The organism is Micromonospora sp. NPDC023888, from assembly GCF_040639415.1.
Classification (GTDB): domain Bacteria; phylum Actinomycetota; class Actinomycetes; order Mycobacteriales; family Micromonosporaceae; genus Micromonospora.
In genome coordinates this window covers 1-56588 of sequence record NZ_JBEZZW010000021.1, presented here as the reverse complement: position 1 = coordinate 56588, position 56588 = coordinate 1, and the positions used below count along the sequence as shown (strand labels likewise).

At 70.4% G+C, this 56588-nt stretch carries 51 protein-coding genes (1 of these 51 running past the window's edge); 27 read left to right on the top strand and 24 right to left on the bottom strand.

Annotated features, from left to right (window positions below; genetic code table 11):
* The 3 genes in view from AB0F61_RS19820 to AB0F61_RS19810 are tightly spaced (at most 43 nt apart) and all read right to left on the bottom strand, a layout consistent with a single transcriptional unit that may run on beyond the window.
* Positions 1-425 carry the 5' portion of a hypothetical protein gene (locus AB0F61_RS19820; RefSeq protein ID WP_357811653.1) on the bottom strand. 400 nt of this gene lie to the left of the window's left edge, so the window shows 425 of its 825 coding nt (coding positions 1-425); its start codon is at positions 423-425; its stop codon lies off the left edge, out of view.
* 5 nt (positions 426-430) lie between these two features.
* The gene (locus AB0F61_RS19815) at positions 431-697 is read right to left on the bottom strand and encodes a MoaD/ThiS family protein (protein ID WP_355028294.1); all 267 of its coding nucleotides are present in this window, start codon (positions 695-697) and stop codon (positions 431-433) included.
* Positions 698-740: 43 nt separating this feature from the next.
* Positions 741-2468: a fatty acyl-AMP ligase gene (locus AB0F61_RS19810; RefSeq protein WP_357811650.1), complete on the bottom strand. Its 1728-nt coding sequence runs from the start codon at positions 2466-2468 to the stop codon at positions 741-743.
* A 257-nt stretch (positions 2469-2725) separates the two neighbouring features.
* Here AB0F61_RS19810 and moeZ point away from each other — a divergent pair, with 257 nt between their 5' ends.
* Positions 2726-3901: an adenylyltransferase/sulfurtransferase MoeZ gene (gene moeZ / locus AB0F61_RS19805; protein ID WP_357811648.1), complete on the top strand. Its 1176-nt coding sequence runs from the start codon at positions 2726-2728 to the stop codon at positions 3899-3901.
* Positions 3902-3929: 28 nt separating this feature from the next.
* Here the strand turns inward: moeZ and AB0F61_RS19800 are convergent, their stop codons facing one another.
* The 5 genes from AB0F61_RS19800 to AB0F61_RS19780 all read right to left on the bottom strand — a co-directional run bounded on the left by AB0F61_RS19800 (position 3930) and on the right by AB0F61_RS19780 (position 7636).
* Positions 3930-4331 carry a nuclear transport factor 2 family protein gene (locus AB0F61_RS19800; RefSeq protein ID WP_357811646.1) on the bottom strand — a complete coding sequence of 134 codons (402 nt, stop codon included), beginning with the start codon at positions 4329-4331 and terminating at the stop codon, positions 3930-3932.
* 42 nt (positions 4332-4373) lie between these two features.
* Positions 4374-5150, bottom strand: coding sequence for an AfsR/SARP family transcriptional regulator (locus tag AB0F61_RS19795; RefSeq protein WP_357811644.1), 777 nt, complete (start codon positions 5148-5150; stop codon positions 4374-4376).
* A 400-nt stretch (positions 5151-5550) separates the two neighbouring features.
* A complete protein-coding gene (locus AB0F61_RS19790; protein ID WP_357811641.1) occupies positions 5551-6726 on the bottom strand; it encodes an aminotransferase class V-fold PLP-dependent enzyme in 1176 nt (391 codons plus the stop codon).
* On the bottom strand, positions 6723-7328 hold the full coding sequence (locus AB0F61_RS19785) for an SGNH/GDSL hydrolase family protein (RefSeq protein ID WP_357811639.1): 606 nt from the start codon (positions 7326-7328) through the stop codon (positions 6723-6725). Before AB0F61_RS19785 ends, AB0F61_RS19790 begins: the two co-directional genes overlap by 4 nt.
* Before the next feature lie 5 nt (positions 7329-7333).
* Positions 7334-7636, bottom strand: a complete 303-nt coding sequence (locus tag AB0F61_RS19780; protein WP_357811637.1) for an acyl carrier protein — start codon at positions 7634-7636, stop codon at positions 7334-7336.
* Positions 7637-8055: 419 nt separating this feature from the next.
* On the opposite strand from AB0F61_RS19780, the gene AB0F61_RS19775 reads away from it, so the two are divergent.
* A complete protein-coding gene (locus tag AB0F61_RS19775; RefSeq protein ID WP_357811635.1) occupies positions 8056-9792 on the top strand; it encodes an acyl-CoA dehydrogenase family protein in 1737 nt (578 codons plus the stop codon).
* A 19-nt stretch (positions 9793-9811) separates the two neighbouring features.
* Positions 9812-10468 (top strand): lysophospholipid acyltransferase family protein, encoded by a 657-nt coding sequence (locus AB0F61_RS19770; RefSeq protein WP_357811633.1) that lies wholly within the window; start codon positions 9812-9814, stop codon positions 10466-10468.
* Positions 10469-10514: 46 nt separating this feature from the next.
* On the opposite strand, the gene AB0F61_RS19765 is transcribed toward AB0F61_RS19770, so the two are convergent.
* The 3 genes from AB0F61_RS19765 to AB0F61_RS19755 all read right to left on the bottom strand — a co-directional run bounded on the left by AB0F61_RS19765 (position 10515) and on the right by AB0F61_RS19755 (position 14106).
* A complete protein-coding gene (locus AB0F61_RS19765; protein WP_357811631.1) occupies positions 10515-11909 on the bottom strand; it encodes an acyltransferase in 1395 nt (464 codons plus the stop codon).
* Positions 11906-13066 (bottom strand): amidohydrolase family protein, encoded by a 1161-nt coding sequence (locus AB0F61_RS19760; RefSeq protein ID WP_357811629.1) that lies wholly within the window; start codon positions 13064-13066, stop codon positions 11906-11908. Before AB0F61_RS19760 ends, AB0F61_RS19765 begins: the two co-directional genes overlap by 4 nt.
* 92 nt (positions 13067-13158) lie before the next feature.
* Positions 13159-14106 carry a diacylglycerol kinase family protein gene (locus tag AB0F61_RS19755; protein ID WP_357811627.1) on the bottom strand — a complete coding sequence of 316 codons (948 nt, stop codon included), beginning with the start codon at positions 14104-14106 and terminating at the stop codon, positions 13159-13161.
* Between the two features lie 273 nt (positions 14107-14379).
* Here AB0F61_RS19755 and AB0F61_RS19750 point away from each other — a divergent pair, with 273 nt between their 5' ends.
* From AB0F61_RS19750 to AB0F61_RS19730, 5 genes are read left to right on the top strand one after another with little or no spacing between them, the layout of a single operon-like run.
* Positions 14380-15357 (top strand): ketoacyl-ACP synthase III, encoded by a 978-nt coding sequence (locus AB0F61_RS19750; RefSeq protein ID WP_357811625.1) that lies wholly within the window; start codon positions 14380-14382, stop codon positions 15355-15357.
* A gap of 25 nt (positions 15358-15382) precedes the next feature.
* A complete protein-coding gene (locus AB0F61_RS19745; RefSeq protein ID WP_357811623.1) occupies positions 15383-16123 on the top strand; it encodes an SDR family oxidoreductase in 741 nt (246 codons plus the stop codon).
* On the top strand, positions 16114-17004 hold the full coding sequence (locus AB0F61_RS19740) for a TIGR03621 family F420-dependent LLM class oxidoreductase (RefSeq protein WP_357811621.1): 891 nt from the start codon (positions 16114-16116) through the stop codon (positions 17002-17004). Before AB0F61_RS19745 ends, AB0F61_RS19740 begins: the two co-directional genes overlap by 10 nt.
* 38 nt (positions 17005-17042) lie before the next feature.
* Positions 17043-18656, top strand: coding sequence for a DHA2 family efflux MFS transporter permease subunit (locus AB0F61_RS19735; protein WP_357811619.1), 1614 nt, complete (start codon positions 17043-17045; stop codon positions 18654-18656).
* Positions 18657-18700: 44 nt separating this feature from the next.
* A complete protein-coding gene (locus AB0F61_RS19730; protein WP_357811617.1) occupies positions 18701-19459 on the top strand; it encodes a lysophospholipid acyltransferase family protein in 759 nt (252 codons plus the stop codon).
* Here the strand turns inward: AB0F61_RS19730 and AB0F61_RS19725 are convergent.
* The 4 genes from AB0F61_RS19725 to AB0F61_RS19710 all read right to left on the bottom strand — a co-directional run bounded on the left by AB0F61_RS19725 (position 19452) and on the right by AB0F61_RS19710 (position 22897).
* Positions 19452-20150, bottom strand: a complete 699-nt coding sequence (locus AB0F61_RS19725; protein ID WP_357811614.1) for a haloacid dehalogenase-like hydrolase — start codon at positions 20148-20150, stop codon at positions 19452-19454. The two genes, AB0F61_RS19730 and AB0F61_RS19725, sit on opposite strands and share 8 nt — an antisense overlap.
* 220 nt (positions 20151-20370) lie before the next feature.
* Complete coding sequence (locus AB0F61_RS19720; protein WP_357811612.1) at positions 20371-21009, bottom strand: TetR family transcriptional regulator; 639 nt, start codon at positions 21007-21009, stop codon at positions 20371-20373.
* Between the two features lie 43 nt (positions 21010-21052).
* Positions 21053-22603: an MFS transporter gene (locus AB0F61_RS19715; RefSeq protein WP_357811610.1), complete on the bottom strand. Its 1551-nt coding sequence runs from the start codon at positions 22601-22603 to the stop codon at positions 21053-21055.
* Between the two features lie 168 nt (positions 22604-22771).
* Positions 22772-22897 (bottom strand): hypothetical protein, encoded by a 126-nt coding sequence (locus tag AB0F61_RS19710; RefSeq protein ID WP_357811608.1) that lies wholly within the window; start codon positions 22895-22897, stop codon positions 22772-22774.
* Positions 22898-23017: 120 nt separating this feature from the next.
* Here AB0F61_RS19710 and AB0F61_RS19705 point away from each other — a divergent pair, with 120 nt between their 5' ends.
* The 4 genes from AB0F61_RS19705 to AB0F61_RS19690 all read left to right on the top strand — a co-directional run bounded on the left by AB0F61_RS19705 (position 23018) and on the right by AB0F61_RS19690 (position 29212).
* Positions 23018-23782 (top strand): GntR family transcriptional regulator, encoded by a 765-nt coding sequence (locus tag AB0F61_RS19705; protein WP_357811606.1) that lies wholly within the window; start codon positions 23018-23020, stop codon positions 23780-23782.
* A gap of 131 nt (positions 23783-23913) precedes the next feature.
* Positions 23914-25104 carry a tryptophan synthase subunit beta gene (gene trpB, locus AB0F61_RS19700; protein WP_357811767.1) on the top strand — a complete coding sequence of 397 codons (1191 nt, stop codon included), beginning with the start codon at positions 23914-23916 and terminating at the stop codon, positions 25102-25104.
* Positions 25101-25892: a tryptophan synthase subunit alpha gene (gene trpA, locus AB0F61_RS19695; protein WP_357811603.1), complete on the top strand. Its 792-nt coding sequence runs from the start codon at positions 25101-25103 to the stop codon at positions 25890-25892. The genes trpB and trpA overlap by 4 nt, the downstream gene beginning before the upstream one ends.
* A gap of 317 nt (positions 25893-26209) precedes the next feature.
* Entirely contained in the window at positions 26210-29212 is a 3003-nt protein-coding gene (locus AB0F61_RS19690) for a glycoside hydrolase family 95 protein (RefSeq protein WP_357811601.1), read from the top strand.
* A gap of 157 nt (positions 29213-29369) precedes the next feature.
* Here the strand turns inward: AB0F61_RS19690 and AB0F61_RS19685 are convergent, their stop codons facing one another.
* Positions 29370-32828: an alpha-glucuronidase family glycosyl hydrolase gene (locus AB0F61_RS19685; protein WP_357811599.1), complete on the bottom strand. Its 3459-nt coding sequence runs from the start codon at positions 32826-32828 to the stop codon at positions 29370-29372.
* Positions 32829-33422: 594 nt separating this feature from the next.
* On the opposite strand from AB0F61_RS19685, the gene AB0F61_RS19680 reads away from it, so the two are divergent.
* From AB0F61_RS19680 to AB0F61_RS19670, 3 genes are all read left to right on the top strand, one after another.
* Positions 33423-34040, top strand: a complete 618-nt coding sequence (locus AB0F61_RS19680; RefSeq protein ID WP_357811597.1) for a GNAT family N-acetyltransferase — start codon at positions 33423-33425, stop codon at positions 34038-34040.
* Positions 34041-34194: 154 nt separating this feature from the next.
* The gene (locus AB0F61_RS19675) at positions 34195-34761 is read left to right on the top strand and encodes a hypothetical protein (protein ID WP_357811595.1); all 567 of its coding nucleotides are present in this window, start codon (positions 34195-34197) and stop codon (positions 34759-34761) included.
* A gap of 28 nt (positions 34762-34789) precedes the next feature.
* Positions 34790-35002, top strand: coding sequence for a hypothetical protein (locus AB0F61_RS19670; RefSeq protein ID WP_357811593.1), 213 nt, complete (start codon positions 34790-34792; stop codon positions 35000-35002).
* 73 nt (positions 35003-35075) lie between these two features.
* Here the strand turns inward: AB0F61_RS19670 and AB0F61_RS19665 are convergent, their stop codons facing one another.
* Positions 35076-36170 (bottom strand): LacI family DNA-binding transcriptional regulator, encoded by a 1095-nt coding sequence (locus AB0F61_RS19665; protein WP_357811591.1) that lies wholly within the window; start codon positions 36168-36170, stop codon positions 35076-35078.
* A 187-nt stretch (positions 36171-36357) separates the two neighbouring features.
* Between AB0F61_RS19665 and AB0F61_RS19660 the strand changes: the two genes are divergently transcribed.
* From AB0F61_RS19660 to AB0F61_RS19645, 4 genes are read left to right on the top strand one after another with little or no spacing between them, the layout of a single operon-like run.
* Positions 36358-37578, top strand: a complete 1221-nt coding sequence (locus AB0F61_RS19660) for an extracellular solute-binding protein (RefSeq protein ID WP_357811589.1) — start codon at positions 36358-36360, stop codon at positions 37576-37578.
* Positions 37575-38669 carry an ABC transporter ATP-binding protein gene (locus AB0F61_RS19655; protein ID WP_357811587.1) on the top strand — a complete coding sequence of 365 codons (1095 nt, stop codon included), beginning with the start codon at positions 37575-37577 and terminating at the stop codon, positions 38667-38669. The genes AB0F61_RS19660 and AB0F61_RS19655 overlap by 4 nt, the downstream gene beginning before the upstream one ends.
* Positions 38666-39565 carry an ABC transporter permease gene (locus tag AB0F61_RS19650; RefSeq protein WP_357811585.1) on the top strand — a complete coding sequence of 300 codons (900 nt, stop codon included), beginning with the start codon at positions 38666-38668 and terminating at the stop codon, positions 39563-39565. The genes AB0F61_RS19655 and AB0F61_RS19650 overlap by 4 nt, the downstream gene beginning before the upstream one ends.
* Complete coding sequence (locus AB0F61_RS19645; RefSeq protein ID WP_357811582.1) at positions 39565-40452, top strand: ABC transporter permease; 888 nt, start codon at positions 39565-39567, stop codon at positions 40450-40452. The genes AB0F61_RS19650 and AB0F61_RS19645 overlap by 1 nt, the downstream gene beginning before the upstream one ends.
* A gap of 19 nt (positions 40453-40471) precedes the next feature.
* On the opposite strand, the gene AB0F61_RS19640 is transcribed toward AB0F61_RS19645, so the two are convergent.
* On the bottom strand, positions 40472-42055 hold the full coding sequence (locus AB0F61_RS19640; RefSeq protein ID WP_357811580.1) for a gluconokinase: 1584 nt from the start codon (positions 42053-42055) through the stop codon (positions 40472-40474).
* 63 nt (positions 42056-42118) lie between these two features.
* On the opposite strand from AB0F61_RS19640, the gene AB0F61_RS19635 reads away from it, so the two are divergent.
* Positions 42119-43105 (top strand): class I SAM-dependent methyltransferase, encoded by a 987-nt coding sequence (locus AB0F61_RS19635; RefSeq protein WP_357811578.1) that lies wholly within the window; start codon positions 42119-42121, stop codon positions 43103-43105.
* A 101-nt stretch (positions 43106-43206) separates the two neighbouring features.
* On the opposite strand, the gene AB0F61_RS19630 is transcribed toward AB0F61_RS19635, so the two are convergent.
* Genes AB0F61_RS19630 through AB0F61_RS19620 form a run of 3 tightly spaced genes read right to left on the bottom strand, consistent with a single transcriptional unit; the run spans position 43207 to position 43735 of the window.
* Positions 43207-43401, bottom strand: coding sequence for a DUF397 domain-containing protein (locus tag AB0F61_RS19630; protein WP_357811576.1), 195 nt, complete (start codon positions 43399-43401; stop codon positions 43207-43209).
* Entirely contained in the window at positions 43398-43535 is a 138-nt protein-coding gene (locus AB0F61_RS19625; protein WP_357811574.1) for a Scr1 family TA system antitoxin-like transcriptional regulator, read from the bottom strand. The genes AB0F61_RS19630 and AB0F61_RS19625 overlap by 4 nt, the downstream gene beginning before the upstream one ends.
* A 17-nt stretch (positions 43536-43552) precedes the next feature.
* Positions 43553-43735, bottom strand: a complete 183-nt coding sequence (locus AB0F61_RS19620; RefSeq protein ID WP_357811572.1) for a hypothetical protein — start codon at positions 43733-43735, stop codon at positions 43553-43555.
* Positions 43736-43842: 107 nt separating this feature from the next.
* On the opposite strand from AB0F61_RS19620, the gene AB0F61_RS19615 reads away from it, so the two are divergent.
* From AB0F61_RS19615 to AB0F61_RS19605, 3 genes are all read left to right on the top strand, one after another.
* Entirely contained in the window at positions 43843-44490 is a 648-nt protein-coding gene (locus AB0F61_RS19615) for an RNA polymerase sigma factor (protein WP_357811765.1), read from the top strand.
* Positions 44490-45689 (top strand): CU044_5270 family protein, encoded by a 1200-nt coding sequence (locus tag AB0F61_RS19610; protein ID WP_357811570.1) that lies wholly within the window; start codon positions 44490-44492, stop codon positions 45687-45689. The genes AB0F61_RS19615 and AB0F61_RS19610 overlap by 1 nt, the downstream gene beginning before the upstream one ends.
* A 191-nt stretch (positions 45690-45880) precedes the next feature.
* Positions 45881-49465 carry a S8 family serine peptidase gene (locus tag AB0F61_RS19605; protein WP_357811568.1) on the top strand — a complete coding sequence of 1195 codons (3585 nt, stop codon included), beginning with the start codon at positions 45881-45883 and terminating at the stop codon, positions 49463-49465.
* 131 nt (positions 49466-49596) lie between these two features.
* On the opposite strand, the gene AB0F61_RS19600 is transcribed toward AB0F61_RS19605, so the two are convergent.
* From AB0F61_RS19600 to AB0F61_RS19590, 3 genes are all read right to left on the bottom strand, one after another.
* Complete coding sequence (locus AB0F61_RS19600) at positions 49597-50310, bottom strand: hypothetical protein (RefSeq protein WP_357811565.1); 714 nt, start codon at positions 50308-50310, stop codon at positions 49597-49599.
* 99 nt (positions 50311-50409) lie between these two features.
* Entirely contained in the window at positions 50410-51072 is a 663-nt protein-coding gene (locus tag AB0F61_RS19595) for a response regulator transcription factor (protein ID WP_357811563.1), read from the bottom strand.
* 76 nt (positions 51073-51148) lie between these two features.
* Complete coding sequence (locus AB0F61_RS19590) at positions 51149-52324, bottom strand: sensor histidine kinase (RefSeq protein WP_357811561.1); 1176 nt, start codon at positions 52322-52324, stop codon at positions 51149-51151.
* Between the two features lie 143 nt (positions 52325-52467).
* Here AB0F61_RS19590 and AB0F61_RS19585 point away from each other — a divergent pair, with 143 nt between their 5' ends.
* The 4 genes from AB0F61_RS19585 to AB0F61_RS19570 form a co-directional block, all read left to right on the top strand.
* A complete protein-coding gene (locus AB0F61_RS19585) occupies positions 52468-53457 on the top strand; it encodes a carboxymuconolactone decarboxylase family protein (RefSeq protein ID WP_357811559.1) in 990 nt (329 codons plus the stop codon).
* 9 nt (positions 53458-53466) lie between these two features.
* Positions 53467-53913, top strand: coding sequence for a DUF6220 domain-containing protein (locus tag AB0F61_RS19580; RefSeq protein WP_357811557.1), 447 nt, complete (start codon positions 53467-53469; stop codon positions 53911-53913).
* Complete coding sequence (locus AB0F61_RS19575) at positions 53910-55649, top strand: multicopper oxidase family protein (RefSeq protein WP_357811555.1); 1740 nt, start codon at positions 53910-53912, stop codon at positions 55647-55649. The genes AB0F61_RS19580 and AB0F61_RS19575 overlap by 4 nt, the downstream gene beginning before the upstream one ends.
* A gap of 161 nt (positions 55650-55810) precedes the next feature.
* Positions 55811-56588: non-reducing end alpha-L-arabinofuranosidase family hydrolase (locus AB0F61_RS19570; protein ID WP_357811552.1), on the top strand; the 778-nt coding region annotated here is incomplete at its 3' end.

The window sequence follows — 56588 nt, the reverse complement described above, 5'->3', positions numbered from 1 at the left end:
TCCGCCCCGAACCGTTCGACGATCCGGTCGGGCAGTGGGGCGGGTGTGCCCGACAGCGCCTGGTCGCCGCTGAGCTGGAGCGGCACCGACGCCGCCCGGGTACGCACCGCGACCCCGCCGGGGCCGGAGATGGTCATCTCGACCTCGAGTTGGGATGAGCGCGGCCCACGGACCCGACCCCGCACGTCGACGAGCGCGTCGTCGGCGTCCTCGAAGCGCAGCGGCTGCTCGTATTCGAGCTGCCACGCCCACAACACGAGGCCCACGCGGTGCTGAGAGACCAGGGTGCGGTGGCTGCACACGTGATCACGCAGCCAACGGGTCCCGGCCTGGAAACCCAGGCGACCCACCGCCACGGTCTGGAGTTGGTTGGGCGTGAAGTAGCTGGCGTCGAGCACGACCTCGTAGGCTGAGCTGCGCGGCATGCGAGCTAGCCTCCCGAGACGGCTGTGACGATGTCGACGCGGTCGTCCTCGACGGCCTCCCGGTCCAACTCGTCGACGGAGAGTTGCTCCCCGTTGAGCGCGATGAAGTGCGTCGCGCGCACCGCGCCCTCGCGATCCGAGAGGACGTCGCGCAGGTTGGGGTAACGGGCCGCGAGCTGGTCCAGGCCCTCGCGCACCGTCGTGCCCTCGACCTCGATCTCGTTCTCGTAGTTGGTGAACCGGAGCAGGATGCCACGAACCTTGATGATCACTGGATGGGTCCCTTCGTGGTGACGGCTGCCGATCCCGGAGCACTCACGCCGCTGCGCCGGGCATCTGCCAACTGGTCACTTCCGCCAACTCGCCGGCCAGGTACTGGCGGCGGGCGAGCCAGCGCTGGACCTTGCCGCTTGAGGTCTTCGGCATGGTGCGCGCCTTGATCAGCACGATGGCGTACGGCGCCACGCTCGACTCCCGCGAGACGCAGCGGCGAATGCCCTCGATGATCGCCTGGTGTTGGTCGTCGGTCCTGCCGGGGTCGACCTCGTAGACCACCACGAGCCGCTCGACGGCGCCATCGTCGTCCTCCACGGCGAAGGCGGCGCCGCAGTCGCGGCGGATGCCGGCCACGTCGGTCTCGCAGATCTGCTCGATGTCGACCGGGTGGTAGTTGCGACCGTTCAGGACGATGAGATCCTTCACGCGTCCGGCCACGAAGAGGTCGCCGTCCGCCACGAAGCCCAGGTCGCCGGTACGCAGGTAGGGCCCCTCGCCGGTGGCCGTCATCGCGCCGAAGGTGTCGGCGGTGTCGCTCGGCCGACGCCAGTAACCGGCGGCGACGCTCGGTGAATCGACCCAGATCTCGCCGACCTGGCCGGGCAGGACCGGTTCGGCGGTGGTGGGGTCGACGATGGTGATCCGGGTGTCCGGCCCGGGTGCGCCACATCCGACGATCCGCCGGGAGGGCTCTCCGGACGTCGCCGGCCGAGCCACCCGCGCCAACTCCAGAGCGTCGCGGGCGACCGAGACCGAACGCCACCCGCCCAGGCGGGCGCCGCCGCTCACCAACAACGTCGCCTCGGCCAGCCCGTAGCAGGGATAGATCGCCTCGGGTCGCAGCCCGTACGGCTCGAAGACCTTGAGGAATCGTTCGATCGTGTCCGGGCGGACCGGCTCGGCACCGGTGAAGCTCAGTTCGACCGAGGAGAGATCGAGGTCGACCAGGTCGGCCTCCTTGACCCGCTTGACGCAGAGGTCGTAAGCGAAGTTCGGCCCGCCGGTGTGCGTGGCGCGGTAGCGGGAGACCACCTTCATCCAGGACAGCGGTCGGCGCAGGAAGGTGATCGGGGACATGAACGTCGCCGGGATCCCGCTGGTCACCGGGGTCAGCAGACCGCCGATCAGGCCCATGTCGTGATAGGGCGGCAGCCAGACGGCCGCCGAGGCTCCGTCGTGGAGCCCGAAGCTGCGGGTGATGTCCGCGGTGTTCGAGATCAGGTGACCGTGGTTCAACATGACGCCGCGCGGCAGCGAGGTGGACCCGGAGGTGTATTGCAGGACCGCGAGCGAGTCACCTGACGACCGGGGCGAGAGGTCGTGCTCGGCGTGGCCGGCCAGGTCGGTCGTGACGACCCGCGGGGCCGGCGACACGGACGAGCTGGACAGCCAGTCTGTGATCATGGGCGCGCCGGACGACGTGGTCAGCACGAGGCTCGCTCCCGCGTCCTCGATGATGGACATCAGTCGTGACATGGTGCGTGGTTGTCGCGTCGCACCTGGCGGAAACGCCGGGATGGCGACCGCGCCGGAATAGAAGCAGGCGAACAGCGCGGTGAGATAGTCCAACCCCGGTGGGTAGAGCAGCAGGGCACGCTCGGGCTGCCCGTCGGTGACGTCGAGGATATTGATCGCGACCGCGCGGGCGCGCCGATCCAACTCGCCGTAGGTGATCTCCTCGGCGTGCCCGTCGTCGAGCACGAATCGAAAGGCCAGAGACTCTGCCGACTCGCGGGCTCGGGCGCGCAGAACGTGCGCGAAGCCCACTGACGGGCAGCGTGGCAGCTCCGCCAATTTTCCCCCCGTGATTCAGATGTGGTCTGCGAGCAGCGGCAACCCGTCGGCCGGCGAGCCGCGAGTCCGCGACGACAACGTACCATCGGCGGCCGTGACTCCGCTGCGTCCATTCCGGGCCGTCGTCGGCCCGGGACGGAGCATATTGCTAGACGGGGTTTGGGCCCTCTGCTAGCCTCCGCCCAAGGTGCTTCATGCGGAGCGTCGGCTAGGTCTAACGGGGGATTTTCATGGACTCATTGCCGCCACTTGTCATGCCCAATGTGGAGTTAACCAAAGAGGACGTAACCCGTTACAGCCGACATTTGATCATCCCCGAGGTGGGGGTTGCCGGGCAGCGCCGACTCGCCAGCGCGAGGGTGCTGGTGATCGGTGCCGGGGGCCTGGGCTCGCCCGCCCTGCTCTACCTCGCCGCCGCCGGGGTCGGCACGCTGGGGATCGTCGAGTTCGACACGGTCGAAGGCTCCAACCTGCAACGACAGATCATCCATGGCGAGTCGGATGTCGGCCGACCCAAGGCGACGAGCGCCGAAGATTCGATACGCCGGATCAACAGCGCCGTGCACGTGCGTCTCCATCAACTGAGGCTCGATTCGGACAACGCCGTCGATCTTTTCCGCCAATACGACCTGATCATCGACGGCACTGACAACTTCGCCACCCGGTACCTGGTGAATGACGCCGCCGCGTTGGCCGGAAAGCCCTATGTCTACGGTTCGGTCTACCGATTCGAAGGCCAGGTGTCGGTTTTCTGGGAAGGCGCGCCGAACGGCCGCGGCATCACCTACCGCGATGTCTACCCGGAGGCGCCACCGCCCGGGTTGGTGCCATCCTGCGCCGAGGGCGGCGTGCTGGGAATGCTCTGCGCCACCGTCGGATCCATCATGGTGACCGAGGCGGTAAAACTGATCACCGGTATCGGTGAGCCACTGCTCGGCCGTTTGCTGATCTACGACGCGCTGCGGATGGATTTCACGACGATGACGCTTCGCCGCCCTGCGAATCGCCGACCGATCGACAGGCTCATCGACTACGAGGAGTTTTGCGGTGTGGTGTCCGGCGAGGCCCGCGACGCGGTGGCCGGGTCCACCGTGACGCCCCGCGAACTCTACGACCTGTTGAAGGCCGGCGAGGACATCGAGGTCATCGACGTCCGGGAGCCAGCCGAATGGGACATCGTCCACATCGCTGGCGCCACGCTCATCCCGAAGGATCTCATCCTCTCGGGCGAGGCGCTGTCCCGACTGCCCGAGCACAAGCAGATCGTGCTGCACTGCAAGACGGGGGCGCGCTCAGCCGAAGTGCTCGCGGCCCTCAAGCGGGCCGGGTTCACCAACGCGTCCCATCTGCAGGGCGGAGTCATCGCGTGGGCGAAGCAGGTCGAGCCGAGTCTTCCGGTGTACTGAGCCCGCGCGGCCCCGACCGCCCGGCGAGTCAGGCCTCTGTCATCCGCCGACCGACCAGCCGGGCGAGCGAGTGCGCGGCGGTCACCGGTCGCACCAGCACCGTGACTTCGCTGATCAGCCCGTCGTCCCCGGTGGCGAGGACGTCCATCCCGGTGATCGACTTGCCGTCCACGGTGGCGGTGAACTCGAGCGCGTGCCGAGGCGAGCCGGCGGCGGAGCGGACCGGGTTGATGCTGCGGCCGTCGAACTCCGCCGTGTAGGCGAAATCCTCGAACACCTCCGCCAGGGCGGTGAGCAGCGGTGCCACGGCCGCCCTGCTGCGGTAGGGCTTGGGCATGACCGGGCTGTGGAAGGTGACGTCGGGGGAGAGCGTCGCAAGGATCCCAGGGACGTCCTTTTCCAGCACGGTGCGCCGGAAATCGTCAACCACTCCCACTGCTTCGCCTCACTCTCACCATTATCGAAGAATCGTTCAGCTTGCGAGGTACGGTGTCGCCGGGTCCAGATTCGGGTCGCGTGACAACACCATCTGGTGCAATCGCTTGAGTCGCGGGCCGGGCTCCATCCCAAGCTCCTCGACCAGTCGGCGGTGCAATTGTCGATAGACCCGCAGAGCTTCCGCGATCCGGCCGGAACGATAAAGCGCAAGCATCAGGTGCTCGTGCAGATTCTCCCAGGTGGGGTATTCGGCGACCACGCCGTAGAGTTCACCGACGAGGTTGCGTCGATAGCCCAGCCGGAGATCGAGGTCAATCCGGCGTTCGTACGCGATGATCCGACTCTCGTCGTACTGCCGCGCCACGTTCTCGAGCAGACCCGAACCGCGCACGTCGGCCAGGACCGGGCCCCGGTAGATCTCGAGCGCCCGGGACAACTCCATGGCCTCCACCGCGGGCATGCCGGCCGCCTCGGCACGGTCGGCGGCAGCGAGATGCTGCTGGAAGATCGTGAGGTCGCAACTGTGCTCGGCCAGCGAGAGCTGGTATCCCGACGGGTGGCTCACCACGATCTGGGGGTTGACCCCGTCGCCGAGGTGCCGGCGGAGCTTTGAGATGTAGACCTGGAGCCCGGTGCTCGCCGTCCTGGGTGGAGCGCCGCCCCACAACTCCTCAATCAGGCGCTGCGTCGAGACAATCTGATCACCCTGCGTTATGAGAAGCGCGAGGAGTGACCGCAGTTTCAACGCTCGCGGTGTCCGATTGCAACCGTCGTCGGTGACGATGACCGGGCCGAGGATACCGAATCTCACCTTGCATTCCTCTCGAACAACCGAGGGATTCGGCCGTAGGGCAGCATCAATCATCCGCCCACCATAGGTAGGCGGAATTGAATGCGTTACCTGGCCGTAACCCCCCGTCCCCCCATTAGTTCCGTGAGCGCCCACCCGACACCATACACGAGACCTAAGATGACCCAAGTCGATCGAGTACAAACGATGCAAAGCGTGATTAATGTGGGCATCCCAATAGCGGGAGACGTACGCATTCGGGCCGCGTTGACGGTCGGTTGGGACGCGCCCGTCGTGGTTGGTCCTGATCACAACCGGTGGACGTCAGGATGCTGAGCTTCGCCGCGGTTGGGGTTGAATTGGGCCAACCTATCGTGTCGGCTGTCGATGGGTTGCGGGCAGGTGGAATCCGGTCCTCGGCTCAGTACACCCCGGCCTCGAGGCGACCGGCGTCGTGCCGCACACCGGACGGCGCGAGCGCGGCCAGCGTCTCGTCCAGCACCAGGAAGAAGTGATCGACGTCCTCGGTGGTCAACTGCCCCATCGTCGCGACGATCGCCGCCTCCCGGCCCACCGACGATGCCGGATAGATGACCACCCCGGCCGCCGACATCGCGTCACAGAGCGTGGCCGCGGTCAACGGCGGCGGGACCTCGAACGCGGTGACCGAACTCGAGCGGTCCGGCGCGGGCACCAACAGCCGCAGACCGCGCCGGGCCAAACCGACCCGCACCCGCTCGGAGTGGGCCGCGTAGCGGGCCGAACGCGGGAGGACGCCCTCGTCGAGAGCGAGCGCCAGGGCCTCGTCCAGGGCGAGGAGCAACTGCACGGCAGGTGTGAACAGCGGCGCGTCGTTGCGCTGCTGAGCCAGGTAGTGCTGGTGCAGGTCCAGGTAGAAGCTGCGCGGGCCGACCGCGGCGAGCGACTCGAAGCGCTCCGGCCGGGCGCAGACGAAGCTGAGACCGGCCAACGCCTCGATGCACTTGTTCGCCGAGCCCACCAGCCAGTCCACCGGGTCCCGCGCGAGGTCGAGCTGCTCGGCTCCGATGCTGCTGATCCCGTCCACGATGAACTCGTGCCCGGCGGCCCGCACGATCCGGGCGATCGCCGGCACCGGATTGAGGACACCGAGGCTGGTCTCGTGATGCACCATGGCGACGTGGGTGATGGTCGGGCGCGCGTCGAGCGCCTGCTGCACCGCCGCGGGATCGACCGCCCGGCCCACCGGCAGGCGCAGGGTGGTGTAGCGCAGCCGGTGCACCGCCGCGATCTGCTCCAACCGGTCTCCGAAGCGGCCGTTCGACACGATCAGCAGTTCGGCGTCCGTCGGTGGGACGGAGCACAGCACCGCCTCCAACGCGGCCGTCCCCGAACCGGTCAGCAGCACCGACGTGTACTGGTCCGCGCCCCCGCACAGCGCGGCGAGCTTGCGCCGCACCTCGGCCAGACAGCGTCGAGTCACCCACTCGCGGTGCCCCAGGTCGGTACGGGAGACCGCCTGGCGCACCGACGACGCGACGGCGACCGGCCCCGGCGTCAGCAGCAACCGGCCGCCGGCCGGGCCCCGTGCCGGCGATCCCTTCGGCGCGTCGGTCATGACGCGCTGTCCGCGGTGGACGCGGCCACGGTCGGTGACAGCCGGCGGGCGGTGTCCGCGAGCACCGTGGCGACGCGCACGTGCCCGGCGGTGTTGAGGTGGATCCCGTCGTCGCTCCACATGTCCTCGGCCTCGGGGGGTGCCACGTCCACGCGGACGACCGCGCCCCTTGCCGCCTCGGCGCGGAGCAGTTCGTCGAACTCGGCGATCCAGCGTTCCATCCGCCGCCGCCGGAACGCGGAGACCGGTAGCTTCGCCGAGGGCGTCGGCAGCGCCGGCATCAACACGAGCGCCCCGGCCCGCGTGCCCCAGTCGAACAGATCCGTCAGGGCGGTCCGTACCGTGCTCATCGGGCTGCCCTGGACCGCGTCGTTCATCCCGCAGTTGATCACCACGAGGTCGGGTCGCAGTTGGCGTACCGCAGCGAGCTGGTCGGCCGCGACCTGCGCCGTGGTGGCACCTTCGGCACCGGTGTTCACCACGTCCTCGGCGCTGATGCCGAGCATGCTCGCCAGCCGGCTCGACCAGCCGATCCAGCCCCCAGCCGGATCCGGATCCCCACGCCCCAGGGTGAGGCTGTCCCCCATCGAAACGAGCTGCACTGTCGTCACGCTCCGGCGGAAGCCACGGGGTCCGCTGTCTCGTCACGACGGGCGGTCAGCGTCATCAGGTAGCCCACAAGCGCGTCGATGGTGGGGTACAGCCGGGCGGCGCCGAGGTCGACCTCCTGCTGGATGCGGTCCTCGATGTCGCTCACCACGCTGAGGGCGTACACCGAATCGACGCCGTACTCGGCCAGGTCCACGTCGGGTCGGATGGTCTCCGGGCCCCGGTCGAGGTAGAAGGCCACCCGTTCGGTGAGCCAGCTCCTCAGCTCCGCCGCCGAGTCCCCGTGCACAAAGTCAATCACTGCCACTCCCATCAATCAGCACCGACAGAGCCGACCCCGGCCTGCGCGCCGAACCGCCCGGGGCGGGCCGGCGGCGACCGGACGAACCTCGGCGTACCACGTCGTCAACTCGCAGGCGGTGAGACGTTCGCGCACAAGCGAGCGACGCACCTTGCCACTGGTCGTGGCGTGGGGGATGACGGCTGGCGCGCCGGCGCGCCGTCTCGACCACGGCCCGACCGATCGCACCGTCGCGGAACCCTCCCCCCGGCACCGGACGGCCGCCCTCTCAGACGGCGTCCCCAACGTAACGGAGCCGGCTAATACGCGGCTTAGCGAGAAGCTGCACGGCCCTATCCCGCCGTTGACTCGTCATCGCGAAGCCCTGCCCGCCCGGCTAGCCTGATCGCCTTGGTCACTGATCAATGCGGGGGTCCGTCGTGGCACACCGATACGCCGCTCTCGACATCGCAGCCGAGCTTGACCTGCTGCTCGGTGACCCGATGGCGGAGGGCGCGCCGTTCTCGTTCGAACGGATCGTCGAGGCGGAGGAGCGCGACGCCCTCCCGGACGGCGCCGTCGACGTCCTACGGGACTGGGGCTTCGCCGAGTTCCTGGTCCCCACCGCCCTCGGCGGCCGGCTGCGCTCCCTCGACGAGTTGCTCTTCGTCGCCCGGGCCGTCTCCCGGCGTTCGCTCGCCTTCGCGGTGATGTACGGTTCCGCGCTGCTCGGCGCGAACCCGGTCTGGCTGTGGGGCGACGACGACCAGCGCGGACGACTGGCCAAGGAGATCGTCGGCGGTGCCCTGAGCGCGTTCGCCGTCTCCGAGGCCGACCACGGCAGTGACCTGCTCGCGTCCTCCGTGGCCGCCGAGCCCGTCGCGGGCGGCTTCGTGCTGACCGGGCAGAAGTGGCCGGTCGGCAACGCCACCCGGGCCCGGTTCCTGACGACCTGCGCCCGTACCGGCCCCCGCAGCTTCTCCCTACTGCTCGTCGACAAGCAGGAGCTGAGCCGCGACAGCTTCCAGGAGCTGCCCTTCGTCCGGACCGTCGGGCTGCGCGGCCACGACCTCAGCGGCATCAGCTTCGACGGGTCGTTCGTCCCGGCCACCGCAGCGATCGGCAACCAGGGCATCGCCGTGGTCCAGGTGTTGAAGGCGCTCCAGATCACCCGCGCCGCGATCCCGGCGATGTCGCTCGGCACGATGGACTCGGCGCTGCGGCTCGCCCTGACCTACAGCCACGAACGACGCCTCTACGGGGCGCCCATCGCGGACCTGCCGGTCATCCACGACCACCTCGTGCGCGGTCACGTCGATCTCCTGATCGCCGAGTGCGTCTCGGTCGGCGCGGCCCGCGCCCTGACCCTGGCACCGCAACGGCTCAGCCTCTGGTCGTCGGTGGCGAAGTACCTGGTGCCGGTCATCGGCGACGAGACGGTGCTCAGCATGGCCACGGTCCTCGGCGCCCGCAGCTACCTGCGGGAGGGCGTCGCCCACGGTGTCTTCCAGAAGCTCCAGCGCGACCACGCGATCGCGGCGATCTTCGAGGGGACCACCCACGTCAACCTGCACGGCATCGCCGGGCAGATGCCCTTCATCGCCGCGCGCCGCCACGAGCAGAGCGACCCCGGGCAGCTCGACGAGCTGTTCGACACCCTCTTCTCCTGGCACTCCGACGCGCCGACGTGGCAACCGGCCGGCGCTGACCTGCGGCTGACGAACGAGGGACGCGACGAGCTGACCCAGGGCTGGCCCCGGCTGGTCCAGCGCGTCGAGGCGGCCTGCGTCCGCCCGGACCGGCCCCCGTTCGCCGACGACTTGCTGGCGACCGTGGCGCACCTGTCGCGGATCCACGAGGAGACGTACGCCTCCGTCACGCAGTGGGACGCCCGGTCGCTTGTCGCCATGCGCGCGGCGAACACGCACTGTCTGCTGCACGCCGCGTCGGCCTGCGTGGCGACCTGGTTGGCCAACCGCGAGACGTTCGGCGGGGCCTTCGCCGACGGCGGCTGGCTGCTGTTGTCCCTGCAGCGGCTGCTCGCGCGGCTCGGCGAACGCGTCGACCTCGCCGAGCAGCCGGCCCGGGAGCTGCTCGGGTCCGCTGTCCGCGCGGCCCAGGCGTGGCCCTCGTACTTCTCCATCCGCTGCCTCGGCAGTGGTCCAGCCGCTGACTGATCACGACGGAGGACATCCCTTGCTCAACGAGGCATTGCGGCCAGTCGTCTCGCCGATTGCCCGCGCCCTGTACCGACCGCTGATCGAGGGTGCCGAGAACGTACCGCGGCGAGGGCCGGTCATCCTCGCCGCGAACCATCTCTCCTTCGCCGAGAACTGGCTCATCCCGATCGCGACCCCGCGGTCGGTCCGCTACCTCGTCAAGATCGAGTATTTGCGGACGCCGTCGCTCGGCGGTCGGATGGCCGGTTGGTTCTTCAGCGAACTCGGGTTCGTCGGCGTGCAGCGTGGCGGCCCGCGCGACGCCACGTCGTCGTCGCTGGAGGCGGCGATGGGCGTGCTCCGGGCCGGCCAAGCGTTCGCCATCTACCCCGAGGGCACCCGGTCGCTCGACGGCCGGCTGTACCGGGGGAAGACCGGTGTGGCACGACTGACGCTCGCCACCGGCGCCCCGGTCGTACCGATCGGTGTCATCGGCACCGAGGTGATGCAGCCCGTCGGGGTCCGCGTGCCCCGACGGCGTCCGGTGACGGTCCGCTTCGGCACGCCGATGACCTTCGACGAGTATCGCGACTCGCAGGACCCGGCCGACTGGCGCACGGTGACCGACAAGATCATGCTGGCCATCTCGGAACTGTCCGGCCAGGAGTACGTGGACGAGTACCAGAAGCGCTGAGTGGGGGAGGGCGGCGGCGGGCCGAGCCCACCGCCGCCCTCCCCGGTCAGCGCCCGGTCCCCGACGGCTGGGCCGGCACCACGTCGGCGACGGGCCGCTCGTCGACCGTCGACGCCTGCTCGACCGCCGACCCCGGGTCGGCTGTCGAACCCGCGTCGACAAGGGGCTCCGCCAGCACCTCGGGATCGTTGTGTCGCTCCGGGCCGGGCGTGCGGACCGCCTCCTTCACCGTCGCCGGTTTCGGGCGTAGGAGTCGGGCCGCGGGCAGCTCGACGAAGCGGTAGCACAGCCACGCGACAGCGGTGCAGAGCGCGAAGAGGCAGACGATGGTCGCCAACTCGACCGGCAGCGGCGGACGCTGCGTCGACGAACCGATCACGCCGGCCGCCACCAGCAGATCCGTCACCACCGGGCCGAGCGGCAGGAACACCAGCAGGTGCGTGAGGTAGAAGCTGTACGAGATCTCCCCGAACCAGACGAGCGGCCTCGCGTGCAGGACCGATCGGCGGCCGTTGGCGTCGGCCGTGGCCAGGGCGGCGAGCAGGATGGCGACCGGGATCAGCAGCGCGCCCACCCGCTGGACGCGTTCGGGGAGCAGCAGCGTCACCGAGAAGGCCGCCGCCAGGATGGCGAGACAGCCCGTCACACCGGGGCCGCGCCAGGTGCCGCGGCGCAGGAGCAGACCCACCGCCACGCCGACGGTGAAGTCCAACGCGCGGTGCAGCGGCAGCACCATGGTGAACCAGTACGCGAAGTCCCCGCCGCTCGGAGCCGTGTCGAAGAACGGCGGCCCGGCGTCCTTGACCAGGAACATGTCGCCCACCAGGAACGGCAGCGTGCAGGCGAGCACTGTGGCCACGACGATGACCCGACGCAGGGCCCGGTCCCCGAGCGGCACCAGTGCGGCGAAGAGCACCGGGAAGATGAGGTAGAAGAACGCCTCCGCGCTCAACGACCACGACACCGGGTTGAGCCCGTAGATGACACTCTGCTGCGGCACCCAGCCCTGCACCATGAACATGTTCGACAGTACGTTCTTCCAACCGGGCGGCATGCCCAGCACCACGAGCACCAGGGCCGCGACGGCAGTGGTGGTCGCGTAGATCGGGTAGATCCGCGACACCCGGCGGCGCCAGAAGACCCGGGCGGTGTCGCCGTCCCGGACGACCCAGGTGAGCACGATGCCACTCATCAGGAAGAACGCGTTCATGCCGCCGAACGAGACCACGGCGACCCACTCCGGGATGGCGTGGGCCACGAACTCGATCCCGCCGCCCTCGACGGCGACGAGTTGCAGCGCCGTGTAGTGGACCATGAACGCCATCGCGGCGAGGACGCCGCGCAGCGCGGTCAGCGAGTCCAGCCGCACGACAGTCGTGCCGCGGGCGGCCTTCGCCATCCCCGCCGCCGCGTTCGGCGCGTCGGTGACCGCGCTGCTCACTGACGGACCTTCGCCATCCGGGAGCCCATCAGCTCCGCGAAGTTGCCGGCGAAGAAGCGGTCCTTGACCGTCTCGTCGACGCCGGCGAGGAACTTCTCCGCCGCGCCGAGCGGATCGGTGCCGCCCTCGGTGTGCGGGAAGTCGGTGCCGAACATGAACAGGTCCGGGCCGGCCTGCTCGATGAGCCAGTCCAGGGGCTCGACGAAGAAGGCGGTGAACTTCACCTGCCGCCGGACGAAGTCGGACGGACGCATCGACAACGCCCGCAGGTCGGGCTCGGTGCGGCCGAACGCCATCTGCGAGATGTCCAACTGCTTCATCCAGGGCGCCACCCACAGGCCGCCCTGCTCGATGCAACCGCAGCGCAGCGTCGGGAAGCGGTCGAAGACGCCGTCGAGCACCAGCATCGTCAGGAACGTCTGCGGCGGGACGTGCATCCCCATGTAGTCCTTGGACCGGATGTTCTCGCCACCGCCGAGGAAGTCCGCCGGCGGGGTCCGCCCGTTGTTGCGGTACGCGTCCGGCACCAGGGCGCCGCCCGTGCAGACGTGCAGGAAGAACGGCATGTCGGCGTCCTGGAGGGTGGCCCAGAAGCGGTCGTACGCGGGATGCGCCGGGGAGAACTCCGGCGGTGCGACGGAGGGCACGATGACCCCGTCGCAGCCCAACTCGATCGCCGCCTCCAACTCGGCGACGCTGCGCTCCGGGTCGGCGAGGGGCACGAAACCGACGGGCAGCAGCCGCCGGTCCACCGAACACCAGTCGACGATGGCCCGGTTGAGGGCGCGACTGCCCCCGTACATCAGCTCGGGATGGTCGTAGTACCAGAATTGCTCGCTGGCGACCGTGCTGAAGACCAACTGTGCCGAGAATCCGAGCAGGTCCAGGGCGCGGCTGCGTTCGCCCGCGTCGGTGCCGCCGAAGCTCTCCCAGCCCTTCATGGTCATCAGGGTCTGCTCGGCGGACGCGCGGCGGTCCTGGTCCTCGTAGCGCTGCCGGATGTCGGTCTCGGCGGTGCGGGCCCGCTGCACCTTGTCCGCACCGAAGGAACGGAGCAGCTCGCGTACCGAGGGCTCGGCGTACTCGGTGAGCCAGCCTTCCCGCTCCATCACATGGCTGTCGGCGTCGTAGTAGACCCGACCTTCTGCGTACGGCATCCGGCACTCTCCTTCAACTCGAACTCGCGGTGGACGTTAGATCGGATCGGCACCCTTCGGCGTGTGTGCGCAACGCAGCGGCTGCGGCCGTGTTAGCGACCGGTTAGCAGGGGGACCGGCAGGGCGGCCGGCACGGACTGGAACGTCGCCTCCGTCCGCATCCCCAGGAAGTCGCCGTCGACCTGGACGGCGATCGGCCGGATCGACAGCATCGTCAGTCGCTGCTGGTCCTCGGCGGTCACCACGTCCGGCCCGGACAGCGGCACCTGGGCGGTCATCATCTGCCGCACCACCCGCATCGTCGCCAGCGTGCGAAGCGACGTCAGGCCGAGGACGTCGAGCCCTCTGTCGAACGAGGCCGTGGGGGCCGGCGCCACGGCCCGCTTCCCGAGGTAGGTCCATGGCGCCGAGTTGCAGACGAACGCCATGAAGATGGCCTCCCCGTGGGCGCCGCCGGCCCCGTCGAAGGTCAGCGCCGGATGCCGGCGGTCGGTCCGCAGGTGCTGCCGCACCAGCAGGGTGAGGTAGGCGGCGGCGGGCATCCGCGGTGGGCGGACGCCGACGCCGAAACGCAACTGCTCGGCTTCCCGGACGATCTCGGCGTCGAGCCCGAGTGAGCACACGAAGGCGAACCAACGGTCCCCGACGAGGCCGAGGCCCAGCCGTCGACTGCCACCCGCGCTCACGGCGTCCCGCACCAGACGGGCCGCCTCGCCGAGCTGGTTGGGTAGGCCGATCGACCGGGCGAAGACATTCGTGCCGCCGGCGGGCAACGGAGCGAAGACCGGCACGTCGTCTGCCACACCGTCGGCCAGTAGCCCGTTGACCGTCTCGTTCGCCGATCCGTCGCCGGAGGCGGTGAGCACCACGTCGTACCCCTCGCGGCGCGCCGTACGGGCCAGTTCGGCCGCGTGCCCCCGCCGCGCGGTGTCCACCACGTCGAGCCGCAGTCCGCCGAGGATGTCGGTGAGCTCGTCGCGGGCACCGGGATTCATCCGCGTGGCCCGCGGATTGACGATCAGCAGGCACCGGGGCGGCATGATCGGGTGACCTCCTTCTGCGCCGGCAGGCAGGTTGCTGGCGAGGCGCCACTGTAGACCGCCGGTGCGTGCTCGGCGTGGCGGTGAAGTGAGCCGTTAGCGGGCCGTTGTGACCGCGTCAGCGGCGGGTTTGCCGATGACTGTCCGGGCTCGGGAAGGTCGCTAAAATCCTGCTAAACCCCTGCCTTCAGGCCGGTGTCGGCGCCCCGGTCGAGCGGTCCGACCCGTGCAATCATCGGCACCTCTGCCGCCGCGAGACGAAGGACGGGTCGCATGGCGATTGGCATCATCGATATGGGGTCCCACGTCCCTGACCGCGTCGTGACAAACGACGACATCTGTGCCTGGAGCGGCGCCACCCACGACTGGATCACCAACCTGACCGGCATCGAGGAGCGCCGGTACGCGGAGCCTGAGCAGACCACCTCGGACCTCGCGGTCCTCGCCGCGGCGCCCCTGGTCGCCGACCCCGCCGTCCAGGAACGGCTGGCCTGGCTGTTCCTCAGCACCAACTCGCCGGACCAGCCCTCCCCGGCGACGGCCGCCGTGGTGCAGGCGAAGCTGGGTCTGCCCGCGCTGCCGGCGTTCGACGTCGGCGTGGCCTGCGCCGGGGTGATCTTCCACATGGCCCTCGCGAACGCGCTGATGCGCGACGACGCCGGGCAGGTCGCGCTGGCGATCGGCGCTGACAAGGTGTCCTCCATCGTGGACCGCACGGATCGACGCACCGTCGCGCTCTTCGGAGACGGCGCCGCGGCGCTGCTGCTCGGCTCGGTGCCCGACGGCTACGGGATCCGCAGCACCACGCTGCTCACCGACGGCGCCCGCTGGGAGAACATCGGCATCTACGCGGGCGGCGCCCGGCTGCCGCTGACGCCGGAACGGTACGCCGAGGGCGGCCAGTTCACCCGGATGGACGGGCGGGCGGTCGCGGCGTTCGTCCTGCAGACGCTGCCCAAGGTGATCGATTCGGCGCTGGAGAAGGCCGGCCTGGGCCTGCACGACATCGACCGGTTCGTCTTCCACCAGGCGAACGGGCGCCTGCTCGCCGGGCTCGGCAAGAAGCTCGGCATCGACCCGGACCGGGTGCCGACGACGGTGAGCAGATTCGGCAACTCCGGTGTCGCGTCCCTGCCCGTCACGCTTGTGCAGGCCCACCGGGAGCGCCCGTTCCAGCGTGGCGAGAAGCTGCTGCTCGCCGCGGTGGGGGCGGGGATGACCGCCGGCGCCGCCGTCGTCACCTGGTACTGATGGTTCGAGAGGCTGCGGAGACCGGATGCGTCTGAAGGGCAAGAACGCCGTCGTCACCGGCGGGAACCGCGGGCTGGGCCGGGCCATCGCCCGGCACTTCCTGGCCGAGGGCGCGACAGTCACCTGCGCCTCCCGCACCGGCAAGGGCTGGGAGGAGCTGCACCAGGATGCCCCCGACCGGTCGTTCCACCTGCCGGTCGAGGTCAGCGATCCGGCGTCGGTCGAGCAACTCGTCACGACCGCCGCGGAGCTGATGGGCAGCATCGACATCCTGGTCGCCAACGCCGCCGTGCGGCACGACGGTCGGATCGAGCGGTTGGCGCCCGAGGCCTGGACGGAGACGCTGACGGTCAGTCTCACCGGGGTGTTCCTCTGCACCCGCGCCGTCGTCCCGCTGATGGCCGCCAACGGCGGCGGTTGCATCATCAACATCTCGTCCGGCCTGGCCACCCGGGTTGCCGTCGGCACGGCGGCGTACAGCGCGGCCAAGGCCGGCGTCGAGTCGTTCACCCGGACCAGCGCCATCGAACTCGGTCCGAAGGGCATCAAGGTCAACTGCATCTCGCCGGGGCTGATCGACAGCGGGATGAGCGAGGCCCTGCGGCCGAACGTCGCGCTCTGGGAGATGTACACGAAACGCATCGCCATGGGCCGCGCCGGCCACGAGGACGAGGTCGCCAGCACGGCGGTCTTCCTCGCCTCGGACGAGAGCTCGTACGTGAACGGACATGTGCTCGAAGTGAATGGAGGACTGCTATGGGCGTGAGGCCCTTCCGGTTCGGTGTGAGCCTGCACCACAACTGCGGCGCCGAGGAGTGGGCGAAGAAGTGTCGCCGGGCGGAGGAGCTGGGCTACGACGTCATTCTCATTCCCGACCATCTCCACATGCCCGCGCCGTTCCCGTCCATCGTCGCGGCCGCGTCGGCGACCGAGCGGGTGATGTTCGGGACGTTCGTCCTGAACGCCGCCTTCTGGAACCCGCGTTTGTTGGAGCGGGAGATCGCCACCACGCACCGGCTCACCGGAGGGCGGCTGGAGGTCGGCGTCGGCACCGGCTACGCGAAGGCCGAGTTCGACGAGGCGGAGATCCCCTTCGAGTCACCCGGTCGGCGGGTACGGCAACTCGACACGGTGGTCCAGCGACTGACGGCGTCGTTCGCCGACCCGGCACAGTGGTCGGACTGCACCTCGGCCCCTCGACTGATGATCGGTGGCAGCGGCGACAAGGTGCTCGGCATCGCCGCCCGACACGCCGACATCGTCGGCCTCAGCCCGGTGGTCCGGGTCGACACCCCGGAGAAGTGGCGGGCGCTCCCCGCCGAGACGGTCGAGGAACGCGCCAGGTATCTGCGGACGCAGGCCGGTGACCGCTACGGCGACATCGAGGTCAACCTCATGATCCCCGCGGTGGTGCTGGCCGACGACCGGCAGGCCGCCGCCGCCTTCGCCCAGCAGACCCGGACGCCGTACCTCACAGTGGAGCAGGTCCTGGACGCTCCGGCGGGCCTGATCGGTACGCCTGAGGAGATCGCCGACCAACTGGTCCAGCGCCGGGAGCGTTACGGGGTCTCGTACATCACCGTCCACGAGGAGTTCATGGAGCCGCTCGCCGCGGCCATGGCCGTCCTGGAGGGCCGAACCAGTTGACCCCGCTTCGCGGGAATCCCCGCTTCATCCTCCTGGCGGTGTCGCTCGCGTCGTTCATGACCTCGCTCGACATGACGATTATCAACATCGCCATGCCGAGCGTGGTCCGCGACCTCGACGCCTCGCTGACCACAGTGGCGTGGGTGGCGAACGCCTACCTCATCGTGGTGGCGGTGCTTGTCATCGTGACCGGCCGGCTGGGCGACCTGTACGGACCCCGCCGGCTGTTCGTCATGGGTTCGGTGCTGTTCACAGTCGCCTCGGCGGCGTGCGGGCTCGCGCAGAGCGAGGGCCAGCTCATCGCCGCCCGGGCGTTCCAGGGTCTGGGCGCCGCCCTGATGTACCCGCAGTCGATGTCGATCATCGTGGCGACGTTCCCGCCGCAGCGTCGCGGTGGGGCGCTGGGCCTGTGGACGGCGGTCTCGGCGCTGGCCTCGATCCTCGGGCCGGTGATCGGAGGCACCCTCACCAGCGCCCTGAGCTGGCGATACGTCTTCTTCCTCAACCTCCCGGTGGGGTTGATCATGATCGTGCTCTGCCTGGCGGCCGTGCCGCCGCTGGAACGCGGCAGGCGACAACCGCTGCACCTGCTGGCCGTCGTCCTCAGCACGGCCGCGCTTGTCTGCCTCACCTTCGGGCTGGTGGAGGGCGACCGGTTCGGGTGGGGGGTGATCTGGGGGCCGCTGAGCATTCCACTGCTGTTGGTGCTGAGCGTCGTCCTGGCGGCGGGGTTCGTCGTGCTCCAGAAGAGGCGCCAGGACCGCACCCCGTTGGTGCCGTTCGAGCTGTTCGAGCTGACCAACTTCCGACTCATGATCATCGTGACCACGATCCTGTCGATCGGCATCGTGGGGACCTCCGTACCGTTGTCGCTGTACGTACAGGCCGCCCTGGGCTACAGCCCGATGAAGGTCGGGCTCGTCATGACCCCGATGTTCCTCAGCATGGCGTTCGTCGCCCCCTTCGCCGGCAGGCTCAGTGACCGGCTCAGCGGCCGGTACGTGCTGATGACCGGGCTCAGCCTCTACGCCGTGGGAATGGCACTTGTGGTTTGGGTCGCGAACGACGCGACGCCCTGGCAGTACTTCGTCCCCGGCCTCGTCGTGGCCGGTGTCGGCGCTGGCTGCACGTTCGCCCCGATGAACTCCATCGCGATGCACGACGTGCAACCACCGCAGGCGGGAGCCGCGGCCGCGTTGATGATGACCGCCCGCCAGCTCGCCTCGGTCTTCGCCGCCGCGGTGCCCATCGCCCTGCTCCAGGGCCAGCTCGTGCGGCGGATGCCGGAGGAGGCAGGCGCGCTGGCACCGACCCTGCCGGCCGGTGTGGGCGAGCCGTTCGTGTCGGCCTTCCGCCAGGTGTCGGCGGCCGGCCCGGATGAGACGGTGGGCGAGGTGGTGACCGCGGTTCGGCGCAGCGGAGCGTCACCGGAGGCCGTCGAGGCGGCCGGCCGGGCGGCGCACACCGTGTACACCCACAGCTTCGTGACGGCGCTACGGCCGACGTTGCTGGTGCCGATCGCGTTGCTGCTCGTCGGCGTCGTGTTCGCGTCCCGGGTGGTGCCCACCGGGCGAACGGCGTCCGCCGCACCGGACGCGGTCGATCGCGCCGGCGGCGACGAGGCCGACGCGCTGCCACGGCCGGTAAGCTGATCAATGTTGTCGGGTCGACGCGGCGGGTGTGATCGGAGGCGGGAATGATCTACTGGGCACTCAAGTACACGGTCGGCTCGGCCGTGAAGTTGGTCTACCGGCCCGAGGTGGTGGGCCGCGAGAACCTGCCGGAGACCGGTCCTGCCCTGCTTGTCGGAAACCACCCCTCCTTCTCGGATTCGGTGTTCCTCTCGGCGGTCATGCGCCGCAAGGTCGTCTACATCGCGAAACTGGAATACTTCACGGGCCGTGGGCTCAAGGGCCGGCTGCGGCGGATGGTGATCAGTGGGATGGGAAACATCCCGGTCGACCGCGCTGGCGGGCGCAAGGCCGCCTCGTCGCTCGGCACCGCCCAGGAGGTGCTTGAGCAGGGCGGCCTGGTCTGCATGTACCCGGAGGGGACGCGGCCACCCGACAACCGGCTCTACCGGGGCAAGACCGGGGCGGCCCGCATCGCACTCGCCACCGGCGTGCCGGTCATCCCGGTCGCCATGCTCAACACCTACGAGATCCAGCCCCCGGGAAAGCTGATCCCGAAGGTCATGAAGGCCAGGATGGCCGTCGGTACCCCCATCGACCTGACGCCATATCGGGGCCTCTCGGCAAGCGCCGCCGCACGGGCCCTGACCGACGAGATCATGCGACGGCTCCAGGCCCTGTCCGGTCAGGACTACGTGCACATGTACGCGCAGGCCGCCCGGCAGGAGTTCGACCGGGGGGTGCGACCGCCGGCCTGCCCGGAGGGCCCCCCGGCGCCGGGGATCGCCGTCACGACGCCGGCGGGTGACGCCGCCGTCAACTGACCGGGCCCGACGCCCTGTCCTCCCGGGAGAGGTGACCACCCGTCCAGGTCACGGTGGTCAACCGTGCCCCGAGCAGTCGCCGCGCGCGGGCCACCTGACGCGCGCTCGCGTTGACAAGCACCGCCCGTTCCGCGCCGGCAAGGACCGGCAGGTCGGACAGTGAGTCGCTGTATGCCACCCGCCAGGGCGGAGTCACCCCCTGGGCGGCCAGCTCCACCACCTTGGTCGCCCCGTAGTTGTGCACGATCAGCTTCGGCCCGCGAATGTGCGAGGCGACCAGCTCGACCTCGGCGAGGCCGATCGCGTCGAGCACCGCGCGCGCCAGGGTGTGCTCGCAGCCGGTGACCACGACGACCCGGTCGCCCGCGTCGAGGTGGGCACGGATCATCCGCAGACCGGGCGCGATGATCCGCTCGGGCTCGTCGCCGAGGTCCGCGCCGAAACGCCCAAGTTCCGCTCGGAGCTGTTCGGCGCTGCGGCCCAACAACCCGATCCGACTCATCCACCACGCCGCCCGCGGACGGTAGGCGGGAAGGGCCACCATGGGCGCGAGGAGGACAGCGAGGATGACGGCGAGCGGCAGTCGAGCACCCGCGAAGACAATGCGTCGCATGAAAAGCCCGAATGCGTCGCCGCGCAGCAGTACGCCGTCGAAATCGAAGATGACGGTGTCGGCGGAGGGCGCCCTCATCGGTCTATCGGCTCCGGGGCCACAGGTCGTTCGACATGCGGCGAGTCTACTGGAGCGCGTTTACGACTAACGGCTGGATCGCTTTCCGCTCGCTGAAGCGACAGTTTCCTTCTCCTGCTGTGGGGCTGGCGGTCGCGATGTGCCGCAGGATAAGGAGGGCCGGCGTGATCGTGGCGGCGCGGCCTGCGGAGCCGGGCGTGCGCGAGCCCGGCCGCCGGGTTCAGGCCGAGGATCTGCCGCCCGGTCGGCCCTGGGTCAGCTCCGTACGCAACACGTCGAACGCGTCGTTGATGAGCTGACGCAGGTCGCCGTCGCCGTCGCTGTCCGCCCAGTACCGGATGGCCTCGGTCGTGGCCGCCAGCGCCGCCGCCACCAGGACCCGCAGGCGAAGCTCGTCGCCGGGATCGCTGCCGGCGGCCGTCAGGGCCTGGATGAGGAGCTTCTGGTCGGCGTCGCGGCGTTGGCCGGTGCCGGCCCGCAGCGCGGGTGTCCGGTGAACGAGCCTCAGGCGGGACAGCAGCACCTCGCGGTCGCTGTCGTACAGGTGGTGGAGCCCGTTCGTGAGAGCGTGTCGAATCTTGTCGATCGCGGGCTCGTCGGCCGGCCGCTCGGCGATCAGGTCGGCGATCATCGGGTCGTAGTCGTCCTGGAGGGCTGCGTCCTCCTTCGTGGGGAAATAGCGGAAGAACGTCATGTGCGATACGCCGGCGGCGGCGGCGATTTCCTCGACCGTCGTAGCGTCGAAACCCTTCTCCAGAAACAGCCGTAAGGCATTCGTCTGAAGAAGGGCTCGGGTGCGTTCTCTTTTCTCCCGACGCCAGTCGGAGCCCGCGGCTCGGGGGAGGTCGGCTCTGCTCACAGTGGGTTCAATCCGCGCGGAGGCATCTGACTACTGTGGCAGCCTAGCCCTTGCTCGGCGCGGCAGTGGTTACCCCGGCGTCGTCCGCGGCCACCGCCGCAGGCGAATCGCCGTTCGGTAGGAACGCCAGGCACAGCACGGCACCGGCCACGGCGAGGCCGAAGCAGCACCACATGACCATCGACATTCCGTCGACGTACGCCTGGTGGGCGGTTCGCAGCAGCCCGGCGCCGGAGGGTCCCAGGGTCTCGGCGACAGCGGCCGCGCCGAACAGCGACTGCCGCACCGTGTCGGCCGCGGCGGCCGGCAGCCCGCCGAGCGCCGGATCGAGATCTCTTTGGTAGACGCCGGACAGCACACTGCCCATCGCGGCCACCGCCACGGCGCTACCGACCTGGCGCAGCGTGTTGACCACCGCCGAGCCGCTGCCCGCGCCACCGTCGCCCACCGAGCCAACCGCCGCCGCCAACGAGGTGGCCATCACCGCGCCGACGCCGAACCCGCAGCCGGCCAGGCCGACCGCCAGCCACACGTACGCGGTGTCCTCGTCGACCCGCGCGAGCAGGAGCAGCCCGGCGCCCATCACCACCAGGCCGCTGATCACGATGCCCTTCCCGCCGAAGGTGCGGTCCAGGATGGTGGCCAGGGCGCCGGCCACCAGCAGACCGGCCATCATCGGGATGATCCGTAGGCCGGTCCCGAGCGAGTCGAAGCCCCGCACCGCCTGAAGGTAGAGCGGCACGACGAAGATCACTCCGGCGAGCGCGAACGCGACGATCATGATGGCGACCGTGTTCCAGGTGAACTGAGGCTTACGGAAGAGCGGTAGGTCCATCAGCGGGTGCGCGACACGGCGCTCCCAGGCCACGAATGCCGCGCCCGCGATCACCGCGGCGATCAGCAGGGCGACGGTCAGGCCGTCCGACCAGCCCGACTCGGGGCCCCGGATGACGCCGTAGACAAGCGTGACAGTGGCGACGACGGCGAAGAGGCCACCCACGATGTCCAGCGGGTGCCGCGTGTCGCCGCGCGACTCGTCGATCAGCAGCAGGCCGGCCACGAAGGCGATCGCCAGGATCGGCACGTTGATCCAGAAGACCGAAGACCACGAGTAGCGCTGGAGCAGGGCGCCGCCGACGATCGGTCCGCACGGCATCCCCGCGCCGACCGCGGCGGTGAAGACCGCCATGGCCCGGGTCCGCTCGCGGCCGGAGAAGGTCGTGATGACGAGCGCCGGGGTCAGCGGCAGGATGATCGCGGATCCGACACCCAGCACGGCGCGGGCCGCGATCAGCTGGCCCGCCGTCTCCGACAGCGCGGCCGCGACCGAGGCGAGGAGGAACAGGCCGAGCCCGGCCAACATCACCCTCTTGCGGCCGACGCGGTCGGCGATCGCGCCGAAGGGCAGCATCGCACCGGCGATCGCCAGCGAGTAGGCGTCCACGATCCACTGCAGGTCCGCGGTGCCGGCGTTCAACGACCTCGAGATGCTCGGGAGCGCCACGTTCAGGACCGTGAAGTCGAGACTCAGCACCAGTACGGCCAGGCAGACGGCGACAAGCATCCACCAACGACGGTCAACGTGTGCGCGCATCCCACGACCCCTTAGGTTAGTCACTAACATGTTAGAGGCTAACCTTTTGTGGCGGCCGCGACAAGCAGCGGGGCGTCCCGGTTGTCCACCCGGCGTGCCGCGAGCGCCGTCGGCGAGGGTGCCTATCCCTGCCAGGATGTGGTTACGGCCTGCCGCCGTGCTGACCTGTCAGCTCTGCTGACCATCCGGGTGCCCGCCACCGTCACGCGACGGTGGCGGGCGCTCGGCGTGGATCAGTGGCGCCGCGTACGTCGCGGCGAGCCCCGTGCGTAGGTCGGGACGGACGTCGGCCATACGCTGGCACCCGGAAGAAGGACGTGGCGCTCCGCCCTCGTTTTGGCGGCGCGGCCCGCTCCGTCGCGACTCAGGGCTGGGTAGTGCATGCGCGTCATTGCGGGTAGGACTCCGAAGTACATGGTCATCCGCGACGATCTGATCAAGCGGATCAGCAGCGGCGAGTTCGCTCCCGGCGACGCTCTGCCCGGCCAGCGGCACCTCAGTGAGGAGTACGGCGTCAGTCTCATGACGCTGCGGCAGGCCCTGGACGAGCTGTGTGGCAGGGGAGTGGTGGAACAGTTTCCCGGCAAGGGCACCTACGTCCGGGCGATGCCGGTGCCGTACTCGATGGGTAATCTGCGCAGCCTCGCCGACGACCTGCGCGCGCACGGCATCGAGGTGCGGACCCGGGTGCTCGGCCACGAGATCGTCGCGGTGCCCGACGACATCGCCGCGCGGTCGGGGATCCCCGCGGGCGACGAGGTGCTGAGGCTGGAGCGGGTCCGGGTCGTCCGGGGTGCTCCGCTGATCCACCAGCTCTCCTACCTCCCGCAGCCCTTCGGCAGCCTGCTGCGGGGCGTCGACTTCGAGAAGCACGAGCTGTACGCCGTACTCGCCGAGCGGGCGGGCGCGGTGGCCGTGCAGGCCGAGGAGACGATCTCGCCGGTGCTCATGCCCGAGCGCATCGGCGACCTGCTCGGGCTGCCCGCCGGTGAACCGGCGATGCGGAGCGAGCGGATCACTCGTGACGCCGACCGGCGCACGCTTGTCGTCGACGTCGCCGTCCTCGCCGGGAACAGCGTCGTGATCAGGAACATCCGCGAGGTCAGCGGCCATCAGGTCAGCTACGCGGTAGGCGACGTCGCCGGGATGTCCGGGGCCGTCGGCCCACGACAGGGCTGACGGAGGGGGCCGCGGACCCATCGAAACTGTTCTAGAACTATTTCCCCACAGATCTAGAACACGGGCCTCCGGCGCTGCTATAAAGACCTCATCGTTCTAGAACTGTGAGGGGATGTGTCGTGGATCAGCTCCTGCGCTCCGCCCGCCCAGTCGCCCCTGCCGACCTCCGTCGGCCCTCGGCGCTCGGCAGGTTCGGTGACTACGGCGGACGCTTCGTTCCCGAGTCGCTCGTTCCGGCCTGTGCCGAGGTCGAGCGGGCCTTCACCCACGCCTGGGCGGATCCGCTGTTCCGGGGGGAGCTGGACCACCTGCTCGCCGTCTACGTCGGCCGGCCGACGCCGCTGACGCCCGCGGCGCGACTCTCCGCGGAGCTGGGCGTCAACCTGTTGCTCAAGCGGGAGGATCTCACCCACACCGGCTCCCACAAGATCAACAACGTGCTGGGTCAGGCGCTGCTGGCCCGGCGGATGGGCAAGCGGCGGCTGATCGCCGAGACCGGCGCGGGCCAGCACGGCGTGGCCACCGCCACCGCCGGAGCCCTGTTCGGCATGCCGACCACCGTCCTGATGGGTGCGAAGGACATCGAACGGCAGCAGCTCAACGTCTTCCGGATGAAGATGCTGGGCGCCGAGGTGGTGCCGGTGACCTCCGGCAGCCGCACCCTCAAGGACTCCTGCAGCGAGGCGCTGCGCCACTGGGTCACCTCCGTCGACGACACCTACTACTGCCTCGGCTCCGTGATGGGCCCACACCCGTACCCCTGGATGGTCCGTCAGTTCCAGCGGGTGATCGGTGACGAGGCCCGCGTGCAGTGCGCGGCCGACCTCGTCACCGGCACCCCCGACTACGTCGTGGCCTGCGTCGGCGGCGGATCCAACGCGGCCGGCACGTTCGCCGGCTTCATCGACACCCCGGCCCGGCTGGTCGGTGTCGAGGCGGCCGGTGGTGCCGCGATCAGCGCCGGCACCCCCGGTGTCCTGCACGGCTTCCGCTCCATGGTGCTCCAGGACCAGCACGGGCAGATCAGCGAGGCCCACTCGATCGCCGCCGGTCTGGACTACCCCGGCGTGGGGCCGGAACACGCGTACCTGGCCGAGTCGGGCCGGGCCACCTACGTGACAGTGGACGACGCCGAGGTGCTCGCCGCCACCCACCGGCTGGCCCGCGCGGAGGGCATCCTCTGCGCGCTGGAGTCGGCCCACGCCGTCGCCTGGGTGATCCGGGCCGCCGGTGACGGCACGATCCCCCCGGGCTCGACAGTGCTGCTCACGCTCTCCGGTCGGGGCGACAAGGACATGGCGACCCTGATGGAGCTGTCGTGAACGCACTGGAGACCCGGGCCCGCGCCGCCACGGCAGCCGGCCGCAAGCTGCTCGTGCCGTACGTGACAGGCGGTGTCACCGGGAACTGGACCGACCTGTTGCGGGCTGCCGTGGACGCGGGCGCCGACGCCATCGAGGTGGGCCTCCCGTTCTCCGACCCCGTCCTGGACGGGCCGGTCGTGCAGGAGTCGTCGCACCGGGCGCTGCTGCGGGGCGTGACCACCCGGCAGATCCTCGACGAGGTCACCCGGCTCGCACTGCCCGTGCCGTTGATCGCGTTCACCTACGCCAACCTGGTCCTGCACGACGGCGCCGACCGGTTCTGCGCCGCGCTCGCAGATTGCGGTGTGGACGGTCTGATCGTGCCGGACCTGCCGGTCGACGAGATGGAGCCGGTCTCCACCGCGGCGGCGGGCCGCATGCTCGACCTCGTGTTGCTCGCCTCCCCGGCGACCACCCCGCAGCGCCGCGTCGAGATCGCCACGCGCAGCCGGGGCTTCGTCTACGCGGTCAGTGTCATGGCGACCACCGGCGAGCAGTCGACGTTGGGCGAGGCCGGCGAGCAGTTGGTGACGTCGCTGCGGCAGGCGACGGACCTGCCGGTGCTTCTCGGCTTCGGGATCTCCGGGCCGGGGCAGGCGGCCGAGGCCGGTGGGTACGCCGACGGCGTCGTGGTGGGCTCGGCGCTCATGCGCCGGGTGCTCGACGGGGCCTCGGCGGTGGAGCTCGGTGACTTCCTGACCCAGCTCCGGACGGCGCTGGACACGCCGCGCCCGCCGTACATCTGATGTATGTGTCGTCGGACCGGCATCCGTCGCCATCTTCCCGGTGCCTGGCGTCGCCGGACCGCGCCGGCCCGTCGCGGTCCTCCTCGCGAAGATCCTTGGCCGCAAGGCCTGGCGGTGCGGATTGTACCCGTTAATCGATCGTTGCCTATTGCGTGGCTCCGGAGTAACCTTCGCGAAACACATCAGATGTCTGGCTGACTCGGACCCGGCACCGGCCTGCTCCACGAGGTCCTGGCCGGCCCGAGAAGCGGACCCATCTCGGTTACCACAGTTGTCACGCATCGGGGTGGCCGGATCGGTCACCGTTTGGAGGATCGATGTCAGACCTGACCCGCCGCCAAGCCCTCAAGATCGGCGCAGCCGGTGCGGGTGGTGCCCTCCTACCTCTGCCCTGGACGGCCGTGGCCCAAGCGGACTCGGTGGCGCCGCCGCAGGTGCTGGCCGCCGGTGACCTCGCGCTCTGGTACGACGAGTCCGCCGGCACCGACTGGCTCAGGGCGTTGCCGATCGGCAACGGCCGGCTCGGCGCCATGGTCTTCGGCAACGTCGACACGGAACGACTCCAGCTCAACGAGGACACCGTCTGGGCCGGTGGGCCCCACGACCCCAGCAACACCAGAGGCGCGGCGGCGCTGGCGGAGATCCGGCGGCTGGTCAACGCGAACCAGTGGACCCAGGCCCAGGATCTGATCAACCAGACCATGATGGGCAACCCCGGCGGCCAGTTGGCCTACCAGACCGTCGGCAACCTCCGGCTCGCCTTCGGCTCCGCCAGCGGAGCTTCCCAGTACAACCGGACACTGGACCTCACCACCGCCACGGCCACGACGACGTACGTGCTGAACGGCGTTCGTCACCAGCGGGAGGTGTTCGCCAGCGCACCGGACCAGGTCATCGCGATGCGGCTGACCGCCGACCGGACCGGCTCGATCAGCTTCACCGCCACCTTCGACAGCCCGCAGCGCACCACGGTGTCCAGCCCGGACGGCACCACGATCGGCCTCGACGGCGTCTCCGGAAACATGGAGGGCGTCACCGGCGCGGTCCGCTTCCTCGCGCTCGCCAACGCGACAGTCAGCGGCGGCAGCGTGTCCAGCTCCGGCGGCACCCTGCGGGTGACGAACGCCAACAGTGTGACCCTGCTGATCTCCATCGGCTCCAGCTATGTCAACTACCGCAACGTCGGCGGCGACTACCAGGGCATCGCCCGGCAGCGCCTCACCGCCGCGCGGGCCAGCAGCTACGACCAGCTACGCACCCGGCACGTGGCCGACTACCAGGCGCTGTTCGGCCGGGTCACCCTGGACCTGGGCCGCACCTCCGCGGCCGACCAGACGACCGACGTCCGGATCGCCCAGCACAACAGCGTCAACGACCCGCAGTTCTCGGCGCTGCTGTTCCAGTTCGGCCGGTACCTGCTGATCTCGTCCTCGCGGCCCGGCACCCAGCCAGCCAACCTCCAGGGCATCTGGAACGACTCGCTGGCCCCCTCCTGGGACTCGAAGTACACCATCAACGCCAACCTGCCGATGAACTACTGGCCGGCCAACACCACAAACCTGGCCGAGTGCCACAACCCGGTCTTCGACCTGGTCAGAGACCTCGCCGTCACCGGAGCGCGGACCGCCCAGGTGCAGTACGGCGCGGCCAGCGGCTGGGTCACCCACCACAACACCGACGCCTGGCGGGCCACCGCTGTGGTCGACGGCGCGTTCTGGGGCATGTGGCAGACCGGCGGCGCCTGGCTGTCCACGTTGATCTGGGACCACTACCTGTTCAACGGTGACATCGAGTTCCTGCGGACGAACTACCCGGCCATGAAGGGCGCGGCGCAGTTCTTCCTCAACACGCTGGTGACCGAGCCGACCCTCGGGTACCTGGTGACCAACCCGTCGAACTCGCCGGAACTCAGCCACCACGCGAACGCGAGTGTGTGCGCCGGCCCCACGATGGACAACCAGATCCTGCGGGACCTGTTCGACGCCTGCGCCCGCGCGAGCGAGATCCTCGACGTGGACAGCACCTTCCGGGCCCAGGTCCGCGCCACCCGGGACCGGCTCCCTCCCATGAAGGTCGGCTCGCGCGGCAACATCATGGAGTGGCTCTACGACTGGGTGGAGACCGAGCCCAACCACCGGCACATCTCGCACCTGTACGGTCTGGCCCCCAGCAACCAGATCACCAAGCGCGGCACACCGCAGCTGTTCGAGGCGGCCCGGCGGACCCTCGCGCTGCGCGGTGACGACGGCACGGGCTGGTCGCTGGCCTGGAAAATCAACTTCTGGGCTCGGATGGAGGAGGGCAAGCGGGCCCACGACCTGATCCGCTACCTCGCCACCACCGCACGGCTCGCGCCGAACATGTTCGACCTGCACCCGCCGTTCCAGATCGACGGCAACTTCGGTGCCACCGCCGGCATCGCCGAGATGCTGTTGCAGAGCCACGCCGGCGAACTGCACATCCTGCCCGCACTGCCGCCGGCCTGGCCGAGCGGGCGGGTGGCCGGCCTGCGGGGTCGCGGCGGGCACACGGTCAGCATCACGTGGAGCAACGGGCTGGCCAGCGAGGTGCTGCTCCGTCCGGATCGCGCTGGCACCGTCCGCCTGCGCGGTCGGCTCTTCACCGGCACCGTCACGATCGTCGACACCGCCGACGGTACGGCCGCGCGGACCACCCGGATCGAGACCGACCTCATCGAGGCCACCGTGCAGGCCGGGCGCACCTACCGGGCCACCAGTTCGGGGGGCACCACCAGCCCGACGCTTGAGCAGAGCTTCAGCAACGTCGGCATCACCAGCGACAGCAACACAAACGTCGGCAACTTCGACGGCGGCGGGGCCTCGCTCTCCGCGCAGGCCCTGGCCGCGGCCGGGGCCAGCCCGGGAGGCACGGTGAGCCGCAACGGGGTCACCTTCCGCTGGCCCAACGTCAGCTCCGGGGCCGCCGACAACGCCATCGCCTCGGGCCAGACCATCAGCGTGACCGGCACCGGCAGCACGCTCGGCTTCCTGCTGACGGGCACCTACGGCGCCCCGTCGGGCACCGGCACTGTGGTCTACGCCGACGGCACCCGCCAGACGTTCACGCTGAGCACACCCGACTGGTACGGCGGGCCGAGCTCCGCGGGAACCGCCGCGATCGTGTCCGCGTACCAGAACCGGCCCAACAACCAGCGGCAGAACACCGCAGCCTGCATCTACTACGTGGGTGTCGCGTTGCAGAACAAGGCGGTCGCCTCGGTCGTGTTGCCCAACATCAGCGCCGGGCCGGCGGCGAACGTGGTGACCATGCACATCTTCGCCATCGCCATCGGAGGCTGACGGCAACGATTCCTGCTCGGGGGAGCGCGACCGGGCCCGTCCCAATCGGGGACGGGCCCGGTCGCGGCGTCAGGGCGCGATGGGTACGGCTGTGGCGCAGCGGGCGGTCGGCGGTGACCGTCGGTCGCCGCCGACCTGCCGTTAGGGGCCTGCCCGACTAGCGGATGCGCTCGCCCCGGCTCTCGATCCGGAAGTAGTCGAAGGCGACGTCGAGGTCGGTGGAGGTGCCGGCCCTGTTGAAGGCCAGCAGCCCGGCCTTCGTCGGCTCGGCGGTCAACGTCGTGGAGCCGATGTAGCGGTAGACGCGCCCGTCGCGGGAGTAGTAGGCGCGGTAGGTGTCTCCGATCTTGGTGAGTCGGAGCCAGATGGCGCCGTCGGCCCCGACGATCCGCTGGGCGTCCGCGCCGGTGATCTCCACAGTCGACGTCGCGCCGTTCTGTTCACGCAGGAAGACGATGCGGGCCTTGTTGACCGCCGCGGTCGCGTTCCCCATCTCCCAGGCGAGCTTCACGTAGTTGTCGTCGTCGGCGTACCCGAGAACACCGCCCTGTTCGTTGTTGTTCGCCAGCGGGCGGGAGAAGACGATCCGCGACTCCGCGGTCCAGTCACCGTCGACGTCCTGCAGGGCCAGGTTCTTCGCGGTGTTGGTGGTGCCCTGCAGGTCACCCTGCTGCGCGGTGATGACAAGCGACCCGTCGGCCAGACGCCACCGGCTCTCGTCCGGCCGTACCCACTGCCACTGGGAGCCGAGTGCGGCCGAGCCGAACTCGTCGCTGCCCGTGCTTGTGGTGTTCAGATCCACCGTGTAGACCGACGTCGCCGCGCCGTTCGTGACGGTGACCCGAACCTGCCCGGTGGCGCTGCTCGCCTGCTCGACGGCGACGGAGGCGGCGGGATCGGCGGCCTTGGCGGTGACCGTCGGCACGGTCGTGCTGCCGGCCGGCAGGAGGGCGTTGTAGTGCAGCACCGTCGGTGTGAAGGAGGTCAGCGGCGCACCGTCGACGCGCAGGCTGGTCAGCGTCGTGTCGGGCACCAGGTTGAAGACGTAGTTCTTCACCAGCGGGCCGAAGAAGCTCTCCGTCGTGACCTTGACGACCGCCTGCCCGGGTACGCTCACCGCCTGGGAGACGATCTCGTAACGGGCCTTCCGGTCGGCCGTGCGCACCTTCGTGATGGTGGGGGAGCCCCCGGCGCGAACCGGGATGGTGTACGACGTGTCGGACAGGTTGAAGCCGCCGAACTCCCTGCCGTCCACCACGATCTTCGCCGAGAGCGGCGCGTCGTCGACCGGGATGGCCCGCCCGCTGAACTCCTTCCAGTAGTTCACCGACGTGTCCCGCCAGTCGGCGGCGTCCGTCTCGTGGACGGCCAACTTGGCCTGCACCTCCGCGAACCGCCGCGCGTCGATGTCGGTCCGGAGCGTCTCCCAGGTCTCCCGCATCCAGGTCACGTACTGCACGCCCATCTGGTAGCGGTAGACCAGCTCGTCCCAGAACGTTCGGCCGCTGTCCATCCGATGACCCCACGGCACGTGGTGGAACCACATCAGCAGGTTCTCCGGAACCGAGTCGATGTCCCCGTAGCGCCGCTGGAGTCGGGGGAAGTACTGCGCGGCCAGGTTGCTGCCGGTGGGGGAGCGGTCGAAGCCGAGGCCGACGGTGTCGGCCTGGTTGTAGTAGACCGGGCTCCAGTCGTCGCGGCCCGCCCAGTCGGCCGGGTCGGGACGGTAGTGGGCGCCCTCGGCGAACTGGTGGCCGATGCCCAGCGGCGTCTGGTAGCTCACCAGCGCCTCCCACGACCCCATCATCATCTTCCGGATGGTGTCGACGACCCGCCGATCGTTGCCCCAGGTCATCCGCACCCAGTCCGTCGCGATGTCCGCCGAGTCGAGCGTCCAGTCCCACGCCTGACGGCCGAAGGCGAAGAGGTTCGCCTGGGAGAAGTGGTGCCCGGTCAGGTTGTCGGCGTTGCCGAGGTTGGCGACTCCGACGATCGCGGTGTCCCGATGGTGCTGGGCGGACCCGTCGACGATGTTGCCGACCAGGCGCTTCTTGAGCAGCTTCCCGTTCGCGTCGGTCGCGTACGTGTCGGTCTTGAGGATCTCCTCGTACATGGGGCCGAGGTAGGTGAGCATCCAGTTCTGGCCGGTGTACTCCTGCGTGATCTGGAGTTCCAGGGCCTGGTTGGTGTTCTCCATCCGGCCGAACATCGGGTGGATGGGCTCCCGGGCCTGGAAGTCCAGCGGCCCGTTCTTGGTCTGGAGGAACACGTTGTCGGCGAAGCGTCCCCTGGTGCCGTCCGGTTGGACCTCGTCGTCGATCGGCCCGAACTCCAGGTAGGCCCGCTTGAGCCGGTCGTTGTCGACCTCGGCGTTGTAGACGAACGTCCGCCAGTGGACCGTCATCCCGAGTGGTGCGACAGCCGCGCCGATGGCGTTGGCGCCGTCGCCGTGGTCGTATCCGAAGTCCTGTGGCCCGGGCTGGCCCTCCGAGTTGGCCTTCACCGTGAAGCCCATGAAGTCCGGGATGGCGGCCTGGATCTGCTGCGCCCGGCGGTGCCACCAGCCCCGGAAGTCGGCGCCGTACGGATCGAGTTGGCTGTTGGTGAGCGTGTCCGGTGCGAATCGGCTGTCCGTGGGGGCGGTGTAGCGGATCGACAGGCCCAGCTTGATGCCGTACGGGCGCAGGGCGTCGGCGAGGGCCGCCTCCTGCGCGATCCGGGCGCTCGTCAGGTACGCGTTGTCGGCGTTGACGTTGTTGATGGTGATGCCGTTGATGCCGAGAGACGCCAGCGCGCGTGCCACGACGATGTAGCGGTCGAGGATGACGGGCAGGTTGGTGCCGGCGCTCGCTCCGGTCGCCGCGAAGTTGAAGATCGCTCCGCTCTCGCCGTTCAAGCCGCCCAGTCCGGAGGCGTTGTTGCCGGCGTAGAGGCGCTCGGTCTCCCAGTTGTTCAGCAGTCGATGCTTGATCTTGGGTGACTCCGCGACCCGGAGGTGGTCGATGGGCTTCTGCGTCTGCGCCAGCCGCAGGAAGGCGTAGGTCCCGTAGAGCGCGCCGAGGTCGGTGTTGCCGGCGATGACGGTGAACCGGTCCTTGCCGCGCGACAGCGAGCGGACGAGGTAGCCCTCGTCGCCGACCGCGGCCAGGTCGCGGGTCGAGACGAGGCGGCGCACCAACGGCGAGCTTGCCGGCGTGCCGACCACTACCGCACCGTCCGGGATCCGGTCGCCGCTGACCTCCGTCACGGGTGTCGGTCGGTCGAGGAGCCCGCCCAGGCCGCGCACCAGCTCGTCCCGGGCCGCGCCGAGCGTGGTCTCGGCCAGCTTCTCACCGGACCCGGGCGCCATGGCGAGATCCGGCGTGTGCCGGTGGACCTTCGTGGCGTCGGCGTTCTCGACCACGATCCCGGTGATCGTGCGGCGGTAGTCGCGCAGCAGCTTCGGGTCGCTGACCGGCAGGTACCGTAGCCACAGGTCGGAGCCGCTGTAGTCGTCGGGTGAGGGGGCGGCGGTGACGGGTGTCGTGGCGACCGTGAGGGTGGCCGCGACCGTGGCGAGCACCGTGCCCAGCACGATGAGGGTCCGCCGTAGCATGGGCGTCGAGCCTCGGATCATCGCCATCTCCTCGTTCGTGCACTCGGGACGCCGTGCGGCCCGGCGTGCGAGCACGACGACGTCAGCAGATGGATACGTGTCGATGGTGAGCGGCGCGACAATGCTTCGGCAACGAGTTGTCGTTTCTTGTCGCGGCCCGCAGCCTCAGGGCGACTCGGCCGGTGCTGGACCGGGTCGCGGCCCGCCACGGATCAGTCGACGCTCACGGACGTCGGGGACGCGGCGGACCGGGCGGATCCTCAGGCGTAGCGCATAGTCGTGCAGAAGAAGATCCGGTCGATCGAGCGCCCAGGCCTCCGCTGCCGGCCCGACCCGGTACTGCCGCAAGGGCTTGCCCTCGGCGGTCTCGACGTGCGGCGATGTGACCGCCTGCAAGGCCTTCCAGGCCGCGTCGACCAGTGCGTACCTCTTTGGACCGCGACCCCGGTTCGAACATTCGGCCATGATGGCAGACGCCCGACCCTCCCGACCGCCACGGACCGCAGACTATGCGGGCTGTCTCCGCACCCCGCGATGTCGCGACACAACGGTCAGCCAGGGCCGGCCCGTTCGAATCGGGTAGCCTCGCCGGCTGCCTCGTGAAACTGTCGCCGAATGATTCAACCGACTCTACGTACCGCCCGTCTGCTGATGGTTCCCCTCGCGGATCGGCACTTCGAACTGGAGGTCGAGCTCGACTCCGACCCGGAGGTGCTTCGCTACATCACCGGGCGGGCGCGATCCAGGGACGAGGTGGCCACGTCTCACGCGCAGAGGTTGGCGCTGTCCGCCAAGGTGGACGGCCTGGGCTACTGGATGGCGTTCGGGTCCGATGGCGGCGCGCGTGGCACGGTGGCGCCGGAGCATGAGGACCAGGGCGATGTCGTCGGGCTCATGATGCTTCCGCCCGCACACGGCCCCGACCAGCCCGACGATCCGACCGTCGCGGAGTTGGGCTACCGGCTTGCCCGCCGCTGCTGGCGTAGAGGTCTGGCCAGCGAGGCATCCCGGGCCCTGCTGCGGCATGCCTTCGACACGGTCGGACAGAGCCGGGTGATCGCGCAGACCATGACGGTGAACGTCGGATCTCAGGGCGTGATGAAGGCCGTCGGCATGCGGTACGTGCGCACGTACTTCCCTTCTTGGGACGACCCGGTACCAGGAACAGAATCCGGCGAGGTGGAGTATGAAATGACCCGTGAGATGTGGGAGGCGCATCGCGACGCGTACTGAGACGTAGGGCTCGCTGCCGTGGCAGTGACGAGCGACCAGCCGAGAGAATGTGTACGCCCCGAGGATCGAGTTGTTGGAGGAACCCGTAACAGCTGCATTGACCAGGCGTGCGCGAAGTTTCGTCCGCAGCAACGGATATCGTCTCTACAGCGAGATGAGTAGCGACATCCGTGAACACTGGCTTGACCACGGCATCCCGGACGCCGTTGTCGACCGGATGGCAGCGTTCGAAGCCGAGTGGGGCGGCCTGTTGCTACCTCCGGCGCCGCACTATGAGGGTGGCCCGAAGATGTTCCGAAGCGACAGTCCCGAGATGGACTCGGCGGGTGACTGGTGGTTCGCCGCGGGTGACCAGCGGGCCTCCGTGTCGTACGGATTTTTCATCGGTCCTCGTGGAGAGTTCGGCATCGAGGACGGCCGCCGCAGAGTGGTGCTGCACGAGTCCGTCGCCGGTTGGGTCGAGTCCCTGGCATTGGTGTACCGGGCTGGTCATTGGGCCTCCGAGATCACCATGGTGCGGGGCGCAGTGGTCGACGAACTGGATCTGTCGGACTTGGAGCCGTTCCCGGAAGTCGCCGGCGCGTCGGACACCTGGTGGCGCGGCGGCGAGAAGGTGATGGCCATATACCGGGGTAGAGCTCAGCTCTTCAATGACCCCGAACTGCAGGTTGCCGCGGTATATGACGGGATTGTCGAAGCCCCGATCTACCTCGATTACTGAACTCACACGCCCGGTGTAGGTTCGGCACGTGCTGACGGTGTGGGGACTGACGTTGACCTCGGACATTGCGCGGCAGGTCAGGCGGTGGCGGGCCGATGACTACTCATGGCGCGCGATCGCCGCAGCCGCCGACCAGCAGTGGGGCACCGACTCCGGAGGCAACCAACTCTTCGGGAGTGACCTGTGCCGGGAGAGCGCGCGGATGCTCGGTGAGGATCCGGATGCCGATCCCTGGCACTGATCGTCGGCGACCGCAGGCGACACGGGCACGGCGCCGCATTCGGCGTCGCCGGTGTTCTGCTCGCTGAACTCGGTCACGGAAAGCGCCTGGTCCACCCAGCCGGCACCGCCGGGTCGGGTGCGGGCTGTTGACGTACCCACGGTCGGGCGCGACCCGCGCTCCGACGGGCGGCCGTCGAGTGGCGGACCACGAGGCGGACCGGAAGGACCATCGGCCGACCGGTGTGCCCGGGTGCCCCCTCGATCATCGTGAGCAGGTGTCGGGTCGCGGCCGAGCCCTCCGCGTAGAGGGGTGCCGCGACAGTGGTCAGCCCGGGTGTGACGAGGTCGGCCGCGACGATGTTGTCGAAACCCACGATGCTGACGTCGCCCGGAATGTCGACGCCCCGCCGGCCGAGACCGCGGATGAGGCCGATCGCCATCTGGTCGTTGAAGGCGAGGACGGCGGTTGCCGGCCGAGCGCACAACTCCTCGGCGGCCCGCTCGCCGCCCGCGATGGTGGGGCTGAAGGGGCCGATCTGGCGTACCTTGATCTCCAGCTCCATGCCGGCCTCCAGCAGCGACCGCCAGCGGATGCCGTTCGGCCAGGAGGCCTCCGGCCCGGCGACGTACGTGATGTGGTCGTGCCCCAGCTCGCCGAGGTGTTCGACGGCCCGCCGCACACCCCGGGGGTTGTCCGTCACCAGGCAGGGCACGTCGGCGATGGCGCGGTTGAGGACGACCACCGGCCGCTGCTTGGCGAACATCCGGATGGCCGAGTCGGACATCCGGCTGCTGGCCAGCACGATGCCGTCGACTGTCGGCATGGTGCGTTCGATCGCCGCCCGTTCCCGGCGGTCGGACTCCTGGGCGTCGATGAGCACTGTGGTGTATTCGCCGTCGGTCGCCGCCTCCTGCGCGCCGCGCACGATCTCGGCGTACACCGGGTTGGTGATGTCGGCGATGACGAGCGCGATCATGTGGGTGCGTGCCGTGCTGAGGGTGCGAGCGAGGGGGTTGGTCCGATAGCCCAGCCGTTCCGCGACCTGCCGGACCCGTTCGGCGGTCTCGGAGTTGACGCGGCTCGGCCTGGAGAAGGCGCGCGACACCGTGGACGGTGAGACGTCGGCCTCGATCGCGACGTCGTAGATCGTGACCCTCTTGTCGGGCGGCCTGGTGTGGTCGGGCATCTGCATGCTCCTCCCGGCTACGCGCCGTGATCATGCTATGACGGCGGTGAGTACTCGGCAATGCCCTAGCAACAAACCCGGTGCCGTCAACGCATTCGCGCGAGGCAATACATGGCAACCCATTGCCGTCGCGCCACGCCGGCTGCCTGAATCAGCGGGGGATGACACCTGGCGGAGGGAACAGCTCATGGGTATGACGCGGCGCGGCGCTCTCCTGGTCACGGCATCGTCGGTCATCGTGGGCGCGGTCGGGTGCGGAGCACCGGACGGTCCCGGCAAGGCCACCGGGGACACCACGGGCGAGGTGCCGCAGCGGCCCGGTCGAGCCGTGACACTCAACGTCCTCGACGTCGCCGGCAACCTGCAGCTCACCCAGGGGATGATCGACGACTTCGTCGCCAAGAACCCCGACATGATCTCCCGGGTGACCTATTCGAAGGCGCCGGCACCGGAGCTGGCCGGCAAGATCAAGGCACAGCAGGGCGCGGACCGGGTGGACATCGGTCTCGTGCTGACCGGCGTCGACGGGCTGGCGGCAGGGATCGAACAGGGGCTCTGGCTCGACCTGTTGCCGACGTTCCAGGACCGCCTCGGCGGCATGGGGAACTACCTGCAACCGGCCGCCGCGATGCAGCAGCTCGCCGGCAACGCCGGCGTCACTGTCACCTACTACCCGTCCGGCCCGCTGCTCGAATATCTGCCGGCCCGCCTGGCCGCGCCGCCGACAAGCGCGCCGGCCCTGCTCGCCTGGGCCAAGGCCAATCCCAAGAAGTTCCAGTACGCCCGGCCGGCGAACTCCGGCCCCGGTCGGACGTTCCTGATGGGGCTGCCCTACATCCTGGGCGACACCAACCCCAAGGACCCCACCACGGGGTGGGACAAGACGTGGGCGTTCCTCAAGGAGCTGGGCCAGTACGTGGACTACTACCCGTCCGGCACCACCGAGACGATGAAGAACCTCGCCAACGGCACGGCTCACCTGATCGTCAGCACGACCGGCTGGGACATCAACCCCCGCGTGCTGGGCACGGTGCCGAAGGAGGCCAGGATCGCCACGATCGACGGCTTCCACTGGGTCACCGACGCGCACTACGCCGTGCTGCCCAAGGGCGTCTCGACCGACACCCAGGCGGCGGTGCTGGCCCTGCTGGCGTTCATGCTCACCCCCGAGCAACAGGCCAAGGCGTACGACGAGGGCTACTTCTACCCGGGCCCGGCCGTGAAGGACGTCGGGCTCGCCTCGGCGCCGCAGAAGAGCCAGGACGCGATCCGGGAGTTCGGCCGCCCCGAGTACGAGGCGCTGATCGCCGGAAACCCGACCGAGGTGCCGCTGGACGCGAAGAGCCTCGTGGCGGCGTTCAACCGCTGGGACCGCGAGATCGGCGGCGGGAAGGTCAAGCAGGGATGAGTGCCTTCTCCCACCTGCGCCTGGACGGGGTGTCCCGTCGGTTCGGCGGGCAGGACGCGCTCACCGAGCTGGACCTCACCATCGAGACGGGCGAGTTCATCGCCCTGCTCGGCCCGTCCGGCTGCGGCAAGTCGACGGCCCTGAACTGCCTGGCCGGGCTGCTGCCGTTGACCCGGGGGAGCATCTGGCAGGACGAGCGGCGGATCGACACGCTGCCACCGGAGCGCCGGGGGTTCGGCATGGTGTTCCAGAGCTACGCCCTCTTCCCGCACCTGACAGTGCGGGCGAACATCGCCTTCGGGCTGCGCATGCGGCGGCTGCCCAAGGAGGAGGTGCGCCGGCGGACGGCCGAGGCGGTGCGGCTGGTGCGGCTCGAGGACCACGTCGACAAGCTGCCCGGTCAGCTGTCCGGTGGTCAGCAGCAACGCGTCGCCATCGCCCGCGCCGTCGTGTTCGAGCCGTCGCTGGTGTTGATGGACGAGCCGTTGAGCAACCTCGACGCCAAACTGCGGCTGGAGATGCGTACCGAGATTCGCCGGCTGCACCAGTCGCTGGGGCTCACCACCGTCTACGTCACGCACGACCAGGAGGAAGCGCTCTCCCTGGCCGACCGGCTGGTGGTGCTGCGCGAGGGGCGGGTGCAGCAGATCGGCTCACCGCGCGAGTTGCACACCCGGCCGGCGAACTGGCACGTCGCCGACTTCATGGGCTACCGCAACCTGTGGCGGGGCCGGGTGGTGCGGCGCGACGGCACCAGGGCCACCGTCGAGTCGTCGGGTCAACGCCTGCTCGGCGAGGCCGTCAGCGACCTCGCCGACGGCGCTGACGTGGTGGTCGCGGTACGCCCCGAGGACATCCGCGTCGACGGGGCCGGGGGGACCTCGAACGCCCTGTCGGCGACCATCGAGGTGGTGGAATACCAGGGCCGCGAGTTGGCGGGCGAGGCTCGTACCGACACGGGCCAGTCGCTGCACCTGCGTACCGAGCAGCGGATCGCCCCCGGTGACCAGGTCAAACTCGCCATCGATCCGCAGCGGCTGCTGGTCTATCCCGCCGGTGCGACAGCCGAACTCTCGGTGGCGACCCGGTGACCGCCGCCGGGCCGGGCCGACCGTTGGCGCACTGGCAACACCGTCTCGCCGAACGGGGCATCGATCGCCAGCTCTTCCTGTTGGTCCCGGCGCTGGTCTTCGTCATCGCCCTGTTCCTCTATCCGTTCTTCTACGGGTTGACGCTCTCGTTCCAGCCGACAGAAGGCGGGCCGTTCAGCGACTACGCCCGGTTCTTCTCCGACGCCTACGAGCGGGGCACGATCTGGATCACGCTGCGGATCGCACTGCCCGCCGCGCTCCTGAACGTCGTCGCCGCCGTGCCGATCGCCTACCGGATGCGCGGCCGGTTCCGGGGCAAGCGGCTGGTCACCACGCTGCTGGTCGTGCCGATCACGCTCGGCACCGTCCTCACCGCCCAGGGGCTGCTGAACTTCCTCGGCCCGACCGGTTGGTTCAACCGGATCCTGCTCGCCACGCACCTCGTCGACGAGCCGGTACGACTGACCCACAACTACTGGGGGGTGTTCTTCTCGCTGGTGATCACCGGCTTTCCGTTCGCCTTCCTGCTGGTGCTCTCCTACCTCTCCGGGATCGACCCCACCCTGGAACGGGCCGCCGCGACGTTGGGGGCGGACTGGCGTCGCCGGTTCACCCGGATCACCCTCCCGCTGCTGATGCCGGGCCTGGCCACGACCTTCTGCCTGACGTTCGTGTTGGCGTTCAGCGTGTTCCCGTCGGCCGTCCTGGTCGGCAACCCGGCCGGTGAGACGCGGGTCATCTCCCTCGCCGCCTACCAGGCGGCGTACGAGCAGTACGACTACCCGTACGCGTCGGCGATCGCCATGGTCATGGGCTTCGTCGAGTTGGTCGTCATCGCGGTGGTCCTGGCCGCGCGCAGTCGTTTCTACACCGGCGCCACCGGAGGCAAGGGCTGATGGCTTCGCTCACCCAGGCGCCACCGGCGCGACCCCCCGTCACCGACGACAGGCGTCGGCGCGTCAGCGCCCGCCCGGCCGCCTGGGTCGTGTGGGGTGTGGTCATCTTCTTCTTCCTCAACCTGCTGGGCGTCGTGGCGTCGGTGCTGGTCAGCTCGTTCGGCAAGCGCTGGTTCGACACCTGGCTGCCGGACGGCTACACGACGAGCTGGTACGGCCGGGCCTGGGACGAGTTCGCCCTTTTGCAGGTCATCGTCGTGACACTTGAGGTCTCCGTGCTCGTCGTGGGCCTCTCGCTGCTGATCGGTGTGCCGGCCGCCTACGTCCTCGCGCGGCGGTCCTTCCCCGGCAAGCGCCTGATCTTCCTCGTGTTCCTGCTGCCCATCCTCATGCCCCCGATCACGTACGGCATCCCGCTGGCGACGGTCCTCTACAAGTTCGGGCTGGCCGGAAACATGTCCGGGGTCGTGCTCGCCAACCTCGTACCATCGGTGCCCTTCGTCATCCTGACCATGACCCCGTTCATCGAGCAGATCGACCCGCGGATCGAGAGCGCCGCGCGCATGTGCGGCGCGGGTCTGCGCACGGTGTTCCTGCGAGTCCTCACGCCGTTGCTCGTGCCGGGCATCCTCGCCTCCGCGATCCTCGTTCTCGTCCGGACCGTCGGCATGTTCGAGCTGACCTTCCTGACCGCGGGCCCCGACTCGCAGACCCTCGTCGTGGCGCTCTACTACTCGATGTCCGCGTCCGGCATCAGGGCGCAGCAGTCGGTGGACGCCATGGCGGTCATCTACACCTCGATGATGCTCGTCCTGCTCGTCGTCGCACTGCGCTACGTGAACCCGACCCAGCTCGTGGCCCAGGTGAAGGAGGATCCCGAGCACTGACGCCCGGCGACCGGCCTGGTCAACCGCCCACCACGTCCCGGGACGGCGTGGTGGCCTGCCGGCCAACGCCCGGGACGGCCGCGACCTCGTCGAGGATCTCGCCCATGCGGCCCACGACCGTGCGGAGCGCGGGCATCTTCACGCGCAGGCCGCGATAGGTCGTGGCAAGGGCCGGGTCGACCGGGACCGGCTCGGTGCGGCCGCCCTCGGGATCGAGCACTGTGACGGCCCCCTTCAGGTTGGCGGCGAGGCCGATCGCGAAGAGCCCGAGCGCGGCAGCGCCGAGGGCGGCGTCATCGTCCTCGCCCGCCACCTGGGTCGGACAGTCCAGGACCGCGGCCATCACCGCACGCCACAGCGGATGACGAAAGGCGCCACCGGTCAGCCGGACACTGCTGATCGGTGTCAGCTCGGCCAGGCGGTCGCGGACGCCGCCGAGGTGCAGGCACACCCCCTCCAGCGCGGCGCGCACCAGGTGACCTCGGGAGTGCTCGCTCCGCAAGCCCAGGTACGCGCCCGGCGGGCCGGAATCCACAGCCGGTGCCCGGTCGGCCAGCAGATAGGGCAGCATCACCAGTCCGTCGCTGCCCGGGGCGATCCGTTCGGCGAGAGCCAGGAGCGCGGGTGCCGCGTGGTCCGTCTCGGACGCCGGCTCAAGATCGGGCGCGAGGACGCTACCGGCCCACCGCACGACGTTGCCGCCGTTGTCGACAGTCCCGCCGATGACCCACGCGTCCTCGGTCAGCGCAGCGCAGGAGAAGGTCTCCGCCGGGTCGACGAGCGGAGCCGCGACGACCGTCCGCAGGGCCCCGGTGGCCGCGAGCGTCAGACCGGCGACGGTGCTGTCGATCGCCGCCATACCCAGGCTGCTCGACGGACCGTCACCCGCGCCCACCACGACAGGTGTGCCGGACGGCAGGCCGACTGCCCGCCCGGCCGCCGACGAGAGCCGCAACACGCCAGTCGTGGGCAGGACCGGCGGCAGTTGGCTGTCGGACACCCCGACGAGGTCGAGTACGGCCGCGCTCCACACCCGCCGATGGACGTCGAACATGCCGGTGCCGGACGCCGACGACAGTTCGGTCACCAACGTCCCGGTCAGCCGATGGACCAGGTAGTCCTTCAGGCCGATCCACCACCGAGTCCCGGTGCAGAGGTACGGCTCGTGGCGGGCGAACCAGATGAGCTTGCAGAGCGGGCTTCCGGGGTGCACGGGCGTACCGGTGACCCGGTGCAGCTCCCGGCTCTGGCCGGAGACCCGCAGGTCGCGGGCCACCTCCGCGGACCGCGTGTCACGCCCGGTCAGCAGCGGCGTCACCGGGCTCAGTGTCGCGTCCAGCCCGATCACGCCGTACCTGGGGGAGCTGACCGCGAGGGCGACGACCTCCGCCCCGGCGGTGTCGGCGACACACGCGGACACCGCCGCCAGGGTGGCCGCCACCAGCACGTCGGGGTCCTGTACCTGCCAGCCGGGCAGCGGTTGCAGCAGCGGGTACGCCCGCGTCCGGACGTGTCGGGCGGAGCCGTCCAGCGCGAACGCGCCCACCCGCACGGCGGTGGTGCCCACGTCGACCCCGAGGATGACACGACGCTCCGGCCCCATGGGCACATGGTCAAGCGGTGTTCGGCGGGTGGGCAAGCGGTTGCGCGCAGTTGTCGTGTCGTCGTGGGAGCCGTCGTCGGTCGACATCCGGGCGCGCTGGTGCTGCCTGCCGTTGCCGATGTGGGTAGATCCTGGACACTTTCCGTCCGGTCTGGACGAAAAGTGTCCAAGATCTCCAGAGATCAGTGGGCGCGTCACCAGAACGGGGCTGCGGTCGTGGTGTTCGTCGATCCGCTGGTTTTCGCCCCACGTCGGGGCGCGAGTGGTGACAGGATCGTCGGCATGCCTGCTCGCGCACTGAGCTTCGGGATGGTCGCGGAACAGTACGAACGGTACCGACCGGGGTACCCTGCCGAGCTGGTCGACCTGGTGCTGACGTACGCGGGTCGGCCGATTCGAACGGCCCTGGAGATCGGCGCCGGAACGGGCAAGGCGACCCGGCTGTTCGCCGGAGCGGGGGTCACGGTCACCGCGACCGAGCCGGACGGGGCCATGCTCGCTGAGCTGCGCAAGCACGTGCCAGCCGGCGTCGAGACCGTGCGGGCCGCGTTCGAGGCCCTCCGGCCGGGCCCGAAATACGACCTGGTCTACGCGGCGGCGGCACTGCACTGGACCACACCGGAGGGTCGGTGGTCACGGGTGGCCGCGCTGCTGGAACCAGGCGGCGTGTTCGCCTCGTTCGGCGGGCCCACCCAGCTGGCCGATCCGGCGGTGGCGGACGCCGTCCGCGCCGCCAGGGCACCCTTCCTGACGAGCGACGAGATCCCGTCTCCCGACGGCACGCCCCCGGGGCAGGCCATGCAGTGGCCCGGCACGGAACTCCAACGCTGCGAATGGTTCGTCGACGTCCAGCTGACCGTGATCAAGCGTCGCCTGACGGTGAGTGCGCGCGACTACGTCGGACATCTGTCGACGATCTCGGCGTATCTCACCCTGCCGACCTCACAGCGGGAGCAGGTCCTCAGCCAGATCGAGCAGATCCTGCCCCAGCGGGTCGAGCTTTCCGCCGACATCATCGTGCATCTCGCCAGTCGACGCCCCGATCAGTAACGGCCGGGGGCGCGCCAGGTTGATCCCGCCGATCGCCCGTGGGCCGGCCGAACGCCGAAGACGAGGGAAGTCCGAGCGCTTCACCCCACCCGGCGCCGATGTCAGACGTGGAACGTGCCGCCCTTGATGCCCCGGACGAAACCGGCCCACTGACCCGCACCGAACGACAGCACCGGTCCCTGTCGGTCCTTGGAGTCCCGCACCTGGGCGGCGTGGTCCGTGTACCGAGCCTCCACGCACGCGCCGTTCCCGCCGCTGCGGGTGCTGGTGCGCCACTGGTTACCGAGCGCCTTCATGGCGTCTCCTTAAAGCCAAGAATATGGAAGCTGGACACCATCGAGGTGTAGGCACCCTCGCGAAACGGGATGACCTGGATGGTGACGTTCCAGCGCTTCTGCGCTTCGAGCAAGATCGTGAGCTGTTCGGCCATGACTTCCGGTCCACCGATCAGCCGGGGCGGTCCAGTTCGCGCGCGATGGACTGAGAGAGCGTGCCGGTTCGCAACCGGCCTTGGCCGCGCACGACGTCCATGAAGGAAGCGGGGAACGGGGCGCGGGCGGTGCGCCAGGTGGCGGGGTTGCACCATGGCTCCGGATAGCTGTCGCCGGGCGTGAAGGGGATCGCTGTCATCGGGCGTAGAGGGGTGTCAGACGCATGACGCTCCCTGGAGGACAACAATCCATGACCGGAACCGTCTCGTGACCGGGCCACCCGTGTGTGCGGTCGCTCCCGGCTCCCTGGCCGGCACCGACCCGCCCGACGACCTCGGCGCGGTGGCCGACGTCGTCCTGATCAGGCTGTCGCGCGCCGAGCCGGAGAGGTTCGCGCTGCTGTTCGACCGGTACTACCCGGAGATCCACCGATTCGCCGCGAACCGGCTCGGCCCGGCCGCCGCCGACGACCTGGCGGCGGAGACCTTCCTGATCGCCTTCGCCAAGCGGACCCGATTCGATGCGGGAGACCCCGCCGACGACGGTGCCCCGGCCGAACGTGTACCGGGCGGCCACGTCCGGGCGTGGCTGTACGGCATCGCCACGAACCTCGTCCGCCGCCAGCGGCGTAGCGAGCAGCGGCGCTACCGGGCAATGGCCCGGGCACCGCGGGACCAGTCCGTCGTCGGTCACGACGAGCGGATAGCCGCGATGGTCAGTGCGCAGAGCGTGCACCGCGATCTGTCCAGGGCACTGGCCTCACTCTCGGCGCGGGACCGGGACGTACTCCTGCTCGTCGCGCTCGGCGAACTTACCTATCACGAGGTCGCGGCAGCCCTGGAAATTCCGTACGGCACGGTCTGTTCCCGGCTCAGCCGGGCGCGTCGCAAGGTGCGCGAGGCGCTTGGCGACACCGATCCGAGCGGCCACGATCGAGACCTGGGGGACCTGTGATGGACGACGTGCGGATGATTCGCGACGTACTGGGGAAGGCTCCGGCACCGTCCGCCGAGGCGACGGCGCGGGCCCGGGCGGCCCTGCTCGTGCAGGCTCGGGCCGAATCCGCGACGGGCACCGTGGCGTCGCCGTGGCGTCGCCGTGGCGCAGCGGTGCGTAAACGGCCGGCGGGCCGCAGCGGCCGGCTCGGCGCCCAGTGGTGGCACGTGTCGCTCGGCGGGCTCGGCATTACGGCTGCGGTTGCCACGGCGCTTGTCGTGCCGGCGATCCTCGCCCCGGCGACGGTTCCCGGCGGCCCGGACAGGGGTGGGGTGGGCAGCCTCCCCGCCACGGTCCCGATCGGCGATGGCGACGACGCCGGGACGGTGCTGCGGCTGGTCGCCGCGAACGCCCGGCTCGACCGGGCCGTCGAGGCCCGGCCGGGGCAGTTCATCTACCGGGTGGGCGCGGAAGGGTCCCTGTCGGTGATCGGCGATGTCGACGGTGCCGGGCCGGTGGCCAGGGTCTGGGTGGTTCGCCGGCACGAGATGTGGTACACCGTCGAGGGCCTGCGGTCGGCGCGACTGCGCATCACCGAGGGGGCCAGCCGTACCCCGCTGACCCCGGCCGACGCCAAGGTCGCCCGCGAACTCGGGTACGACCTGACCGCCCCGCCGAAGGTCGAGGAGTACGGGCCGGCGCCCGACTACCAGCCACCCGCCGACTGTGCGAGCTGCCCGGCGGTCCGGGACCCGGGCGAGTTGTACCGGCCGACGCCGGCGTACCTGGCGAGCCTGCCGACCGATCCGGCCCGGCTACTGGACACCCTGCGGGAGGCGGTCGGTGACCGGAACAAGCACTCTCCCGACGCACAGGTCTTCACCGCGGTCCTGGACCTGCTCCGGGAGGCCGCCCCGATCATGCCTCCCGAAGTTCGGGCGGCCCTCTACCGGGCGGTCGCACTGATTCCCGGAGTCGAACGGGTCGAGGGCCGGGTCGAACTGGCTGGTCGGCAGGGTGTCGCGATCGGCCGCGACGGTGAGTCGACCGGGAACGAAACCCAGCGGGAGGAACTGGTCTTCGACACCGCGGGGCGTGAACTGCTCGGCTTCCGTACGGTGCAGATCCGGACGGCGCGCGGCATACCGGCCGGGACCGTGGCGGCAGTAGACGTGCCCACGTTCACCATCGTCGACCGGGTCGGTGAGGTCCGATGACCGCCGGGAAGAACTGCTTGCGGGTCGGCGGTGGACGGAGCCTACTGGCCGTCGCACTGTCCGTGGCGTCGCTCCTCACGGTTGTGCCGTCGTACGCGGCGGCCGGTGCCCCTTCCGCCGGATCGACGCGGGCAGCCGGCGACGGCGCGACGGCCGGTGCCGGGCGGGGCGTGCCGAGGACCGCCGGCACGGTGACGCTGATAACCGGCGACGTGGTCCGGCTGGATCCGGAGGGCGAACCCTCGGTTGCGCCGGCTGCCGGGCGGGACGGGACCGCTCCGGCCCGGCCCCGGGCCGTCTCGTACGCCCGCTACCAGCGTGACGGCGCCTGGTACGTGGTCCCCACCGACGCCGTACCCCTGCTCCGGGCGGACCTGCTCGACGAGCGGCTGTTCGACGTCACCGGCCTGTTGGCCCAGGGGTACGACGACAGCGCCAGCCCGGTGCTGCCGTTGCTGGTCCAGTACGCCGACCCCGGCCAGGCCCGGCGGGCGGTCCCGTTGGCGGGAACGAGGGCCCGCCGGGTGCTGCCCGGGTTGAACCTGACCGCGAACGACCAGCCGAAGGCGGCGGGGGCCCGGTTCTGGGCGGACCTGGTCCGCCAGGCGAACCCGGCGGCCCGGAGCATCCGCGGCGGCGTCCGGAAGGTGTGGTTGAACGCCCGTTACCGGGCGAGCTTGGATCGGAGCGTGCCGCAGATCGGCGCACCCACGGCGTGGCAGGCGGGCTACACCGGCAGGGGTGTCACGGTCGCGGTCCTCGACTCCGGGTACGACACCGACCATCCGGACCTGGCCGGTCGGGTGTCGGCGGCGCAGGACTTCACCGGGACGGGGAGCGTCGAGGACCGGTTCGGCCACGGCACCCACGTGGCGGCGACCGTCGGGGGCTCGGGGGCGGCCGGTCGGCATCGCGGTGTCGCCCCGGACGCGAAGCTGGCGGTGGGCAAGGTCCTCGACGACTCCGGCGAGGGAGCCGAGGAGTGGATTCTCGCCGGCATGGAATGGGCGGTCACGAAGGCCGGTGCGAAGGTGGTGAACCTAAGCCTCGGCGGCGCCCCGAGCGATGGCACCGACCCGGTCAGCCAGGCGGTCGACCGGCTCAGCGCGGAACACGGCACCCTCTTCGTGGCCGCCGCCGGCAACAGGGGGGCGTACGCGCCGGTGTCGGCTCCGGCCAGCGCCGACGCTGCGCTCGCGGTCTCCAGTGTGGACTCCGCCGATCGGATCAGCGAGTTCTCCAGCCGGGGACCCCGGGTCGGGGACGGGGTACCGAAACCCGAGCTGGCCGCGCCGGGGGAGGCGATCTCGGCCGCCCGGGCGACCGGGGCGTACCCGGGGATCGCCGGCCACCCCGACCACGTGCCACTCTCCGGCACCTCGATGGCCGCACCGCACGTTGCCGGGGCAGCGGCGATCCTCGCGCAGCGGCACCCTGAGTGGACCGGTGCGCAGCTCAAGGCAGCCCTGGTCGGCACCGCCGCGCCGGCCCGGGAGTCCCGCGTCTTCGACGTCGGCGCCGGCCGGATCGACGTGGCCCGGGCCGTCACCCAGCCGGTGCGGGCCGAGGTGGCGTCCCTCGCCATGGCTCTGCCCTGGGGGGCGCCGGGCGGCACCCGGGAACTGACCTACCGCAACGACGGGTCGACGCCTGTCACGCTGCGGCTGGCGCTGAGCCTGGCCGACACCGCCGGGCAGCCGGCACCGCCGCAGCTGGCCACGCTCGGCGCGACGACCCTCACCGTGCCGGCCCGGGGCAGTGCCTCCGTCCCGGTGCGGATCGCCGGGCGGCAGCGGGCCGGGACGTACGGCGGGGTCGTGGTCGCCACCGCCGGTGAGACAAGCGTCCGCACTCCGGTCGGGGTGCGGCAGGCCGCCGAGACGCACGAGGTCACCGTCCGATTGCTGGACCAGCAGGGCCGGCCCAGCGACAGCGGCACCACGATGGTGGTCGGCATCGACGCACAGAACGCCGGTTTCCGGGACTTCGTGTGGGGATCGGGTTCGGTGTCGGTGCCCGCCGGGCGGTACGCCCTGCTGTCCAGCGTCGCTCTGCCGCCACCGCCGAACGGCGGGCTCCGGACCGCCGTTCTCGGTTATCCGGGTCTGACGCTTGCCGACGACACCACAGTGATCCTGGACGCCCGGTGGGCCCGGGCGGCACCGCTGGGCGTGGCCGACCAGCCGGCCGCGACCGAGGGGCTGCGCGAGATCGACATCGGCGGGCGGTGGTCCGGCGACCCGATCAATACCAGCATGGCGAACATCTTCGAACCGGGCTTCGGCGAGGTGCTGGTGGGCAGCGCACCCGGGGTGAGCGCGGAGGAGTTCAGCCTCACCGACATGGCGGTTCTGGAACGGCCGATGCTGCAACTGTCGGCGACCGCACCGGAACGGTTCCCGGTTCGGGTCGGCTGGCTCTGGAAGCCCGGACCGATACCACCCTTCGAGGGGACCGCGCGACTTCCGGTCGTCCGGCTCGTGGTCGGTCCGACCGGCGAACTGCCCGACGTGGACGTGGCAGACGCGCTCGCCGTGCTCACCTCCTCTGCTGACGAGGCGGAACCGTTCGCGGTGGCCCCGGTGGTACGGCAGCTCCAGCAGCGGGGCGCCCGGATGGTGTTGCTGGCGACCGGGCAGTTCGGTTGGGCGGGCGAGCCACTCGCCCTGCCGACCATTAGTTCGGGATCCGGACACCCGGGGCTCGACCGGTTCGTCGAACTCGCCGCTGCGGGGACCCTCACCGCGACCGTGACCGGGCAGGCGGTCAGTCCGTACCGCTACCAGCTTGGCTACCAGGTTCGGGGTGGGATCCCGGCGGACCTGGCGTACCGGCCGACGACCAGGGAACTGGCCGCCGTCGCGACCAGCTACCACGACGCGGGCGAGGGGGTACGGCAGGTCCGCGCGAGGCTCCAGCTCGGCGACGAGCACTACGGGGTGTTGATGTCGAGGCCGGTGTTCGCGCCACTGCGACGGACCGAGTACTACACGCCGGGCAGTTGGCGGATCTCACTCGGAAACAACATCTCCCCGGCGGTGGCGAGGACGGAGCTGAGGCTGCGGCCGGGGACCAACCCGGCGACCAGTTGGGACAGGGCGGTGGTGGGGCCGGCGTTGACCGGGCCGAGCGTGGACAACGCCGGCAAGCCGTGGGTGAGCCGGCAGGGGGACGTGGTCGACGTGATGTTGCCGATGTTCACCGACGCCAGCGGCCATCCGAGACCCACCGACGCGTTCGGTGACGGCACCACGGGCAGCACCAGCCTGTACCGGAACGGGCAGCTTCTCGGCACCGTCGCCGAGCCGGGCCGGGGGCAGTTCGCCGTACCGGCCGGAGCGGCGACGTACCGGCTCACCGCCTCGGCGACGCACCACTCGCCGACCTGGCGGTCGAGCACGATGGTCAGTGGGTCGTGGACCTTCCGATCCGGTACGGCATCGGCCCGGCAGCCACTGCCGCTGCTGGGAATGCTCCTCGACGCACCGGTCGACCTGCGCAACACCGTGTCGGTCGGTGACCGCCGACCGGTGCGGATGTCGGTGCACCGGCAGGACGGGGTGGCCGGGCGGCCGGTGGTGACGGTGACTGTCGCCGCCTCGTACGACGACGGCCGGAGCTGGCACGCGGTGCCGGTCAGCCGGGACGGTGAAGGCTGGCTGGCGCTGGTGCCACACAGCCGGGCCGGTCACGTGTCGCTGCGGGCGAACGCCACCGACGCGGACGGCAACGCGGTGGAGCAGACGGTGCTCCGGGCGTACCGGGTCGGCGGCTAGGGTCGTGGGTGGGGATTCCGTCGGTGCGGAATCCCCACCGTCTCCGCCCGATACCCGGGTGTGGGCGGCGGGCCGTGCGGCGCTCCACGACGAACGGACCCGCTGGCAGGTCACGTAACGCCCGGGGGTGCTCAGACCAGGAAGTTCTCGCGCATCCTCGCGCCCAGGTTGATCCCACCCACCACCCGGGGGCCGGCCGGGTCGTGCACGTCGAAGGTGTTGTTGCGGCGCATCAGCTCCCGCACCGACGGTGGCAGCCGGGGAGGGTCGTCCATGGCGGCGAGGACCTTCCCGGCGGTCGTGATCAGTCGATCGGCCAGCGCGGCGGCATCGGTGTCCACCCGCACCCGGCCGTACTCCCAGCCCGCGGTGGTGAGGTCGAGCACCTCGAAGACCCGGGTCAGGAGCGGATTCGGGTCGGTCACCCGGTCGAGCCGGGGAGCCCGGCTGCCGAGCACCGCCACGGCGGCGGCCACCTGCGCGTACGGGTAGAAGCCGGACGGCAACGCGAACAGCGGCCACCGCAGCGCGGGCCCCGCCTCCCGCCACAGCGGCCGGTAGTTGCGGCGGTGCACCAGCAGTCGCCGGCCCGTCCGTCGGTGGATCTCCTGTGCCTGGGACTGCAGGTCCACATGCGCCTCGTCGGCGACCTGACCCACGATCTGGGCCGCCACCACCAGGCCGTCGTCGCTGTCGAGCGTCGCGGTGAGCGCCTCGACCTGCTCGGTGAACCGGATCTGCGCGTGGACGCCGTACCGGTGCTGCACATCGCGGAGCAGCGCCTGCTGTCGTCCCGGATCGAGCTGGACCCGCCTACCGCCCAGCAACCGCCGGAGCCAACGCATGTCGCCTCGTTTCAGCAGAGCCGTCGTCGGACGGCGGCAATGCTAGTGCGTCGGCCCCACCGCGTGTGCCGACGGGTGCCCTCGCGACCGCCCCGGCGATCACCGGCGACGCGGCGTGATCAAGCCCGACTCGTACGCCCACACGACGAGCTGTGCGCGGTCGCGGCAGTGCAGCTTCGTCATCGCCCGATTCACATGTGTCTTGGCGGTCAACGGGCTGATCACCATGCGCCGGGCGATGTCGTCGTTGCTCAGACCGTTGGCGACCAGCTCGACGATCTCCCGCTCCCGGGCGGTGAGCACGTCGCGCCCGGCCGCCGGCTCGGCCGGTGGTGGGCCGGACACGAACTCGCTGATGAGCGTACGCGTGACGGCCGGGGCGAGCAGTGCGTCGCCGCGAGCCACGACCGCGACGGCCCGCAGCAGGTCGGCGGGGTCCGCGTCCTTGAGGAGGAAGCCACTGGCCCCCGCGCGGAGGGCCGCGAAGACGTAGGGGTCGAGCCCGTAGTTGGTGACGATGAGGACGTGCACGGCGGCGAGGTCCGGATCGGCGGCGATGCGGCGGGTGGCTTCGATACCGTCGAGCCCCGGCATCTGCACGTCCATGAGCACCACGTCGGGGCGCAGGCGTCGCGACAGGTGGACGGCGGCGGCACCGTCGCCGGCCTCGCCGACGACCTCCAGGTCGTCCTCGGCGTCGAGCAGGGCCCGGAAACCGGCTCGCATCAGCGCCTGATCGTCGGCGAGCAGCACCCGGATCATCCCGGCTCCTCCCTCCGGTCGGAGCCGCGACGATCCGTCGCGGACTGAGCTGGCTGGACCTCGCGCGGGCGCTCGGTCACCGCTGCTCCACGGCGTGCTGAGCTGGCTGGACCTCGCGTGGGCGCTCGGTCCGGGCGGGGCCGTCCAGCGGGAACGTGGCCCGTACCGTGAATCCGTGGTCGGCGTCGGCGGCGGCACGCAGGGTGCCGCCCAGTCCGGTCACCCGTTCCCGCATGCCGCGCAGGCCCACGCCGGGTGTCGTCGGGTGCGTCGGTGATGCCTGGCCGTCGTCGGCGACCGAGACGGTGAGCTGCGCCGGGGCGTACTCGACGTGGATGTGCGCGGTGGCGGGGCCGGCGTGGCGTGCCACGTTTGTCAGCGCCTCCTGGACGACGCGGTACCCGGCCTGGTCGACCTCGGCGGGCAGGTCCCGGGCCGGACCGGTGACGGTGACCCGCACCGGTACGCCGGCGGCCCGGGTCCGCTCGGCGAGCTCGTCCACCCGGGCCAGCCCGAGGCGGTCCTCGTCGGCGGGCGAGCGCAGGACGTCGAGTGTGGTGCGCAGCTCCCGCATCGCGGCGCTGCTGGCCTCCTGGATCGCCAGCAGCGTGGCCGACGGCTCCTCGCCGTGCTTGCGAGCGAGGTGCACGGCGATCCCGGCCTGCACCTTGATCACCGAGATGCTGTGGGTCAGGGAATCGTGCAGGTCGCGGGCGATGCGCAGGCGCTCCTCCCCGGCGCGACGCAACGCCACCTCCTCGCGGGTGCGTTCGGCCTCGATCGCCCGCTGCTCGACCTGTTCCAGGTACGCCCGGCGCTGCCGCGCGACGAGCCCCGCGACGTTGGCCGCCACGAACCAGCCCAGCAGCAGGGGCGTTCGCTCGACGACCGGCTGGCCGGCCGGCGCCACCGAGATGTCATGGGCCAGGAACCCGCCGAGGAAGGCGAGACTGGCGACCGCGGCGGCCGCCCGCTGCCCCCGCCAGGCGGCGACGTAGACCGCGGCGAGCACCGGGAACGCGGCGGACACCCCCGGATGCACCCGGATGTGCAGGGCCAGCATGGCGGCTGTCACCACCCCCAGCGCCGCCGCCGGATACCGCCGGCACACCGCCACGGCGACAGTCATGGACAGGACGAGGGCGACGTCGACCGCGCCAACCGCCGCGGCGTCCGGCGCGAGCGCCGCGTTGCCGAGCAGGAGGGCGCCGAGGGTGAGGCCGCTGAGGGCGTACGGCAGATCGCGACGCATTGTCGAAGAGTAGAACCTGCCGTCCGCACCGAGCATCCACCGCTCGCGGTAGGAGGGCGTACCGCGGACGCGGTAGCGGCAGCCGGCCGAGTGCCTGCGACGGCACGACGTTTTTCCGGCTCGTCGAGGCAAGCATCGAGCCCATGACATACCGCTTCTCCACCCCAGTGAAAGCCTCGGCCGCGACCGGCCTGACCGCGGCGGTCTACCGGCAGATGTCGGACGACTTCCTCGGGCCCCTGCCCACCTTCCAGGTGCTCGCGGCCGTGCCGGAGGTGCTGGCCGCGACCTGGGCGCTGATGCGTGAGGCACTGCTCGCCGGGACCGCCTCCCGGGTCGACCGGGAACTCGTCGCGGCGGCGGTGTCGCGGGCCAACCGCTGCCAGTTCTGCGTCGACGCCCACGCGATGCTGCTGCACGCCCTGGGCGAACCGAAGCTCGCCGAGGCCGTCGTCCGGAACGGGACACCAACCGAGGCTCGGCACGCCGAGCTCGTCGCGTGGGCGCAGGCCAGCCGTAGCCCCACGGCCACCGAGTGGACCAGCCCGTACCGCCCCGAGGTCACCGGCACCCTGCTCGCCTTCCACTTCATCAACCGGGTCGTGTCCGCCCTGCTCGATCCCGACCTGCTCCCCGGCGGCCTGCAACGCTCCCCACTGGTGCGCTCGGTCGGCGGCTGGCTCTCCGCCAGGACGGCCCGCGAGCCGAAGGAACCCGGCCGGAGTCTCACGCTCCTGGACGCGGCCACGACGGCGTCACCCGGCTGGGCGGGGGACAGCCCGGTCGGCGTCGCCTACGCGGCCCTGACGGACGCCGCCGCGCGGGGTGGTGACCTGCTGGGCGACGTGGCCCGCCAGACCGTCACGGCCACCGTGCGGTGGGAGGACGGGCGGTTCCCGGCCAGGCCGGCGGACTGGGCCGTCGACCTCGTCCGGGACGTGCCGGGCGCGGACCGCGTCGGCACGCGGATCGCCCTGCTGGCGGCGTTCGCACCGAGCGCGATAAGCGTCGGCGACGTCGCGCTGTGGCGGCTCTCCCATCCCGCCGACGCCGACCTCGTACGGCTTGTCGCCTACGGGGCGATCACGGCCACCGACCACGTCGCCCGGGCCGTGGCCTCGGCGCACCTCTAGGAGATCGCCATGCGTAAGGCTTTCGTCATCAGCAGCGCCCTGCTACTCGTCTCGTTCGCCCTGCAGTTCGTCTTCGCCGCCGTCGGCGGGTTCACGAAACCCGCGGCCGACGACGCGTACACCCTGCACAGCGTCAACGGGATGGCTGTCATCCCGGTGTTCACCCTGCTCACCGCGCTGTTCGCGGCGCTGGCGAAGGCGCCGGGCCGGCTCGTCGCACTGGCGCTCCTGCCGATCGGCCTCGTCGTGGTGCAGGCGCTCCTCGCCATGCTCGCCACCTCGGCCACGGACGCCGCGGGCGTCAGCACCCCGCTCGGCCCGATCATCGGTGGGCTGCACGCCGTCAACGGGATCATCGCGGTGCACGTCGTGGTGGGCGTCCTCCGGGCGGCACGAAGGCTGGCCGCGCCTGTCGACACCGCCCCCGTGCCGGTGCGCGCGGGGGAGCCGGTATGACCACCGGCTCGCTGCTCGCGGTCGATCTCGTGATCGCGGTCCTCGCGGCCGCCGGTTGGCTGGGCGGCGGCGCGGCGGCGGCCGTCCGGCGTCGCCCGCTCGCACTGGCGCTGGCGGCCTTCGCCCTGCTCGCCACGCTCGCCCGCGCGGTCACGATCATCGCGCTCGCCCGCGCCGGCTGGTGGTTCGCGGCGGAGAAGGTTCTCGTCGCCGCCCCGCTTTCGCTCGCGGCCGTGGCCGTGGCCGGGCCGCGGTTGCTGTCGGTCCCGGGTGACGTCCGGTCCGTCGCGGTCCCGCTTCTCTTCGCCGGGTACGCCACGAGCAGCGCCTTGTTCGTGACGGTCCTGCACGGCTATCCGGTGTCGGCGGGCGCGGGCCTGCTCGCGGTCGCCGGGACCGTCACGGCGACGGCCGTCTCGTGGCGGGCTCTCGGCGCGCGCCCGTCCCGGGCGATCTCCCGGGTGGCTCTCGTGGTGGCGGTCGGGGCGTTGGTGACCGGAACCGGGCTGACCGTCGTCCCGGACGCCGCGCCCGCCGTACCCCATGATCATGGTTTTCGGGACGCGCGGACCACCGACGAACCGACCCGGCGGTTCACCCTGACGGCCGGGACCGCCACGGTGAGCGTGAGCGGCCGGGACGTCGCGGCGTGGGCGTTCAACGCGCAGGTGCCCGGGCCGGAGCTGACCGCCACCGTCGGCGACGTGGTGCAGGTGACGCTGCGCAACACCGACATCGGGCGAGGCGTCACGCTGCACTGGCACGGGTACGACGTGCCGAACAGTCAGGACGGCGTCCCGGGCGTGACGCAGGCCGCGGTGCTGCCCGGCCAGGAGTTCGTCTACCGGTTCCGCGCCGACCAGGCCGGGACGTACTGGTACCACACCCATTCGGTCTCCGATGTCGGCGTGCGGATGGGCCTCTACGGAGTCCTGGTGGTCCGCCCCGGGCCGAAGGCCGGCCTCGACGTCACGGTGCCGGTGCACACGCTCGCGGGCCGGCCGATGCCGGCACCGAGGACCGAGCGCGTCGAGGCGGGCGCTCCCGTACGGCTGCGGCTGATCAACACCGACAGCACGACGCACCGCTACGCCCTGGCCGGGACCGCGTTCCAGGTCGCCGCGATCGACGGTTCCGACCTGCGGGGCCCGACGTCGCTCGTGGACACCGCGGTGCTGATCCCCGCCGGGGGCCGCTACGACCTGGTGTTCACCGCACCGGCCACGCCTGTGGCGTTGTTCGTCGACGGACGGGCGGTCTACTCGACCGGACCGGTGTCGACGCCGACGGGCGACTGGCCGGTGCTGGATCCGCTCGGCTACGGCGCTGCCTCCGCGGTGCCGTGGTCGCGGTTCGACAGGCACTTCACACTGGTTCTCGATCGTGGCCTCGACCTGCACGACCTGCTCCCGCGCTACGCGCACACCGTCAACGGCGCGGCCGACCCGGACATCCCGCCGCAGGTCGTACGCCTCGGCGACGTCGTCAGGTTCACGATCGTCAACCGGTCCCCGGTCGTGCACCCGTGGCATCTGCACGGCCACCACGTCCTGGTGCTGTCGCGCGACGGGAGGCCGGCGGCCGGAAGTCCGTTGTGGCTGGACTCGTTCGACGTCCGGCCGGGCGAGGTGTGGGAGGTGGCGTTCCGGGCCGACAACCCGGGAGTGTGGGCCAACCACTGTCACAATCTCGCGCACGCCGACGCCGGCATGATGCTGCACCTGATGTACGCGTGATCCGCCGACCGGCGCCGGAAATCGAAACCCGTGAGTTCGAGGTTGAGGGTATGGGAGCGCTCCCGTAACATACCTGTCGCGGCCTGTTAACGCTCACAAACGCGACCACGCCAGCGACCACCGCCAATGCATGGCCGCCGTCCCCCTCAGGAAGGTGATCTATGACCAGATCCAGATACACGAATGTCGGTCTGGCGTCGGCCGGCGTTGCCCTGCTCGTCTCGACGAGTGTCGTCGCGGCGCTGCCGGCCGGCGCCGCGGCGGCGGGCTGTTCGGTCAACTACGCCGTGTCGTCGGAGTGGCAGGGCGGGTTCGGCGCCAACGTGTCGATCACCAACCTGGGTGATCCGTTGACCAGTTGGACGTTGACGTGGTCGTACGCGGCCGGGCAGACGGTCACGCAGTCGTGGAACACGTCGTTGACACAGAGCGGCTCCGCGGTTACCGCAAGGAACGTGAGCTACAACGGCGCGGTCGGCACCAACGGCACGGTGTCGTTCGGTTTCAACGGATCGTGGACGGGCAGCAACCCCGCGCCGACGAGCTTCGCGCTGAACGGCGTGACGTGCGGTGACGGCACGACGCCGACCACCCCGCCGCCGACCAGCCCGCCCCCGACCACCCCGCCGCCGACGACGCCACCGCCGACGACCCCACCCCCGACGACCCCACCCCCGACGACGCCCCCGCCGACCCCCTGCGACCTTCCCTCGACGTACCGCTGGTCGTCGACCGGCTCGCTGGCTAACCCGAAGTCGGGGTGGGTGTCGCTGAAGGACTTCACGGTGGCCCCGTACAACGGTCAGCAGTTGGTCTACGCCACGACGCACGATTTTGGGACCAAGTGGGGTTCGATGAACTTCGGTCTCTTCTCGAACTGGTCGCAGATGGCGTCGGCGAGTCAGAACGGGATGAGTTCGGGGACTGTGGCGCCGTCGT

Excerpts from the sequence above, each read along its gene's own strand:
- moeZ (WP_357811648.1), top strand. The coding sequence starts at position 2,726 with ATGGACTCATTGCCGCCACTTGTCATGCCCAATGTGGAGTTAACCAAA.
- AB0F61_RS19790 (WP_357811641.1), bottom strand. The coding sequence starts at position 6,726 with ATGACCGACGCGCCGAAGGGATCGCCGGCACGGGGCCCGGCCGGCGGC.
- AB0F61_RS19760 (WP_357811629.1), bottom strand. The coding sequence starts at position 13,066 with ATGCCGTACGCAGAAGGTCGGGTCTACTACGACGCCGACAGCCATGTG.
- AB0F61_RS19755 (WP_357811627.1), bottom strand. The coding sequence starts at position 14,106 with ATGCCGCCCCGGTGCCTGCTGATCGTCAATCCGCGGGCCACGCGGATG.
- AB0F61_RS19750 (WP_357811625.1), top strand. The coding sequence starts at position 14,380 with ATGGCGATTGGCATCATCGATATGGGGTCCCACGTCCCTGACCGCGTC.
- AB0F61_RS19745 (WP_357811623.1), top strand. The coding sequence starts at position 15,383 with ATGCGTCTGAAGGGCAAGAACGCCGTCGTCACCGGCGGGAACCGCGGG.
- AB0F61_RS19740 (WP_357811621.1), top strand. The coding sequence starts at position 16,114 with ATGGGCGTGAGGCCCTTCCGGTTCGGTGTGAGCCTGCACCACAACTGC.
- AB0F61_RS19730 (WP_357811617.1), top strand. The coding sequence starts at position 18,701 with ATGATCTACTGGGCACTCAAGTACACGGTCGGCTCGGCCGTGAAGTTG.
- AB0F61_RS19725 (WP_357811614.1), bottom strand. The coding sequence starts at position 20,150 with ATGAGGGCGCCCTCCGCCGACACCGTCATCTTCGATTTCGACGGCGTA.
- AB0F61_RS19715 (WP_357811610.1), bottom strand. The coding sequence starts at position 22,603 with ATGCGCGCACACGTTGACCGTCGTTGGTGGATGCTTGTCGCCGTCTGC.
- AB0F61_RS19710 (WP_357811608.1), bottom strand. The coding sequence starts at position 22,897 with ATGGCCGACGTCCGTCCCGACCTACGCACGGGGCTCGCCGCGACGTAC.
- AB0F61_RS19705 (WP_357811606.1), top strand. The coding sequence starts at position 23,018 with ATGGTCATCCGCGACGATCTGATCAAGCGGATCAGCAGCGGCGAGTTC.
- AB0F61_RS19690 (WP_357811601.1), top strand. The coding sequence starts at position 26,210 with ATGTCAGACCTGACCCGCCGCCAAGCCCTCAAGATCGGCGCAGCCGGT.
- AB0F61_RS19685 (WP_357811599.1), bottom strand. The coding sequence starts at position 32,828 with ATGATCCGAGGCTCGACGCCCATGCTACGGCGGACCCTCATCGTGCTG.
- AB0F61_RS19680 (WP_357811597.1), top strand. The coding sequence starts at position 33,423 with ATGATTCAACCGACTCTACGTACCGCCCGTCTGCTGATGGTTCCCCTC.
- AB0F61_RS19675 (WP_357811595.1), top strand. The coding sequence starts at position 34,195 with ATGAGTAGCGACATCCGTGAACACTGGCTTGACCACGGCATCCCGGAC.
- AB0F61_RS19665 (WP_357811591.1), bottom strand. The coding sequence starts at position 36,170 with ATGCCCGACCACACCAGGCCGCCCGACAAGAGGGTCACGATCTACGAC.
- AB0F61_RS19660 (WP_357811589.1), top strand. The coding sequence starts at position 36,358 with ATGGGTATGACGCGGCGCGGCGCTCTCCTGGTCACGGCATCGTCGGTC.
- AB0F61_RS19655 (WP_357811587.1), top strand. The coding sequence starts at position 37,575 with ATGAGTGCCTTCTCCCACCTGCGCCTGGACGGGGTGTCCCGTCGGTTC.
- AB0F61_RS19645 (WP_357811582.1), top strand. The coding sequence starts at position 39,565 with ATGGCTTCGCTCACCCAGGCGCCACCGGCGCGACCCCCCGTCACCGAC.
- AB0F61_RS19640 (WP_357811580.1), bottom strand. The coding sequence starts at position 42,055 with ATGGGGCCGGAGCGTCGTGTCATCCTCGGGGTCGACGTGGGCACCACC.
- AB0F61_RS19630 (WP_357811576.1), bottom strand. The coding sequence starts at position 43,401 with ATGAAGGCGCTCGGTAACCAGTGGCGCACCAGCACCCGCAGCGGCGGG.
- AB0F61_RS19625 (WP_357811574.1), bottom strand. The coding sequence starts at position 43,535 with ATGGCCGAACAGCTCACGATCTTGCTCGAAGCGCAGAAGCGCTGGAAC.
- AB0F61_RS19620 (WP_357811572.1), bottom strand. The coding sequence starts at position 43,735 with ATGACAGCGATCCCCTTCACGCCCGGCGACAGCTATCCGGAGCCATGG.
- AB0F61_RS19610 (WP_357811570.1), top strand. The coding sequence starts at position 44,490 with ATGGACGACGTGCGGATGATTCGCGACGTACTGGGGAAGGCTCCGGCA.
- AB0F61_RS19600 (WP_357811565.1), bottom strand. The coding sequence starts at position 50,310 with ATGCGTTGGCTCCGGCGGTTGCTGGGCGGTAGGCGGGTCCAGCTCGAT.
- AB0F61_RS19595 (WP_357811563.1), bottom strand. The coding sequence starts at position 51,072 with ATGATCCGGGTGCTGCTCGCCGACGATCAGGCGCTGATGCGAGCCGGT.
- AB0F61_RS19590 (WP_357811561.1), bottom strand. The coding sequence starts at position 52,324 with ATGCGTCGCGATCTGCCGTACGCCCTCAGCGGCCTCACCCTCGGCGCC.
- AB0F61_RS19585 (WP_357811559.1), top strand. The coding sequence starts at position 52,468 with ATGACATACCGCTTCTCCACCCCAGTGAAAGCCTCGGCCGCGACCGGC.
- AB0F61_RS19580 (WP_357811557.1), top strand. The coding sequence starts at position 53,467 with ATGCGTAAGGCTTTCGTCATCAGCAGCGCCCTGCTACTCGTCTCGTTC.
- AB0F61_RS19575 (WP_357811555.1), top strand. The coding sequence starts at position 53,910 with ATGACCACCGGCTCGCTGCTCGCGGTCGATCTCGTGATCGCGGTCCTC.